Source organism: Caldalkalibacillus salinus, from assembly GCF_016745835.1.
GTDB classification, from domain to species: domain Bacteria; phylum Bacillota; class Bacilli; order Caldalkalibacillales; family JCM-10596; genus Caldalkalibacillus_A; species Caldalkalibacillus_A salinus.
In genome coordinates, this window is record NZ_JAERVL010000021.1 from 1 (window position 1) to 57,671 (window position 57,671).

Annotated in this window: 57 protein-coding genes, 8 tRNA genes and 1 riboswitch (1 of these 66 running past the window's edge); of the genes, 11 read left to right on the forward strand and 54 right to left on the reverse strand. The window is 42.8% G+C overall.

What is annotated here, in order from left to right; genetic code table 11:
• Nucleotides 1–559: 559 nt before the first annotated feature.
• The 5 genes from JKM87_RS12820 to JKM87_RS12840 all read right to left on the reverse strand — a co-directional run bounded on the left by JKM87_RS12820 (nucleotide 560) and on the right by JKM87_RS12840 (nucleotide 8,814).
• Nucleotides 560–1,867: an NCS2 family permease gene (locus JKM87_RS12820; RefSeq protein WP_202080777.1), complete on the reverse strand. Its 1,308-nt coding sequence runs from the start codon at nucleotides 1,865–1,867 to the stop codon at nucleotides 560–562.
• 243 nt (nucleotides 1,868–2,110) lie between these two features.
• Nucleotides 2,111–2,213, reverse strand: a riboswitch (purine riboswitch).
• A 171-nt stretch (nucleotides 2,214–2,384) separates the two neighbouring features.
• Nucleotides 2,385–3,923, reverse strand: coding sequence for a glutamine-hydrolyzing GMP synthase (guaA, locus tag JKM87_RS12825; protein WP_202080778.1), 1,539 nt, complete (start codon nucleotides 3,921–3,923; stop codon nucleotides 2,385–2,387).
• A gap of 365 nt (nucleotides 3,924–4,288) precedes the next feature.
• Nucleotides 4,289–6,592, reverse strand: a complete 2,304-nt coding sequence (locus tag JKM87_RS12830) for a DUF4129 domain-containing transglutaminase family protein (protein ID WP_202080779.1) — start codon at nucleotides 6,590–6,592, stop codon at nucleotides 4,289–4,291.
• Nucleotides 6,579–7,796, reverse strand: a complete 1,218-nt coding sequence (locus tag JKM87_RS12835; RefSeq protein ID WP_202080780.1) for a DUF58 domain-containing protein — start codon at nucleotides 7,794–7,796, stop codon at nucleotides 6,579–6,581. Before JKM87_RS12835 ends, JKM87_RS12830 begins: the two co-directional genes overlap by 14 nt.
• A gap of 46 nt (nucleotides 7,797–7,842) precedes the next feature.
• On the reverse strand, nucleotides 7,843–8,814 hold the full coding sequence (locus JKM87_RS12840) for an AAA family ATPase (RefSeq protein ID WP_202080781.1): 972 nt from the start codon (nucleotides 8,812–8,814) through the stop codon (nucleotides 7,843–7,845).
• A gap of 348 nt (nucleotides 8,815–9,162) precedes the next feature.
• Here JKM87_RS12840 and JKM87_RS12845 point away from each other — a divergent pair, with 348 nt between their 5' ends.
• The 5 genes from JKM87_RS12845 to paaI all read left to right on the forward strand — a co-directional run bounded on the left by JKM87_RS12845 (nucleotide 9,163) and on the right by paaI (nucleotide 13,555).
• The gene (locus JKM87_RS12845) at nucleotides 9,163–10,107 is read left to right on the forward strand and encodes a diacylglycerol/lipid kinase family protein (RefSeq protein ID WP_202080782.1); all 945 of its coding nucleotides are present in this window, start codon (nucleotides 9,163–9,165) and stop codon (nucleotides 10,105–10,107) included.
• 150 nt (nucleotides 10,108–10,257) lie between these two features.
• A complete protein-coding gene (locus tag JKM87_RS12850) occupies nucleotides 10,258–10,857 on the forward strand; it encodes a lysophospholipid acyltransferase family protein (protein ID WP_202080783.1) in 600 nt (199 codons plus the stop codon).
• 203 nt (nucleotides 10,858–11,060) lie between these two features.
• A complete protein-coding gene (locus tag JKM87_RS12855) occupies nucleotides 11,061–11,339 on the forward strand; it encodes a 2TM domain-containing protein (protein WP_202080842.1) in 279 nt (92 codons plus the stop codon).
• 364 nt (nucleotides 11,340–11,703) lie between these two features.
• Nucleotides 11,704–13,077 carry a hypothetical protein gene (locus JKM87_RS12860; RefSeq protein WP_236838816.1) on the forward strand — a complete coding sequence of 458 codons (1,374 nt, stop codon included), beginning with the start codon at nucleotides 11,704–11,706 and terminating at the stop codon, nucleotides 13,075–13,077.
• A gap of 55 nt (nucleotides 13,078–13,132) precedes the next feature.
• Nucleotides 13,133–13,555: a hydroxyphenylacetyl-CoA thioesterase PaaI gene (gene paaI, locus JKM87_RS12865; protein WP_202080784.1), complete on the forward strand. Its 423-nt coding sequence runs from the start codon at nucleotides 13,133–13,135 to the stop codon at nucleotides 13,553–13,555.
• Between the two features lie 71 nt (nucleotides 13,556–13,626).
• On the opposite strand, the gene JKM87_RS12870 is transcribed toward paaI, so the two are convergent.
• From JKM87_RS12870 to moaC, 17 genes are all read right to left on the reverse strand, one after another.
• Nucleotides 13,627–13,869, reverse strand: a complete 243-nt coding sequence (locus tag JKM87_RS12870) for a DinB family protein (protein ID WP_202080785.1) — start codon at nucleotides 13,867–13,869, stop codon at nucleotides 13,627–13,629.
• Nucleotides 13,866–15,206 (reverse strand): branched-chain amino acid transport system II carrier protein, encoded by a 1,341-nt coding sequence (brnQ, locus tag JKM87_RS12875; RefSeq protein ID WP_202080786.1) that lies wholly within the window; start codon nucleotides 15,204–15,206, stop codon nucleotides 13,866–13,868. Before brnQ ends, JKM87_RS12870 begins: the two co-directional genes overlap by 4 nt.
• A gap of 360 nt (nucleotides 15,207–15,566) precedes the next feature.
• The gene (locus JKM87_RS12880) at nucleotides 15,567–16,826 is read right to left on the reverse strand and encodes a glycoside hydrolase family protein (protein ID WP_202080787.1); all 1,260 of its coding nucleotides are present in this window, start codon (nucleotides 16,824–16,826) and stop codon (nucleotides 15,567–15,569) included.
• Nucleotides 16,827–17,735: 909 nt separating this feature from the next.
• Nucleotides 17,736–18,266: an SRPBCC domain-containing protein gene (locus JKM87_RS12885; RefSeq protein ID WP_236838817.1), complete on the reverse strand. Its 531-nt coding sequence runs from the start codon at nucleotides 18,264–18,266 to the stop codon at nucleotides 17,736–17,738.
• 74 nt (nucleotides 18,267–18,340) lie between these two features.
• Nucleotides 18,341–18,670 (reverse strand): ArsR/SmtB family transcription factor, encoded by a 330-nt coding sequence (locus tag JKM87_RS12890; protein WP_202080788.1) that lies wholly within the window; start codon nucleotides 18,668–18,670, stop codon nucleotides 18,341–18,343.
• Nucleotides 18,671–18,939: 269 nt separating this feature from the next.
• Complete coding sequence (locus JKM87_RS12895) at nucleotides 18,940–19,512, reverse strand: dihydrofolate reductase family protein (RefSeq protein WP_202080789.1); 573 nt, start codon at nucleotides 19,510–19,512, stop codon at nucleotides 18,940–18,942.
• 82 nt (nucleotides 19,513–19,594) lie between these two features.
• Complete coding sequence (locus JKM87_RS12900; RefSeq protein WP_202080790.1) at nucleotides 19,595–20,431, reverse strand: helix-turn-helix domain-containing protein; 837 nt, start codon at nucleotides 20,429–20,431, stop codon at nucleotides 19,595–19,597.
• 252 nt (nucleotides 20,432–20,683) lie between these two features.
• Nucleotides 20,684–21,283 carry a TetR/AcrR family transcriptional regulator gene (locus JKM87_RS12905; protein WP_202080791.1) on the reverse strand — a complete coding sequence of 200 codons (600 nt, stop codon included), beginning with the start codon at nucleotides 21,281–21,283 and terminating at the stop codon, nucleotides 20,684–20,686.
• A gap of 22 nt (nucleotides 21,284–21,305) precedes the next feature.
• On the reverse strand, nucleotides 21,306–21,986 hold the full coding sequence (locus tag JKM87_RS12910) for an ABC transporter ATP-binding protein (RefSeq protein WP_336885177.1): 681 nt from the start codon (nucleotides 21,984–21,986) through the stop codon (nucleotides 21,306–21,308).
• Nucleotides 21,987–22,012: 26 nt separating this feature from the next.
• Nucleotides 22,013–22,474, reverse strand: a complete 462-nt coding sequence (locus tag JKM87_RS12915) for an ABC transporter permease (RefSeq protein WP_202080792.1) — start codon at nucleotides 22,472–22,474, stop codon at nucleotides 22,013–22,015.
• Between the two features lie 145 nt (nucleotides 22,475–22,619).
• Nucleotides 22,620–24,275, reverse strand: coding sequence for a chaperonin GroEL (groL, locus tag JKM87_RS12920; RefSeq protein WP_202080793.1), 1,656 nt, complete (start codon nucleotides 24,273–24,275; stop codon nucleotides 22,620–22,622).
• Nucleotides 24,276–24,341: 66 nt separating this feature from the next.
• Nucleotides 24,342–24,623, reverse strand: a complete 282-nt coding sequence (gene groES, locus JKM87_RS12925; protein ID WP_202080794.1) for a co-chaperone GroES — start codon at nucleotides 24,621–24,623, stop codon at nucleotides 24,342–24,344.
• Between the two features lie 215 nt (nucleotides 24,624–24,838).
• Nucleotides 24,839–25,621, reverse strand: coding sequence for a twin-arginine translocase subunit TatC (tatC, locus tag JKM87_RS12930; protein WP_202080795.1), 783 nt, complete (start codon nucleotides 25,619–25,621; stop codon nucleotides 24,839–24,841).
• Between the two features lie 26 nt (nucleotides 25,622–25,647).
• Complete coding sequence (gene tatA, locus JKM87_RS12935; protein ID WP_202080796.1) at nucleotides 25,648–25,830, reverse strand: twin-arginine translocase TatA/TatE family subunit; 183 nt, start codon at nucleotides 25,828–25,830, stop codon at nucleotides 25,648–25,650.
• A 5-nt stretch (nucleotides 25,831–25,835) separates the two neighbouring features.
• The gene (locus tag JKM87_RS12940; RefSeq protein WP_202080797.1) at nucleotides 25,836–26,474 is read right to left on the reverse strand and encodes a redox-sensing transcriptional repressor Rex; all 639 of its coding nucleotides are present in this window, start codon (nucleotides 26,472–26,474) and stop codon (nucleotides 25,836–25,838) included.
• The gene (locus tag JKM87_RS12945) at nucleotides 26,471–26,977 is read right to left on the reverse strand and encodes a MogA/MoaB family molybdenum cofactor biosynthesis protein (protein WP_202080798.1); all 507 of its coding nucleotides are present in this window, start codon (nucleotides 26,975–26,977) and stop codon (nucleotides 26,471–26,473) included. Before JKM87_RS12945 ends, JKM87_RS12940 begins: the two co-directional genes overlap by 4 nt.
• A gap of 2 nt (nucleotides 26,978–26,979) precedes the next feature.
• Nucleotides 26,980–27,549, reverse strand: a complete 570-nt coding sequence (gene moaC, locus JKM87_RS12950; protein ID WP_202080799.1) for a cyclic pyranopterin monophosphate synthase MoaC — start codon at nucleotides 27,547–27,549, stop codon at nucleotides 26,980–26,982.
• Nucleotides 27,550–27,707: 158 nt separating this feature from the next.
• Between moaC and JKM87_RS12955 the strand changes: the two genes are divergently transcribed.
• Entirely contained in the window at nucleotides 27,708–29,696 is a 1,989-nt protein-coding gene (locus JKM87_RS12955) for an ABC-F family ATP-binding cassette domain-containing protein (protein WP_202080800.1), read from the forward strand.
• Here JKM87_RS12955 and JKM87_RS12960 read toward each other — a convergent pair.
• The 6 genes from JKM87_RS12960 to thiL all read right to left on the reverse strand — a co-directional run bounded on the left by JKM87_RS12960 (nucleotide 29,693) and on the right by thiL (nucleotide 36,063).
• Entirely contained in the window at nucleotides 29,693–31,987 is a 2,295-nt protein-coding gene (locus JKM87_RS12960; RefSeq protein ID WP_202080801.1) for a hypothetical protein, read from the reverse strand. The genes JKM87_RS12955 and JKM87_RS12960 overlap by 4 nt on opposite strands.
• A 224-nt stretch (nucleotides 31,988–32,211) precedes the next feature.
• Nucleotides 32,212–33,210: a tRNA (adenosine(37)-N6)-threonylcarbamoyltransferase complex transferase subunit TsaD gene (gene tsaD, locus JKM87_RS12965; RefSeq protein ID WP_419761862.1), complete on the reverse strand. Its 999-nt coding sequence runs from the start codon at nucleotides 33,208–33,210 to the stop codon at nucleotides 32,212–32,214.
• Between the two features lie 79 nt (nucleotides 33,211–33,289).
• Nucleotides 33,290–33,754, reverse strand: coding sequence for a ribosomal protein S18-alanine N-acetyltransferase (gene rimI, locus JKM87_RS12970; RefSeq protein ID WP_202080802.1), 465 nt, complete (start codon nucleotides 33,752–33,754; stop codon nucleotides 33,290–33,292).
• Complete coding sequence (gene tsaB, locus JKM87_RS12975; protein ID WP_202080846.1) at nucleotides 33,755–34,498, reverse strand: tRNA (adenosine(37)-N6)-threonylcarbamoyltransferase complex dimerization subunit type 1 TsaB; 744 nt, start codon at nucleotides 34,496–34,498, stop codon at nucleotides 33,755–33,757.
• A complete protein-coding gene (tsaE, locus tag JKM87_RS12980; protein WP_236838819.1) occupies nucleotides 34,495–34,965 on the reverse strand; it encodes a tRNA (adenosine(37)-N6)-threonylcarbamoyltransferase complex ATPase subunit type 1 TsaE in 471 nt (156 codons plus the stop codon). Before tsaE ends, tsaB begins: the two co-directional genes overlap by 4 nt.
• Nucleotides 34,966–35,007: 42 nt before the next feature.
• Nucleotides 35,008–36,063 carry a thiamine-phosphate kinase gene (thiL, locus tag JKM87_RS12985; RefSeq protein ID WP_202080803.1) on the reverse strand — a complete coding sequence of 352 codons (1,056 nt, stop codon included), beginning with the start codon at nucleotides 36,061–36,063 and terminating at the stop codon, nucleotides 35,008–35,010.
• A 347-nt stretch (nucleotides 36,064–36,410) separates the two neighbouring features.
• On the opposite strand from thiL, the gene JKM87_RS12990 reads away from it, so the two are divergent.
• The gene (locus tag JKM87_RS12990; protein ID WP_202080804.1) at nucleotides 36,411–36,614 is read left to right on the forward strand and encodes an iron-sulfur cluster biosynthesis family protein; all 204 of its coding nucleotides are present in this window, start codon (nucleotides 36,411–36,413) and stop codon (nucleotides 36,612–36,614) included.
• Nucleotides 36,615–36,958: 344 nt separating this feature from the next.
• Here the strand turns inward: JKM87_RS12990 and JKM87_RS12995 are convergent.
• The 8 genes from JKM87_RS12995 to JKM87_RS13030 all read right to left on the reverse strand — a co-directional run bounded on the left by JKM87_RS12995 (nucleotide 36,959) and on the right by JKM87_RS13030 (nucleotide 38,180).
• Nucleotides 36,959–37,032 (reverse strand) — tRNA-Gly (locus JKM87_RS12995).
• Nucleotides 37,033–37,204: 172 nt separating this feature from the next.
• A tRNA-Leu gene (locus JKM87_RS13000) sits at nucleotides 37,205–37,290 on the reverse strand.
• Between the two features lie 114 nt (nucleotides 37,291–37,404).
• Nucleotides 37,405–37,479 (reverse strand) — tRNA-Gln (locus tag JKM87_RS13005).
• Nucleotides 37,480–37,618: 139 nt separating this feature from the next.
• A tRNA-Asp gene (locus JKM87_RS13010) sits at nucleotides 37,619–37,695 on the reverse strand.
• A gap of 7 nt (nucleotides 37,696–37,702) precedes the next feature.
• A tRNA-Val gene (locus JKM87_RS13015) sits at nucleotides 37,703–37,778 on the reverse strand.
• 117 nt (nucleotides 37,779–37,895) lie between these two features.
• A tRNA-Glu gene (locus tag JKM87_RS13020) sits at nucleotides 37,896–37,970 on the reverse strand.
• A gap of 41 nt (nucleotides 37,971–38,011) precedes the next feature.
• Nucleotides 38,012–38,102 (reverse strand) — tRNA-Ser (locus JKM87_RS13025).
• 3 nt (nucleotides 38,103–38,105) lie between these two features.
• Nucleotides 38,106–38,180, reverse strand: a tRNA-Asn gene (locus tag JKM87_RS13030).
• Between the two features lie 366 nt (nucleotides 38,181–38,546).
• On the opposite strand from JKM87_RS13030, the gene cmpA reads away from it, so the two are divergent.
• Nucleotides 38,547–38,690, forward strand: coding sequence for a cortex morphogenetic protein CmpA (gene cmpA, locus JKM87_RS13035; RefSeq protein ID WP_202080805.1), 144 nt, complete (start codon nucleotides 38,547–38,549; stop codon nucleotides 38,688–38,690).
• A 90-nt stretch (nucleotides 38,691–38,780) separates the two neighbouring features.
• Here the strand turns inward: cmpA and JKM87_RS13040 are convergent, their stop codons facing one another.
• From JKM87_RS13040 to acpS, 18 genes are all read right to left on the reverse strand, one after another.
• Nucleotides 38,781–40,946: a Tex family protein gene (locus JKM87_RS13040; RefSeq protein WP_202080848.1), complete on the reverse strand. Its 2,166-nt coding sequence runs from the start codon at nucleotides 40,944–40,946 to the stop codon at nucleotides 38,781–38,783.
• Nucleotides 40,947–41,194: 248 nt separating this feature from the next.
• Nucleotides 41,195–41,800, reverse strand: a complete 606-nt coding sequence (locus JKM87_RS13045; RefSeq protein WP_202080806.1) for a SpoIIE family protein phosphatase — start codon at nucleotides 41,798–41,800, stop codon at nucleotides 41,195–41,197.
• Complete coding sequence (sigB, locus tag JKM87_RS13050) at nucleotides 41,797–42,585, reverse strand: RNA polymerase sigma factor SigB (protein WP_336885178.1); 789 nt, start codon at nucleotides 42,583–42,585, stop codon at nucleotides 41,797–41,799. Before sigB ends, JKM87_RS13045 begins: the two co-directional genes overlap by 4 nt.
• Nucleotides 42,551–43,030: an anti-sigma B factor RsbW gene (rsbW, locus tag JKM87_RS13055; RefSeq protein WP_202080808.1), complete on the reverse strand. Its 480-nt coding sequence runs from the start codon at nucleotides 43,028–43,030 to the stop codon at nucleotides 42,551–42,553. The genes sigB and rsbW overlap by 35 nt, the downstream gene beginning before the upstream one ends.
• Nucleotides 43,027–43,359, reverse strand: a complete 333-nt coding sequence (locus tag JKM87_RS13060; protein WP_202080809.1) for an STAS domain-containing protein — start codon at nucleotides 43,357–43,359, stop codon at nucleotides 43,027–43,029. The genes rsbW and JKM87_RS13060 overlap by 4 nt, the downstream gene beginning before the upstream one ends.
• Nucleotides 43,360–43,409: 50 nt before the next feature.
• The gene (locus JKM87_RS13065) at nucleotides 43,410–44,414 is read right to left on the reverse strand and encodes a PP2C family protein-serine/threonine phosphatase (protein WP_202080810.1); all 1,005 of its coding nucleotides are present in this window, start codon (nucleotides 44,412–44,414) and stop codon (nucleotides 43,410–43,412) included.
• Between the two features lie 24 nt (nucleotides 44,415–44,438).
• Nucleotides 44,439–44,840 carry an ATP-binding protein gene (locus JKM87_RS13070; RefSeq protein ID WP_202080811.1) on the reverse strand — a complete coding sequence of 134 codons (402 nt, stop codon included), beginning with the start codon at nucleotides 44,838–44,840 and terminating at the stop codon, nucleotides 44,439–44,441.
• A gap of 4 nt (nucleotides 44,841–44,844) precedes the next feature.
• Nucleotides 44,845–45,207: an STAS domain-containing protein gene (locus tag JKM87_RS13075; RefSeq protein WP_202080812.1), complete on the reverse strand. Its 363-nt coding sequence runs from the start codon at nucleotides 45,205–45,207 to the stop codon at nucleotides 44,845–44,847.
• On the reverse strand, nucleotides 45,204–46,040 hold the full coding sequence (locus JKM87_RS13080) for an STAS domain-containing protein (RefSeq protein ID WP_202080813.1): 837 nt from the start codon (nucleotides 46,038–46,040) through the stop codon (nucleotides 45,204–45,206). The genes JKM87_RS13075 and JKM87_RS13080 overlap by 4 nt, the downstream gene beginning before the upstream one ends.
• Nucleotides 46,041–46,056: 16 nt before the next feature.
• Nucleotides 46,057–47,355, reverse strand: a complete 1,299-nt coding sequence (locus JKM87_RS13085) for a hypothetical protein (RefSeq protein WP_202080814.1) — start codon at nucleotides 47,353–47,355, stop codon at nucleotides 46,057–46,059.
• Complete coding sequence (locus tag JKM87_RS13090; RefSeq protein ID WP_202080815.1) at nucleotides 47,348–48,565, reverse strand: DUF58 domain-containing protein; 1,218 nt, start codon at nucleotides 48,563–48,565, stop codon at nucleotides 47,348–47,350. The genes JKM87_RS13085 and JKM87_RS13090 overlap by 8 nt, the downstream gene beginning before the upstream one ends.
• Before the next feature lie 11 nt (nucleotides 48,566–48,576).
• Nucleotides 48,577–49,533, reverse strand: a complete 957-nt coding sequence (locus tag JKM87_RS13095) for an AAA family ATPase (protein WP_336885179.1) — start codon at nucleotides 49,531–49,533, stop codon at nucleotides 48,577–48,579.
• A gap of 192 nt (nucleotides 49,534–49,725) precedes the next feature.
• The gene (locus JKM87_RS13100; RefSeq protein ID WP_202080817.1) at nucleotides 49,726–50,838 is read right to left on the reverse strand and encodes a sensor histidine kinase; all 1,113 of its coding nucleotides are present in this window, start codon (nucleotides 50,836–50,838) and stop codon (nucleotides 49,726–49,728) included.
• 364 nt (nucleotides 50,839–51,202) lie between these two features.
• Nucleotides 51,203–51,553 (reverse strand): type II toxin-antitoxin system PemK/MazF family toxin, encoded by a 351-nt coding sequence (locus JKM87_RS13105; RefSeq protein WP_202080818.1) that lies wholly within the window; start codon nucleotides 51,551–51,553, stop codon nucleotides 51,203–51,205.
• Nucleotides 51,554–51,557: 4 nt separating this feature from the next.
• Nucleotides 51,558–51,881 carry a CopG family ribbon-helix-helix protein gene (locus tag JKM87_RS13110; RefSeq protein ID WP_236838820.1) on the reverse strand — a complete coding sequence of 108 codons (324 nt, stop codon included), beginning with the start codon at nucleotides 51,879–51,881 and terminating at the stop codon, nucleotides 51,558–51,560.
• 197 nt (nucleotides 51,882–52,078) lie between these two features.
• Nucleotides 52,079–53,209, reverse strand: a complete 1,131-nt coding sequence (alr, locus tag JKM87_RS13115) for an alanine racemase (RefSeq protein ID WP_202080819.1) — start codon at nucleotides 53,207–53,209, stop codon at nucleotides 52,079–52,081.
• A 286-nt stretch (nucleotides 53,210–53,495) separates the two neighbouring features.
• Nucleotides 53,496–54,506 carry a LolA family protein gene (locus tag JKM87_RS13120; protein WP_202080820.1) on the reverse strand — a complete coding sequence of 337 codons (1,011 nt, stop codon included), beginning with the start codon at nucleotides 54,504–54,506 and terminating at the stop codon, nucleotides 53,496–53,498.
• Between the two features lie 92 nt (nucleotides 54,507–54,598).
• Nucleotides 54,599–54,988 (reverse strand): holo-ACP synthase, encoded by a 390-nt coding sequence (acpS, locus tag JKM87_RS13125; RefSeq protein WP_202080821.1) that lies wholly within the window; start codon nucleotides 54,986–54,988, stop codon nucleotides 54,599–54,601.
• A 61-nt stretch (nucleotides 54,989–55,049) separates the two neighbouring features.
• On the opposite strand from acpS, the gene JKM87_RS13130 reads away from it, so the two are divergent.
• From JKM87_RS13130 to JKM87_RS13140, 3 genes are all read left to right on the forward strand, one after another.
• Nucleotides 55,050–55,823, forward strand: coding sequence for a rhomboid family intramembrane serine protease (locus JKM87_RS13130; RefSeq protein ID WP_336885180.1), 774 nt, complete (start codon nucleotides 55,050–55,052; stop codon nucleotides 55,821–55,823).
• Nucleotides 55,824–56,140: 317 nt separating this feature from the next.
• Nucleotides 56,141–57,118, forward strand: a complete 978-nt coding sequence (locus tag JKM87_RS13135; protein ID WP_202080822.1) for an oligopeptide/dipeptide ABC transporter ATP-binding protein — start codon at nucleotides 56,141–56,143, stop codon at nucleotides 57,116–57,118.
• Between the two features lie 3 nt (nucleotides 57,119–57,121).
• Nucleotides 57,122–57,671 carry the 5' portion of an ABC transporter ATP-binding protein gene (locus JKM87_RS13140; protein ID WP_202080823.1) on the forward strand. 524 nt of this gene lie beyond the right edge of the window, so only the first 550 of its 1,074 coding nucleotides appear in the window; the start codon lies at nucleotides 57,122–57,124; its stop codon lies beyond the right edge, outside the window.

Consider the following 57,671-nt stretch of genomic DNA (forward strand, 5'->3'; position numbering starts at 1 on the left):
ACGTTGCGCTATTAGCTGATTAAACTTAATTCGTGTTTCTTGTTGTTGGAACAACCGCGCTTTTCGCGGCGACAAAAACCATCTTAACATGCAGGTTAATGTCTGTCAACAACTTTTTTATATTGTTTAATTTGCTATATTTGTGTGCCGCAACAATGCTCTCTCGCGGCGACAAGTAATAATATAACACACGGACATAAAACGCGCAACCCTAAACTATAAAAAAATCAATTCGTATCTTACATCTCATAAAGGAGGGTAGCAATTGGCCTAAATCATATCGATTAATGTTGGGTTTTCTTTTTTATACTATAGAATACTTTGTTGCTATTATTGTTGTCTTCGTGATCGATACACTCGCTCACTTATTAGCCACACCCTCAGCTATAAAAAAACAGCACTCACAGGAGCGAACCTGTGGTGCTGGGTGATCATACACTCGCTCACCTTATTAGCCACACCCTCAGCTATAAAAAAACAGCACTCACAGGAGCGAACCTGTGGTGCTGGGCAATCGATTACTTACATCAGTGAGTGCATACTCTTGTAGTTCTGTTCCTTATTCCACTAGCCATATAAAGTAAGCAATGAAAACGAAGAACAGTACATACATAATAGGATGAACTTGACGGTATTCTCCTTTAAAGACCTTCATCAATGGATAAAGAACGAACCCTAGTGCAATTCCATTTGCGATGCTGTAGGTTAAAGGCATTGTAATCACAGTGACAAACGCAGGTATCGCGTACTCTAACTTCTGCCATAAAATCGAAGATAAAGAACCCGCCATCAGTACACCTACAATGATAAGAGCAGGTGCAGTTACTTCAGAAGTGAAGACACCTAATAATGGAGAGAAAAACATTGATATTAAAAACAATGCTGCCACAACGACTGATGTGAAGCCTGTTCTTCCCCCAACGGCTACACCTGCAGAAGACTCTACATATGACGTAGTGGTTGAAGTCCCTAATAAAGAACCTGTAATGGTGGCTATAGAATCTGAACTTAACGCTTTATTAGCTCTTGGCAATTTGCCGTCTTTCAGTAGGCCCGCTTGATTTGCTACAGCTATCAAGGTCCCAGCTGTGTCGAAGAAATCTACAAATAAAAATGTGAAGACTACAATAAGCAGTTGGGTTGTTAAGACTTCGGGATTGTTTAATGGATAGGTGATCGCTTGCATAAAAGTAGGCTCTAGACTAGGGATAGCTGAAACAACTTTTTGAGGTGGGTCAATTAAGCCTACAACCACACCCGCTACAGCGGTAGCGACCATACCGTAGAAAATACCACCTTTAAACCCTCTAATCATAAATAGTGCTGAAACAAGTACACCAAAAACAGATAAAAGAGTGAGAGGGTCTGTCAAGTGTCCCATTCCCACAATAGTAGCTGGATTGCTGATAACGATCCCTGCATTTTGTAGACCGATGAAAGCTATGAACAATCCTATCCCAGCACCGGCTGCCAGCTTCAGTTGTGTTGGAATCGCGTTAATAATCGTTTCTCGAATCTTTGTTATCGTTAAGAAGAAGAATATGATACCTGAAATCATGACACCAAATAGTGCGACTTGCCAGGGAATATCCATAACGATGACAACTGAAAACGTAAAAAAGGCGTTGAGTCCCATACCTGGCGCTAATGCTATCGGGTACTTGGCCCATAGACCCATGATCAAACAACCAATCGCAGCTGAAAGACCAGTCGCAACAAATACTGCATCTGCATTCATTCCTGCTTCACTTAGTACATCGGGATTAACAAATAGGATGTATGCCATAGCGAGAAACGTCGTAACCCCCGCCATCGATTCTTGTTTGTAACTCGTACCATGTTGCTCGAAGTCAAAATACCGTTTCATGTCTTTTTCCCCCTTTTCCCCTTACTATTAATTAACCATTAAAAAAAGCCTAGGCACTTATCTACCTAGACTGATTGATTACCGAAATTTGCTATATGACTAAACAAAAGATAACACCATGTACAAAATGCGCTTGTTCATTCTTTTTAGGTAACATTCCACTGAAGTGAGATAAATCATCGTGCTCAGATGTCATTATCACTCCTCAGTAAATCGCAAGCCTTAAGAATGTAAACCTATTGAAACATGGGTTATACTTGTGCGTAGTCAAGCAATTCACGGTTGCCTGGTAGAAACTTTTGGGCCATATCCCCAAAAATATACGACAAGTGACCTATTTACTTTTTGTGATTAAATATATTTGCTACATTTCTTAGTTTAATCCTCACTTCGACATATGTCAACAAAAATACGAATGATGGAGCTAGATATTAGCCCAAACATTCGTATTTTTTGAATACTTAATGATTCGATATTCTTATTTGATACTATTATTATTACATTATTTAATCAGGTGCTACTCCCATTCAATTGTTGATGGTGGCTTTGAAGTGATATCATAAACAACCCTGTTAACACCTGTTACTTCGTTGCATATTCTTGTAGAAATTTTTTCTAGTACATCATAAGGAATTCGTGCCCAGTCTGCTGTCATACCATCCACGGAAGTCACTGCACGTATACCAATCGTATAATCATAGGTTCGAGCATCCCCCATGACGCCAACAGAACGCATGTCAGGCAATGCCGTGAAGTACTGCCAAATCTCCTGATCTAATCCTGCATTCTTAATTTCCTCGCGTAAGATGTGATCGGATTCGCGCACGATCTCTAGTTTTTCTTCTGTGATTTCACCGATGACACGAATGCCGAGTCCTGGTCCAGGGAACGGCTGACGCCATACGATCTCCTTTGGAAGTCCTAATTCCTCCCCTAGTCTCCGCACCTCATCCTTGAACAAGGTATTCAGGGGTTCAATCAGGTCCATTTTCATGTGTTCGGGAAGGCCACCGACATTATGATGCGATTTTATCGTCTGAGCAGTATCTGTCCCGCTTTCGATAATATCTGTGTAAAGTGTCCCTTGTGCCAAGAAATCCATATTTTCCAGTTTGGTTGACTCTTCTTCAAAAACGTAAATAAACTCGTTACCAATGATCTTTCTTTTTTGCTCTGGGTCAGAGACCCCTTCGAGTTTTGATAAAAAGCGCTCCTTAGCGTCTATTTTGAGGAGATTCATTTCGAACTTTTGTCCGAACGTCTCCATGACACTGTCGGCTTCACCTTTGCGGAGTAGTCCATGGTCGACAAACATACAGGTCAACTGGTCTCCAATGGCACGATGTATAAGCGCAGCTACTACGGAAGAGTCCACACCTCCACTTAGAGCGCAAAGGACCTTTTTATCTCCCACAGCCTCTCGAATGGTCTCAACAGCTTGGTCGATAAAAGCATCCATCGTCCAGTTGCCGTCACAATGACAAATCCCATAAATAAAGTTGCGTAGCATTTCATTTCCATATTGAGAATGTCTCACTTCGGGATGAAATTGTACAGCATATAATTGGCGACTTTCATCACTCATTGCTGCTATTGGACATGATGGATTGGTGGCGTCGACACCAAATCCTTCTGGAGGTTCAATAACAAGATCTCCGTGGCTCATCCATACTGATTGTTCTGCGTCTAAACCGTCATAAAGCTTGTTATGCCGTTCAATTTGAATCAAGGCTTTTCCGTACTCTCTTAAAGTTGCCGCTTCAACTTTGCCTTTGAAGTGGTGGGTCATGAGCTGCATACCGTAACATATCCCTAATATGGGGATACCAAGGTCGAATATGCGTTCATCACATTTCGGAGACCCCTCTTCATAAACACTGTTCGGCCCTCCTGAAAAGATGATCCCTTTAGGGTTGAGTTCTTTGATCTTGTCCACACTAACATGATGTGGTAGTAATTCACTATATACCCCTAGGTCACGGATTCGGCGGGCAATAAGTTGATTGTATTGTCCTCCAAAGTCTAGGACAACAATGATCTCATCTGGTCTCTCCACTACGACTCCTCCTTTTGTAGCACTGTGCACTTATCCTTGTCATAACAGTATTATTACCAAAAGAAAAACTAGGACTCCCAAAGGGAAGGGATCCCAGCTTAAGCGCCGTTTATGCTATTGTCGACTTATAGTTTGGATTTATCATACCAATGTGCCTATAAAAGGTCAAGAAGCACTCTAACGATCTTATTTACGTTTATAACTCTGGCCTTATTTAGGTATTTCTTTTGATACTATCTTATAAAACGGTTTTTTTAACTTCGGTGTTTCTTTATACAACTGAGTTTCTTTAACAAATGGGTTACTCTTATACAACTAAGACCCTTTATACAACTATGTTCCTTTATATAAATTTGCTATGCATTTTACAGATTAAGCTTTTTCATAATGGTCTTCCATACTCTCAGTGCCTGATCATTATGCTTTGCTGTCATTTGTTCTTTTTTATTATACCTTAGTTCTTCAAATATCTGTGTGAAAGTTCTCCATTCCTCTTGATGGGCAGCCTGCTCCAACCTGGAAATGTATTCGCGAACTGTTTCTGATGGCTCTCTCTTACTAACAAATCGTCCAAGGAGACGTACAAGCCATTCGTAGATAATATATAAAGCCTTCTCTGGATTCGCTCGTTTGTATTTCGCTAAAGCCCAAGCGAGTAAGAGTCTCTTCCTAAAGATATACATGGTCACTGTAACCAAGAGGACAAAGGTACCGAATAGGATCAAGCCCCACACTGGCGTCAATGTGAGTGTGGTGTCTGTTTTATCTGTTGCACCGGTCTCCTCCTCTTGTTCGGGTGCATTTTCTTCATCTGTTAAATCCTGTTCAGGTATGTCAGGCGTCACATCCTGCTCGTCGATTCCGTCAGCATGACCGTCATAATCATAATCAAAGCTAGTCAGGTTGTAAAAAGAACGCGTCGGTTCGAATGGGACCCAGCCTACACCTGGAAAGAAGACCTCAACCCAGGAATGCGCATTTTTGTTACGAACTTCTGTGACTATTTCACCATCAATGTTTTCCACAACCTCTCCGAAAGTAAAACCTTTTACCCACCTGGCTGGGATATCTAAGGTGCGTAGCATGACCACCATGGCCGTGGAAAAGTTATCGCAGTACCCTTTTTTCGTTTCGAATAGAAACTGATCGACGTAGTCTTGATCATCACCAGGAATGGCCGTTTGTTCAACGTTGTACTCAAATTCGCCATAGCGAAGAAAACGTTCAATCTGTTTTACAATTTCATAATCTGTATCAGCCCTGGAGGCCCGCTCTTGCGCCAACTCATATACACGTTCTGGTAGTGTGTCGGGTAACTGTGTGTACATGTCCTTGATATGTTCTGGTGTATCGCTAAAACGTGTATTTTGTAAGGCTGTGATTGAAAACGATGGATAGGCACTGTCTATCATATAACGGTCTAAGGACTGTGGTTGACCTGCTTCATCCTTAGCCTGTAATTTTCCTGATGTAGTCCCCTCCATTTGTGCGACACCTGGCGTGTAGATTCTTTCGGGTTGTCCTTGGTAGAAGACGTTAGGATATGTCGCATCTGGCTCGAATTGCAGGCGAATATTGATCTCTTCGTAAGGACTACTCTGATCCTCGAAAAGCCGAAAAGGGAGGTCCGAAAAAATCGTACTGCTCTCGGAGTGCTCAGCGTACAGAGGCCATTCCTCAGGACCTTCCTGAATCCAACCTTTACCGGTGTAAACATTCTTGGATTCCCCACGCCAGTAGCCTACCTCTTGGGTTTCAGCGGTGAACACGAGTCCCTCATCCATAATGAAGGGGCCCCCAAGCTGCTCATCATTTGAACCGTAGCCAATCCTCTGTACCGTGCCACCTCTGGCGTATTCAGAATATCCTTCTAAAAAGCTGACAGGGTCCGGCCAGCTCGGTTCTGCCTTTGGTAATAAATAAGCGATAGACGTCAAAACTAATACGGACCCTAAACTCGCGACTAACCAGATGAATGCAATCCTTTTTAACTGGCTGGTATCCTGTTGTTTGAAGGCACTGTTTTCTATTGACGATGCTCTGAATGTCTGTCGAATATGGTTTAACGCCAATAATCCGAAACCTAAAAATAGTGTCCGCATCATAGGCATATTTGACTCATATGGAGAAAAGGCGTCGATGACACCTAGAAAGGTCACCGTTAAGACCACAAACAGAAGTACTTTCCCTTTTTCAAACAGTAAGGTATAAAGATATGAAGCAGCCGTCCACAGAAAGACAAAGAAAAACAACGTCTTCACTAGCCAGCTGTGGTCTGCAAAGTTTAACTGTATGACTTGTTGTAATGAATGGACTAGCTCAGCTAACATGAAGGTCAACCACTCTGAGTCTAATAATGGACCAAAAAAATATAACGAATGGACGAAATATAGGATTAATACGACGTTTAAGGCGCCTTTCATCCAAATTGGAAGATTCAGCCATATCTGTAGAATGGCAAAAGCAAAGAACAGGATAAAGGGCTGTATCGTATAGGTTTCCGTTAAGACCATCATTGGTCTAAACCATTCCCATACCAGTAAAATCAGGATTCCTATGATGGCCATTGTTACGACGGGAAGTAACGGCTGCTTTTCATCTTGAGGTTGTTTATCTAAAGATTGATTAGCTAGAGATTGATTAGCTTGGCGTTGACTAGGCTGTGACATGCTGTTCACCTCCTGTCAGGACCTGGGAAAAGTGATCGTCTCGGACTAGATAGTATGACACCTGTGCTTGGTCTAATTGTGCTAAGCATTGTTTTTCCTCTTGTGTGAGGTCTCTATTGGACGTCATCCAGAAATATTCAACTTTAATTTTACGATAACTTAAGTCGCCTATCAGTGCTGCAGCTTTCTTTGTTAATTGAGGTGAGACAATGACCACGGTCGTCCCGACAGGTAAGTACGGGACCTCTCGTAGTATCGTTTTTGTTAAAGCGAAGGTCGAGTCCGACCTCACACGCGCAAGATGTTCAAATATACGGTAAAGCTGTTCCTGATCCTTGGCTTGGGGTATGACCTTGGCCTCTTGACCATAGGATACAAGCCCTGCTGAAAAGCTTTGTTTGAGGGCATACTTGGTCAATGTCGCTATAAGAGATACGGCTCTCTCAAACGCCTCTGACTCTTGGTATCCCTGAGACTTTCGATCTAAAAAGAACATGAAATCGTTTGTGACCTGATGTTCATATTCTTTTGTCTTTAGTGTGTTCGAACGTGCCGTTGCTTTCCAATGGATACGGGATAGCCGGTCTCCTGGTGCGTAATCTCTCACACCCATGACTAAGCTAACATCCTCGTCTTGACGATTGAGGGTTTGATTGGCACCCGTATTCTTCTCATTAAAGGTACGCCAATAACGCAGGTCTTTAGCCTGTGGGTATACAATCGACTCATCTGTCACTTGCCAGTCCATTTCTTTTTGCACTAAACCAAAAAGGTCGCCCGTTCTCAGTGTGATCTTATGCCACTGATAAACGCCACGTGGAACATCTGGTATATCGTACGTCATTTGACACTCTTTCTTAAAACCTGGAATCAATAGTTTCTTATAAGTGCCCTTCCCCCTGTTCGTAACAGAATGGACCCCATCCTCAACGACAAGGTATATGTAAGGGATACGTATCCGATTTTTAATAGTGATGGTCACCTGAATGGTTTGTTGGGCGGTATAGCGACGTTTTATCCCTATCCGTTCTACTGTCATACCCCGAAAGGCCAACATGTACAACGCAAGTGAGAACAGCAAGATAGGCGCCACTGTATAAAATGTAAACCAACTGACAAAGCCACCTTGGAACTTTGCATATGCATAAGCGCCCATTATACCTAGGATGGCCGTCCAGACGCCATAAGAAGATTTGTTAAACATGTGTTCACACCCTTGTATCTACGATCTCAATATTTTTTACTATGAACTAGCCCTTCACCGGTTCTCTCATCACAGGAACAGTCACGCTCTTGAGCACTTCCTGTAGTACGCGTTTCACTGTGGCACCATTGAGTCTTGCCTCAGACTTTAGTATGACGCGGTGTTCTAATGTATAAGGTGAGAGAAACTTCACATCATCCGGTATAACATAAGTACGACCCCGTATATAAGCGAGAGACTGGGCTGCTTTCAGAAGAGCTAGGGACCCTCTTGGACTTGCACCCAGATAGACATCTTGATGCTCTCGCGTCTTTTGTGTAATTTGGACAATGTAATCTTTAATAGATTCATCGACGTATACGTTTCTTGCCTCCTGTTGTGCTTCAATGAGCTCTTCTTTTGTTAACACAGGCTCCACTCGATCTACAGGATGGCCTTCCTGTACCCTTGATAAAACTTGCACCTCTTCATCTTGAGTGGGGTAGCCCATATTCATTTTTAATAGAAAACGGTCTAGTTGTGCTTCAGGCAATGGGAATGTCCCTTCATATTCGATCGGGTTCTGTGTCGCCATAACTAGAAACGGTTGAGGTAACTGTTTTGTTTCACCATCGACCGTAATATTGCTTTCTTCCATCGCTTCTAGTAAAGCAGACTGCGTCTTAGGTGATGTCCGATTAATTTCGTCGGCTAAGACAATATTGCCGAATATGGGCCCTTTTCTAAACTCAAAAAGCATCTCTTTTTGGTTGTAAATAGACACACCTGTCACGTCTGAAGGAAGGAGATCGGGTGTGAATTGAATCCGCTTGAAGGAACAACCTAAAGATTTGGCTAGCGATCTTACTAGGACCGTCTTACCCACGCCAGGCACATCTTCTAGTAAAACGTGACCTTTTGAAATAATAGCGATGAGGGTCAGCTCAACCACGTCTTGTTTCCCTACAATAACTTCGTTGACGTTATCCATCACTCGCTTCATTTTGGGATGATATTGATCAATATGATAATGGCTCATTGTGTACCTCCAGAACTGCGTTATTTTTTCTCATTTTCTGTTTATTTTTACTATATCATTTTTACTTTACAAAGGGATGACCTTTTCTTACATGATTGATGATTGTATTGTTAGTTGTTACAGAAAAATTAGCCATTTGGGCCAAGTTCTTATAAAATGAACTTATTAAGGCTAACAATGATAGTGAATCATAAACGATAGTGAATCGTGTAAATCGTTGTGAATTGTTGACCCTCAACTCAGATTGATTTCATTTTATAATATCTTAGATTATACATGTTTTTCCTTATCACCGAAATTATAAACGACAAGCGATACATGAAATTCGTGACATTGGAGAATAGGATTATGGACAAAAAGATGATTGTTTTCATTATTAATCCGGCCGCCGGACACGGAAAAAGCCTACGGGTTTGGGGCAAAGTAAAGTTGGCGTGCGAAAGTCATAATGTTCATTATCGCACTTTTTTTACTAAGCACCCCGGTCATGCAGAGGATATTGCGAAACAAATTGCAGAATTACATAAAGAAAAACTTGAATCTGTCATCGTTGTAGGCGGGGATGGTACTGTACATGAAGTCGTTAACGGTCTGCAACCTCATGCCCAAATACCCGTCGGTTATATCCCTGCTGGTTCTGGTAACGACTTCGCTCGAGGGTTCTCCTTACCCAGTACCCCAAAAGGGGCCATTCAACACCTTTTTCAAACAGCGGGTAAAAGAGGAAAACCGTTGGACATTGGCAGGTTTGCTTTTGAACACCTTGGAGAAAGAAGAAAGTCCCGTCATTTTGTCAATGGTGTCGGTATAGGGTTTGATGGCGAAGTCGCAAAGGCGACTAATCATGCTAGCTATAAGAAGTGGCTTAACATGGTCAAACTAGGTGGGCTAGCATATGCCGTTTCTGCTATGCGTCTGCTCTATCATTATGAACCGACTGATATAGTCATTGAACTTGATGGTGTCAAACAAACGTATGACGACGTGTGGCTCATCGCTGTGACCAATATCCCGTATTACGGTGGAGGTATCAAAATAACGCCTGGTGCAAGAGTGGATGACGGCTTACTTAATGTGTGCATTGTTCATAAGCTAAACAGGTGGAAGCTCCTCCCCATTTTCGGGGCAGCACTGGTGGGACAGCATCATCGCTTCAACGAGGTTAACCTTTTAGAAGGCAGACATGTCAGGATTGAGAGTCTACGTCCGCTCACCGTCCATGCCGATGGCGAAGTGATTGGACAAACACCTCTACACGTTGAAATCCACGAAAAAGGGCAATTAATATATTAAATCGATAAACCGAGTTCCAATTCAATATTGGAAAAGAACCTATCATAACATATACGTATCTAAAGACGTTATGAGGGGGTTAGGGTTATATCCATTATTACTTGTACATATTATATAAAAATCATTTATCGATGATGAAGGGGGACATCTATGTATCGCTGGGGCAAACCTATACTAGGGGGATTATTAAAGTTATACCATCGAATTGAAGTTGTTGGCTCTGAACGCATACCGACATCACCAGGCTATGTACTGGTGGCTAATCACCAAAATTATTTAGATCCATTTCTTGTAGGGGCAGTACTACCTCATCAACCGTTTTTTATGGCTAAGGAAGAAGCTTTCCATCACTGGTTTCTTGGCCCTGTGCTTAGAGGTTTTGAGGCCATACCGGTCAAACGTAAAGAACGTGATATCCAAGCGATTAAACATGGCATACAGGTCCTAAGGGAAGATAAAGTGTTGGGCATTTTTCCTGAGGGCGGGCGTCGCCAACATAAGGATTTTCAAGATCTTAAATTAGGCGCGTGTTATTTTTCCCATAAAACTAGTAAAGCGATTATTCCGATGTATATTGACGGCTCAGAACGTGCCCTTCCTCAAGTTAATGGCCTCCCTAGACCAGCCAAAGTGAAGGTGCTTGTGGCAGAACCCATACATCCTGAAGGTTTTGACAGTCATAGAGAGATGAGCGGCGTTCTCCACGATGCATTGGTTAACTTAAAGGACCAGGCACAATTCTCTTCCTAACATGTGTGATTGTACCACCTCACTGGGATGCATCAGCTCGTATCGCACACCTCCGAGACGGACATTTGACAAGCTTGTCTTGAGTGCCTCACTCAGCAAGCTTTTTTATTTTGTCTGTACATTTGTGGTAGATGTGTCATATAGTTAAAATATGGTATTTATCTTACTCCAAATAATAAGGGGGTGATGAAATGGTGAAAGATATGGATCATGATGAAAGATACTTAAGGGCTAAAAAGAAAGTAGAGAACCTCAAAGGGTTTTACATCCACTCAACCGTGTATATTTTGGTTAATATCATGCTGTTTTTTATTAACTTTTTTACGTTTGAAGGTGAATGGTGGTTTATCTTTCCACTTATGGGCTGGGGTGTCGGCTTGACCGTCCATGGTTTAGTGACCTTCGCCTCTGGCTTCTTTGGCGAGGGCTGGGAAGAACGAAAGATTCAAGAGTACATGGATAAGGATCAATCGGGTAAGTGAGCATTAAACGCGTGATATAGACATGCAGTCGTCTGTAGTCTATAACTTAAAATGAATATATGAAAGTTTAGATGTAAGCGCGAGGTCAGTATGCTAAATATTCCTTAGCGCTTTTTTTTATGGCTTACAGGCCAGTAATCAAAATTTTGTTAACGCTTTCATATTGACAAGGACGCCCATTTTCATCTATTCTTTATATAATAAAAAATAATATGTCGTTAAATATACGTGATATGAAAGGAGGGTTTGATATGGACAAACGAACACTTTTTTAGCGTAAATTCCCCAGTAGATTCCCGCAGTTATTTTGATTTTAAATGTCTGAATCTTCTAATTATTGTTAAATAGGAAAGGGGTTGGACGCATGAATAAAAAAGGACAAGAACATCCAGGGTTCAAGTGGGGACCTTTTACAAGTCGGTTGCCAGGTGTACATCTACAGTTAAAACCGAGTCAACATATCCAAGGTGCTCTCATGCTATTAGCCACATGTGGCGCGGTGACACCTCTCGTCATGCAATTTTTTGGCGTCTCGTTCGATATAGCCTGGACAGTCAGTCTTGTGATGCTCTTTTGGGTGATAGCTCAAACGGTTATATTCGGTGACCCTTATGCGGCAGGTGCTATTACAGCCGGTCTCCCCTTAACGATTGTTTTTATGAATACTTTAACACCAGGGGCTGAGGCCATAGAAGGGATGATTGCACTCTTTCTCGTCGTTATATTCCTGTTTCTGTTCTTAGGCATCACGAAGCTTGGTGAAACATTTAATCGTTTTTTTCCTACTGCTATTAAAGCCGGTATTATTATGGGTGCTGCTATTGCAGCCTTTCAATCTGAATTAGACCGACTACCATCTATGCCCATCACGCTGATCTCCGCTTGGGTGATCGTGATGCTTCTGATGTATTCTATTCCATTTGCTAAACTACCTGACTCGAAAGCCAAAGCGATTGCAGGCTCCAACGCACTACTCATCTCATTTGGCGGAGCAGGTCTTATCGGTTGGATCAGCGGTGAACTCACTTTCGAGATGAGTTGGGGGTTCTTCATCCCACCAGTGGCCGAAACGATAGCCACTTTGTCCATATGGGCTGTAGGACTACCTAGCTGGGAAATGATCTTCACTGTGTTACCGATCGGCATCATTATTTATATTCTCGCTTTTAGTGATTTGCTTGTAGCCAATACGTTAATCAAAGACGCCGACCAGGCGAGAAGTGATGAAAAAATAGATATTAACCCTACACGTAGCCACTATATTTTAGCCATTCGAAATCTAGGACAGCTCATGACTGCTGGCCCTCTTTTATGGGTGCACGGGCCCATTTGGACAGGCGTTCAAATCTTTCTAATTGAACGTTACAAAAAGGGACGGACCGTTATGGACTCTATTTATAGCGGACCTATGAATTTTTATCTGTTAGCTATTCCATTAGGGTTACTAATGCCTGTGATTAGTTTTATTACACCCCTGTTTCCTGTAGCCCTGTCTGTTACCCTACTACTCACAGGTTTTGCCTGTGCTTACGTGGCCATGTCTATGGTTAAAACGAATGTCTCTCGTGGCATTGCGCTCACCATTGGGTTTCTAACGGCTACGTATGGCGCAGCTTGGGGGATGGGCATCGGTATCGTATTATACCTTTTCCTTATAGGGGTTAAAGAAGAAAATCAGGCTGCCAAGGATGAAATGAATCTAAAGAACGAAGATCCTGATTCACAGATCAGTGGTTAAGGAGTCGAATGAATGAGGCTTCTGTGAAGATACTTGAAAATTGGGAGGATCAATCATGAATCACGTGGTGAACGACTATTTTAAACGAGATACTTATGCTCAGAAACTGGGGATTACCATTGAAAAAGTGGATAAAGGTTATGCCAAGGGCAGGATGTCTGTGAGTGAGGACATGCTTAATTTTCACGGTACGGCTAATGGGGGTTGTATTTTCTCCCTAGCGGATACGGTATTTGCTTGTGCCAGTAATTCTTATGGTCAAACGGCCGTGGGCATCACTGTGACCATTCATTATTTAGCAGCAGCAAAGGTGGGTGATGAGCTGGTGGCCGTTGCCACAGAAGATAACAAATCTAATAAGCTCGGACTTTATCGCATGGAGATCGTCAACCAGGAGAACACATTGTTGGCCCTTGCAGAAGGGATGGTGTATCGCACGAAGCATCAGTTTTGTGAAAACGAGGCGGATGAAGCATAGTGGTATAGCATAGCATCCCACGCCTAAGACACGTGGGATGCTATTTATTCATTGATGAAGTTAAAATCAATTTACCTTGTGATGCCTTGTAGCCTGTGAATGTATACGATTTGTCCAATATGATATGAAACATGCATAGCCATGTCTGCAAGTACGACCTTAAGTGTTTTTCCGTCATCGTCTGCTGGCTCATCAAAATCGGAATCATCTAAAAGAGCGGCTGTATCCTGTAAATCCTTGAAAACTGAATTAATTTGTTCTATGATTTTCTGCCAAGCCTGCTTGAGTCTAGACAGTCTCGGTATAAATTTCAATAAGTGATTCTCCCTCGAGTTGGATTCTTACGTAATACACAAAAAATGTAACCGCATATTGCACCAACTATAGCAGGTGCTATCCAACCTAAGCCAACTTCATACATAGGAAGAATCGTGGTAAATAGGTTGTTAATTGGAGCAATTGCCATTCCCGCTGCGTTTAGCCCGTCAAATATAGCTACAACGAGAGTTAATAATATACTGCCTTGATAAACTTCCTTTTTACCTTTGAATAATGGATGTAAAAAGGTTAAAGTCATTAAGCAGATCGCTAATGGATAAATCGCCACTAAAACTGGAACTGATATAGCAATTAATTCATTTAGTCCAAAATTAGCTAATCCAGCAGCGAAAACAGAGAAAATAATGACGAGTTTGTTATACGACATACTTGGTAACAATTTAGAGAAATAAGAAGAACAAGACGTGATAAGTCCAATACTTGTCGTTAAACAAGCGCCAGTAACAATCAAGCTAAGTAAAATACTGCCATATGAACCGAAGTAATGGTTCGATACACTCGCAAGAACGGCTCCCCCATTATCTAAAAGACCTAGACTATCTACACTTGAAGCTCCAATGTAAGAAAGAGATGTGTATATGATTCCTAAAAGTGCAGCTGCTATCACGCCAGCTTTCGTAACAGCCATTATTATTTCTTTTTTACTGGAGGCACCCTTTTCTTTTACGGCATTGATAACGATAATGCCAAAAACAAAAGCGGCAAGAACATCCATTGTAAGATATCCCTCTTTGAATCCTTTAAAGAAGGCATTATTCGTGTAATATTCAGCAGGTGCTTGAAATTGCCCAAGAGGATTTAAAAATGCTGTTATAATCATAATAGCAATAAATAGTAATAACATTGGGGTTAAAAATTTTCCGACAATATCAACAATCTTCGAGGACTTTAATGAAAAAAGTACTGTAAGTCCAAAAAAGATCATCGTATATATGAGTAAACCAAGTACAGTGTTTTCCTCTGGTATAAACGGCTTAAACCCGATTTCATATGAAACAGTACCTACCCTTGGGATGGCAAACAAAGGTCCGATTGATAGATAAAGAACAACTGTAAAAATGAGACCGAAACTAGGGTGTACACGGCTTGCTAGTGATTGCACATCGCTTTTTCCTGATATCCCCACTGCGATGATACCGAGTAAAGGTAAACCGACTCCAGTAACGATAAACCCAGCGTTAGCTGCCCAAGTATTTGTTCCTGCTGTTTGACCAAGCATTACAGGGAAAATTAGATTTCCTGCTCCAAAAAATAGGGCGAATAGCATGAAGCCCAAAATGATTAAAAATGAAAATGAAATTTTATTTGACACTACAGTCCCTCCAATTTGTTTGTATGCACTGTACCTAAAAGAAGTTTGCTAGTTTTCCTGTCATAATTGTAAACTATAACCTTTTGTCTATTTCTCTTTGGATTTAATATATGGTACCACCTGTATTTGCATTAGTAAAACAAATTTTAATAATGGAAATAATAAGAACCCCTCATGCAATATGCTTTTGGCCCTTGCAGAAGGGATGGTGTGCGTACGAAGCATCAGTTCTGAGAAAACGAGGCGGATGAAGCATAGAGGTATAAGCATCCCACGTGTAAGGCACGTGGGATGCTATTGATCAAATCAATGTTATAGACTCAGTTGTGTTCAATGAGTTTGGGTCTAGCGGTTCTTGTGTCAGTTACAGGCGTTTATCCGGCTATTCTCCAAAGTAATATTGCGGATAACAATGTTCTCACCGCAAGGGTTTTCGTTGATGGCTGAATTCCGTAATGTAAAATTCTCTAGTGTTATATTAGACGTATTGGCAAACTCCGTACGTGCGGCTATACGAATGTCCCCAGGCCCTTCAACCGTGCCTCCTTCTGTTCCGATTGTGACGTTGTGACAATTCTCAATTAAAATCGCGTTGCTGCCAGTCCCTGAAATGTCCACTCGATTCACGACAGCACCCCCACTCTCAGATACGCAGAAGATGCCACGCCCTCCTCCACGTGCCTTCACTTCATCTACATAAATATTAGTAGAATATTCACTATCTATCTGACCGTTTCTGTTGGCCATACGGAACGCAGCGTAACCCGTACCCGTACCGGTCCCTTCACCGTCAACGAGACCGACTGTGGCATTAATGGTATCATTCAGGAGCAACCCTGAGTAACCGGTGTCCCTCGCAATGACCGTCCCAATACTAATGCCGTCGACACCATAGGTTTCCACACCATGATTGCTCGTGCCGGACACATAGACATGATCTAGACGGACATTGCGTACCCCGTAGACATCATCATTATCCCGGCTATCGATGCGTATACCGTGTCCGCCAGATAGATTAAGGTTCAATTGACCGAGATGAATATCCTCAGACGTACGTACAAAAACGCCAAAAGTGGGATGTCCTGTAACGTTCAAATGCGGCACAGACACATTTTTAGCATACATAATACGAACGGCAGCATCCATATTAGAATGACCATGTGACTCAACATGAATTGTTCCACAAACCTCTAAGGCCGTGTGGCTCGGTAAGTCTAGCGATGCGTTTGACGGAATCGTCCCTGAGTCGCGAACAACCACGCTTTCTTGTGACGTACGCCCCCATGTTAGGCTATCAACGGCTGACCTCATCGCTTCAAGCATGTCATCTCCAGTATAGACAACCTGATAACCATTACGGGCTTCCCATGTATTCCCGTTCTTAAACACTTCCGCATGATAAGACCCCGTCCCGCAAGCATTGGCTGGTTCCGCTGTTTTGCTCGATTGTTCATTTTTCTCTATTTCCCCGCTTCCAACATCAACGTTTATGGGACTACTCTCTGCCGACGTGTTATCTGTTGACTCTGATGCGGCAGAGACGTAAGGCATTAACACCAAAAGTAAGGCGATAACACTAATCAGCCGAATGATTTGTCTTATTTTAACCATTTTAAGCAATGCATATCTCCTCCGTTCATCCATAGTTATTAGGTTAAGTTACCCTAAGGTGCTATTGATGTAACGATGCCTCCTCCCTGTATTTTAAATTTTCTGATATTATTAAATATACCATAAAATGGTACTTATTCAAACAATAACAAACTGTTTGGAACAATTTAGGAAGGATTTGATAATGTTAAGGGTTCTTAACAAGTGATTAAAAGAAAAAGAGCCCTTTCAATTATCAATAAAAGAAAGGCCTCTATCGTAACATTGTTAAACATTGAATGGAAACAGGGCTGTTCTCTGAACCACTACTAAATGAATCATACTATGTTATTTTAAAAAATAAAAAGAGGCTTCCCTAAAGTTCAAAGAACTCATGAAAAGCCTCTATTTTTACTGTTTAAATTATGGTCAAAATGTGGTCAAAACGACCACTTCGTTACACAAAACTGCTTAACGGTAGGGATGGTAAGGTCGGCCTACATCATGCCGCCCGTAAGATGAAAGTGTGTAGTGTAATATCTTTATCGATGTGTGCGAAAAGAGGCATATCAAGTTTTTGTTATTTTGTTCCTGTAAAACCTTTAATGTTATTTTACCGTTTTTATGAGATAATGAAAAAGCCTAATTCTCCTTATTTTTACCTAGAATTAGGCTTATGGTCTTCCTCGCAATCGCACCTGAAATACGGAATATCATTTTCTATTGAATAGTATCGTTCTACTATGCAGCAAATGACTCTGATATTTTTTCGTCTTTCTAATTCAACATAAGCCTCCTACTGTTAAATAATCGATTATCGGATGGTGTGCAATTCTTAATAACTTCCTTGTTGAACTTGAACTAAGAAGTTTAAATCGGTTTCACCTCAATAACGAAAGAACACCGCTAGAAATGCGGTGTTCGTTAGAACGGTTTCTATTAAATGTTTGATACCGTTGATAGATAATCGGCCAATTGATCGAATGTTCCTGCAAATCCCTGTTGAACCATCTCTTGTGATTGCTCGAGAGTCTTGACTTCCTCCTCCGTAGGGGAAACCGGAGCTGCAACCATCGTAAGTGTTGTTTTGCCCTCGTTCTCGTTGAATGTCAAAGTATTCAGAATTTCTAATGGCCAGTTTTCGTTAAAGGGAGCACGTATGGTATTACCTTCCTCGTCAGAAAAGGAATTGGTGTAAACAAGTTTTTCTGGAGCATTAATCTCACGGTAAACAAATTTTCCCCACATAACGTTGCCATCCTGTGACTTCTGGCTGTAATGGAAGACACCATCCGGGTGGACTTCTAATTTAGTAATATCCAGTGTCCATCCTTTTGGACCCCACCAGTTCAAAAGATGTTCTTTTTCGGTAAAAGCTTTAAACACAAGATCTCGTGGCGCATTGAATGTACGAGTGATTTCGATTTTCGCAGACATTTTAATTCCTCCAATAAATAATTTTTTTTTCATAAGATCAAATGACTCCTTAATGAAGTCGTTTTTGAGAGAATAGAATGTTTTCTGTCACTCATGTATGCTTACACTTATTTTAATTTCTCTTCATTCTTTTGTAACTCTTGCAAATAACGATCCAAGCGGTCGAAATTTTCTTCCCACATTTCACGGTATTGTTCCAACCAAGAATTTAATTCTTTGAAAGGCTCTGACCGTAATTTGTATATGCGGCGATTCGCTTCAGCATAAAATTCCACTATTCCTGCATCATATAGAACGCGTAGATGTTTTGACGCTTGTGGCTGTCGTATCTGAAGCCGATCCGCGATTTCCCCCACGGTGAGAGGACTGTCACGAAGCAATTCAACAATGTGTAGTCTATTGGGTTCGGCAAGGGCGCTCAATATTTTTGTGTTCATAATTTCATATTAACACCATCCTTGATTATTTATGTATTTATTTCTTAATTATAATATACCATAACAGGAATATTCCTTTAAAGGAATATTTATTATTTTTTACAGCTATTTTTCGTTAAGTCTGTAATACATAATCTTTTGATTTAAATACCAAATAAAAAGATCGACTGCATTGTCGATCACCTAAAGTATATTTTCAGATAACTTTTTGAATATGCCTGCGAGAGCTCTCGTCTATCACAGGCAATGTTCTACCAGTGTACCGCTAACTATTCAGCAGCAGCGTAGTGCAGCAGCACGTTGCCTGAAGCAAAGCTCTTGGATTGAAGCAGCGTAAGCCCGATTTGTTTAACCTCTTTGAAAAGTGGCTTTCCTTCACTCGCAATGACCGGTGTTAGGATGAACACATACTCGTCTATCAAGCCGGCATTAGTAAGTTGCTGCACGACGGTGCCGCTACCCAAGATGAGAATGTCAGATCCTTCTTCTTCCTTCAGCTTCTTTACAACTTCAGTGATATCTCCACTATAAAATTCAGTGTTCTCCCAGTCGGACATCTTCAGCGTTTCCGAAAAGACAATTTTCCTCATGTCGGTCAGCTCATGCGCCAACACCTTCATTTCTTCGGGGGCGTTCGGGTCGCGTAGAACGGGCGGCCATGAAGCCTCGAACAACTCAAAAGTAGCCTTGCCTGCTATGAGCGTATCTGCCTTCACCATCTCGTGAGTCGTTTTATCAACGTCGTTGTCTGGGACGAACCAGTCCATCCCTCCAGTCATGTCGTTGAGACTAGCAAAATAGCCATCAATAGAAACTCGGTTAATCATTTTGACTTTACGCATTGTAATGCTCCTTCCTTTATATTGTACATTCCCATTATAATTGGAAAGAGTGATATAAAATTGTACAAAGCCGTCATTTTTGCTATAAATACGATGACCCGGCCTCATCGGTATGGAATTCACTAACTTTATTCGCAATGCTTTTGGGCGTAACCCAGGAAAATGCTTTGATGTCGCGGATAAAATGCGATTGATCGTAATAGTTAAGCGCGTAAGCGATATCCGAAAATCGTTCGTACTTCCCCGTACTCATCATCTTCAGTGCTTCATTCACACGCTTTACTCGAATGTACAGCTGGGGTGGCATGCCAACGACTCGGGCAAAACGCTTCTGGAATTGACGCTCCGAAATATGAAATGCCGACAATAATTTTTTTACTGTAACCGTTGAAATGTGCAAACGAATATAATCCAGCGTCTGCTCGATGAGTTCATCTCTTTTATTCGTTTGCTCCAGCTTTGTGATAAGGAATTCACCAAGCATAGTAATTCGTTCAGCATTTGTTTTGGTGGCTATAAGATGCTTCTCTAGCTTTTTTGCACCAATTTGGTCGGGCATTAGAAAGCCTTGGTTGAGCGAGGATGCATCCATACCAAACAACGTATAGAGTGCGTGAGACTTGAAGACCACTTGTATTGTCGTGTAAGGCTTGTTTCTGAAGTGCATGACACTCGGCTCCGAACCTTGTCCATGTAGAAACAATATTGGAATATTCGAAATTTGTGCCGAGCGTGTCGCAATACTTTCTATAGCAGCTGAAACATCGGTGGAAAGTTGGAACACAATACCAGGAAGGCCATTCGGACATACCTTAACATCCAATGCTTCACTGCCCGTATGCGTGGCAATCCGAAGGCACTCAATATCGCGTCTTAATTCCTTTGGTGGCGGCAAGACTGTAAAGTTTATGGTTCTCATAACCCGCTAAAACCTCCGGCTAAAGGTAGTTGCTGATTCCTATGGATACTGGTTGATACATGTTACATACCTCCAGATGCACGTTATTGTATGCTCTACTCATGATATCCTTGCCTATGAATTCAACGATACATAGGGGGATTATAATTCAGCAAGCCCCAAACGCAAGGTGTAATATGGTTGTAGATCAATGTTGATTATGGCGACAAACCTCTCATCTTTATCCACCCAACATCATTATCAATCGATTTATTATGTTTTAAAGATTCTCAAAATAAGTTCTACATCAGGTGTTGGAATTATTTTATTACCTTGAAGCTGTTGCATTGCAATCCCTTGAATTACCGCAAAGTATAAAGCAGCTAATTTAACTGGATCTTTATGTACAATTTCTGCTGATTTTTGACCAGCTTTAATAATCGGTAAAATTCCTTCTAATGCATTGGGTGATTTGTCATTAATTATTGATTTAATTTGTTCAGGTACTGCATCAGAAGTAAAAGCTTGGATAGTTATAAGGTTGTAGTAAGCACCGTCTTCTGACATTTCCTTTGAAATCTTTTCGGTCATCCATTTTATTTTTCCTAACGGTGATAATTTTTGTTGTGAGGCATAATCTACAACCATTTTTGATCCTTCTAATGCCCTTTCAACGAGCGTCGAAAAGATTTCATCTTTAGAACTAAAATAATGATAAACCAAACCATGGCTTAAACCAGCTTCTGATTTAATATCACTTATTTTAGTAGCAGCAAACCCACGTTTGGCAAAAACCTTAAGAGCAGACTGCAAAATCTGTTCTCTACGTTCATCTCTTAATTGTTTATTTTGTTCTTCGTTTCTTGGAGACATAATAAAACCCTTTCAACTATTATTATTCTATTGGTTGGTAATCATTTAGTTGACCATCACGGATAAAGACAACACGACTTGCCCTTTCGGAAAGTTCGGGATCATGAGTGACCATTAAAATTGTGTGTCCGTCAGCATGTAGTTTTTCAAGCAGATCTAAAATGAGTTTCCCGTTTTCACTGTCAAGATTTCCGGTCGGCTCATCTGCCAAAATGAGATCCGGATAATTAGCTAATGCTCTTGCAATGGAGACTCTTTGCCGTTGTCCGCCCGATAGTTTAGAAGGCATGTGTTCCAATCGGTCCAATAAATTGACTTTTCCCAGAAGTTGCTTTGCTTTCTCATTCGCTTCTTTTCGACTGATTCCTGCAAGCTTCATCGGTAGTGCCACATTTTCTATTGCAGATAAGGAAGAGATCAGATTAAACGTTTGAAAAATGAAGCCTATACGTCTTAATCGTAAGTCAGTCTCTTGTTTTGAATTCAGTTTACTATAGTCCTCCCCTTTAAAGATGATTTCACCCTCGGTTGGTGAATCCATGGCTCCAATAAGGTGCAACAAGCTTGATTTTCCGCTTCCGGACGGACCCATTAAGGCAATGAATTCTCCTTCTTTTATATTTAAATCAATGCCTCGAACAGCATGAACGGCAGTGTCCCCATGACCATAAGTTTTCCATAAGTTTTTAACATTTATAATCACGATGCATATCCTCCCCGAACTTTGTATTATTCATATCGTACACTTTCCAGGGGATTGACCCTTTGTGCAGTCCATGCTGGCCAAAGAGCTGCCAACAGTCCAACGAGAACGGATACAGAAATGGTCTCCAACCATCTTCCCAGATCTATTATCCATGCATCAAACATGAGATAGTTAATGATTGCAGAAACAGGCAGTGCAAGAATACCGCCTGACAAACAGTAAGTAAGACTTTCAGCCAAAATGGTACAAATAATGACCCTTCTAGACGCACCAATAGCTTTTAAGGTGCCGATTTCTTTTTTCCTCTCAAAAATAGACATGACCATCACAATGGTAACAACGACAGTAGCGATGAAAATCGTGGTGTAATTGGTCATGGCGAAAAATGCGCGCATCTTTTCCAGTATTTTTTGAGCATTATCCGCCAAGTCTTCAGAAATTGAGCCCGTCAGGTCAGGGTAATTTGCATTGATTTGTTTTGCCAAGCTTTTATTAATAAAGCATCACCTTCTAACGTAGCAAAAGAAAAAGGCTTCCCACAAGTTTGATCAACTTATGAGAAGCCTCTTTTATATACCTGATGTTAGCAAATCGTAGATAAACCCTTATATATCAAGGGGTTGAGCGGTACTACATCATGCCGCCCATGCCACCCATTCCGCCCATGCCGCCCATGTCAGGCATTCCGCCGCCTGGTGCGCCAGCTGCATCGTCTTCTTCAGGCTTGTCAGCGATGACCGCTTCTGTTGTTAAGAACATAGCGGAAACGGATGCTGCGTTTTGTAGTGCGGAACGTGTCACTTTTGCAGGGTCTACAATTCCAGCTTCCATCATGTTGACCCATTCACCTGTTGCGGCATTGATACCAACGCCAACGTCTTCTTTCTTCAGGCGCTCAACGATAACGGAGCCTTCAAGACCTGCGTTTGTTGCAATTTGACGTACGGGCTCTTCTAGTGCACGACGTACGATCGCTACACCTGTGAGCTCGTCGCCAGTTGCTTCTACGTTTTGTACAGCGTTGACGACGTTCACTAGTGCCGTACCACCACCGGATACGATACCTTCTTCAACTGCCGCACGTGTAGAGTTTAATGCGTCCTCGATACGAAGCTTCTTCTCTTTTAGCTCAGTTTCAGTTGCCGCACCTACTTTAATGACAGCAACGCCACCCGCTAATTTAGCAAGACGCTCTTGTAATTTTTCTTTGTCAAAGTCTGAAGTAGATTCTTCTACTTGTGCACGGATTTGGTTCACGCGAGCTGCGATTTTGTCTGCTTCTCCAGCACCTTCAACCACAGTTGTGTTTTCTTTTGTTACGACAACTTTGCTTGCGCGTCCAAGTTGATCTATTGTTGCAGACTTCAGATCAAGGCCTAGATCTTCAGTAATCACTTGACCGCCAGTTAGAACAGCTAGATCCTCTAACATTGCTTTACGACGGTCACCGAATCCAGGTGCTTTAACCGCTACTGCGTTGAATGTTCCGCGAAGTTTATTCACCACGAGTGTTGCTAATGCTTCACCTTCAACGTCTTCTGCTACGATTAAGATTGGCTTACCTTGTTGCACCACTTGCTCTAGTACGGGCAGTACTTCTTGGATGTTTGTGATCTTCTTGTCAGTGATGAGAATGTACGGATCTTCTAATTCCGCTTCCATCTTCTCTGTGTTTGTCACCATGTATGGAGAAGCGTAACCGCGGTCGAATTGCATCCCTTCAACAACTTCTAGCTCAGTGGCGAAACCTTTGGATTCTTCAACTGTGATGACACCGTCGTTACCAACCTTCTCCATCGCTTCTGCAATGAGGTGACCTACTTCATCGTCAGCAGCAGAGATTGAGGCCACTTGCGCAATGGAGTCTTTCCCTTCGATTGGTTTAGAGATACTAGCGATTTCATCTGTCGCCGCTTTGACTGCTTTTTCAATCCCTTTACGGATAACCATTGGGTTTGCACCGGCAGCCACGTTTTTCAAACCTTCGCGAATCATCGCTTGTGCTAATACTGTCGCTGTCGTTGTTCCGTCCCCAGCAACGTCGTTTGTTTTGTTTGCTACCTCCGCTACAAGCTTTGCACCCATGTTTTCGAATGCGTCTTCTAGTTCAATTTCCTTTGCGATTGTCACACCATCATTTGTGATGAGTGGAGAACCGAATTTCTTTTCAAGTACAACATTACGTCCCTTTGGTCCTAACGTTACTTTTACAGCATTTGCAAGTGTATCTACACCACTTGTCATTGCACGACGGGCACTTTCACTGAACTTAATGTCTTTTGCCATGTTACAGTCGCCTCCTCTTATGTTCTATGTAGGGACTTCATCCCCGTATTTAATATATCGATATCGTTATTCTGAAACAGCTAAAATGTCGCTTTCGCGCATGATAAGAAGCTCTTTATCTCCAAACTTCACTTCAGTTCCTGCATACTTGGAGAAGATCACACGGTCTCCTTCTTTAACTTCTAGAGCTACGCGTTCACCATTTTCATAGCGTCCACTTCCCACAGCAACCACTTTACCTTCTTGAGGTTTTTCTTTTGCTGAGTCAGGAAGTACAATCCCGCTTGCTGTTGTTTCTTCTTTTTCCAATGCTTCAATCACAACACGATCGCCTAGTGGCTTTAACATGGAAAACACCCTCCTTGTTTCAGATATTCAACTCTTATCTCATTGTTAGCACTCGCTATAAGTGAGTGCTAACAATTAATATAATAATCACTCAAACATGATTTTGCAAGTCTTTTTACCTCTTTTTACAAAAAAAATTTTGAAACGAGAGACAAAGAAAAACACCTTACCATTCTAGGCAGGTGCTTCCAATATTATTCTTTAAAGATGTTAAATTATTTTACGCTCTGTTCACGATCAATTTGATCATTCTGCTCCGCTCGTTGTTCTCTGACTTTTCTTTTTTGTAATCTCTTATACGTCACACGAGATAGACCTACACTTAATTCGTAAAGTAGGATGAGTGGCAGTGTAACAAATAAGTGTGACAACAGCTCTGGCGGTGTGATAATCGCAGCAATGACGAACAGAACAAAGTAAGCGTATTTCCTGAATGTCACCAACAGCTTCGGTGTGATCACTTCTAATCGCGTTAAGAAAAGAATGAGAATCGGCATCTGAAATAGTAAACCGAATGGAAAGACGAGTGTAAATAAGAAGCTAAAGAATTGGTGGATGCCATACATCTCCTCCGCACCAAGTCTTATGGCAATCTCGGTCATGAACTTAAACACAAAAGGAAACAACCAAAAATAACCGAATGACATGCCTAGTAAGAATAAAGCTAAGGCACTAGGAATAAAGCTTAAAGTCACCTTACGCTCTCGGTCGGTTAGTCCCGGCTTGATAAATGACCACACTTGAAATAAGAGAAAAGGAAACGTGATCACAAAGGCCACAATCAAAGAGAATTGAAAATACACTTTGAAAGCGTCTGTGGGTGCGATCAATACGAGTGAAAGATGATGAGCAATGTCCTGTTCAATGTATTGAATGACATGCTCAGCTGTAATAAATCCAACGATCGTCGACAGGAGAAAAACAATAAACGTATACACAAGACGTTTACGTAATTCCCCAAAATGCTCCCACATCGTCATGTTGGAACGTTTAGTCATGTTGAAACCTTCTTCCCTCAGGACCATTATTTTTCTTCTTTCTTCTTATCTGCTTGCTCATCCTCATCCGCCAAGCCTTTGGTCGCATTCTTAAACTCTTTTAATGTTTTTCCGAATGCTTTGCCTAGCTCTGGTAACTTACTAGGGCCAAAAATCAATAAGGCGACTAGAATAATTAAAATTAAGCTTACTGGTCCGATTGTTCCCATTGTCTTCACTCCTCTTTTTGTAACGGATAATGCCTCAAGAAATATTCGAGTGTTTGTAATTCTACTGTTAAATCTATGTGTTGTACACGTATGTGGGACGGAACATCCAGGCGTGCTGGTGTAAAGTTTAAAATGCCTTCAATGCCAGCATGAACAAGGTTGTCTGTTGTCTTTTGGGCCACAGACACCGGCACGGCTAATATCGCTATATCACAATCGATAGGGGATGTTGAAAGTTCATGGGTATGATGGACTTCGACTCCACCTATAGTCTGCCCTATTTTTTCAGGGGTAATATCATAAGCGCGTACAATTTGAATGTTATGGTTCTTTTGAAAGTTATAATTTAATAGTGCCGTTCCTAAGTTTCCTACCCCCACTAGAATGACGGCGGTAGGACTATCTTGTGCGAGTATTTCTCTAAAGAATTGTAATAGATATTCTACACTATATCCATACCCTTTTTTACCCAAAGCACCAAAACAGGAGAAATCCCGGCGTATGGTTGCAGCATCCACTTTTACAGCCTCACTCAGTTCCGAAGAGGATACCCTTTGCTTTCCCGTCGCTTGTAAATTCTCTAAGAATCGATAATAAATGGGGAGTCGCTTGGCTGTTGCTTGTGGGATGTGTTGCTGCTTCATTCACTGTCCCCTCCGAGTTTAAAGACCTTACGCTCCCCTTGTAGGATTTGCAATGCGTTAGGAAGCTGATCAGATATTGCTTGTAAACAGTATTTTGCCGCGTCAGGTGCACCTGGCAAATTAATGATAAGCGTATTGCCCCGCGTACCGCATAACGCTCTGGTTAACATCGCCTGTCTGGAATAGGTCATGGCATGTCTTCTCATTTCTTCAGCCATCCCCGGAACAATACGATCGATCACGAGTCTTGTCGCCTCTGGTGTCACGTCTTCTGGACTTAGGCTTGTACCACCGATCGTGATCATCAGATCTGCACGATGCCGATCGACGATTTCGATCATGTTTTCTTTTAATGTTTCAATATCATCTGGTAAAATGCGGTATGAAATCACTTCTGAATCTAAATGACTTTGAATGAGCTCCTGTATCACCGGTCCACTATCATCTTCCCTTTCCCCACGTGACGCGCGATCACTTGCTGTAATCATGGCAACCTTCCACATCTTTAATGCTCCTCCTTTAGTTTTCTCTGGTAGTCTCCACTCTTTCCACCTGATTTGGACGCTAGGTATGTTGGTCCTAGTATCATCCCTTTATCTATTGCTTTACACATATCATAAATGGTCAAAGCACTAACTGAAGCAGCTGTTAGCGCTTCCATCTCTACCCCTGTTTTTCCATCCGTTTTGACGGTAACCTCTATCTTTAATGCAAAACGTTCTTCTTGTTCGTATTCAACTTGTTGTTCTCCCGCTGCCGCTATACTTTTACTTTCTTGGCCTGCACTTTGAGAGGTTAACTTCTCGCCTCGAAATGTGATATCAACGCCTGAAAGTGAAAGCGGATGACACATCGGGATAATATCTGACGTTTTTTTGGCAGCCATGACGCCAGCTATCTGTGCGACAGATAAAACATCTCCCTTGCCGATCTTACCTTCTTCTATCTTATGGTAAACTTCCGCCCCCATCTGAACTTCACTGTGGGCGACGGCCACTCTCGTTGTGACCTGTTTGTCCGATATATCGACCATCTTAGGTCTCGCTTGCTTATTGAAGTGTGTAAACGACCCCATCGGTATCCTCCTTCAATAGATCTGCTTACATTGTACATGATTTCACAATCCTTGTCTTCACCTAACAAAAGGACAAGTGATAAATTTGTGAAAATTTGTGTGCTTGAAAGCAAACCTTAGACTAAGGTACACTGAGGGTATTGACTGAGGTGAAAACCATGATTATTTTACAAGCTCATCAAATTAGCAAATCCTATGGCACAACGCCCATTTTACACAATATTAATCTAGAAGTTCGCACGGGCGAACGGATCGGTTTGGTTGGTGTGAACGGTGCGGGCAAATCAACACTTCTGAAAATTATCGTTGGAGATCTCTCTCCTGACGAAGGTGAGATTATGAAGGGGAGAGATTACACGGTTGGTTATTTGGCTCAAAATAGTGGTTTAAACTCACAAGCGTCTATATGGGACGAAATGATCAAGGTGTTTGCTCCTTTAATTAAGCAAGAACGCAAGCTCAGAGACATTGAAGCGCGATTAGCCCAACAGGAAGTCTTACAGGATGAAGACACATATGAGCCACTGCTAGCAGAGTACTCACGACTCTCGGACACCTTTAAGGACCAGGGAGGTTATCAGTATGAGGCACAGGTCAGGACCGTGCTTCATGGTTTCCGTTTCGGGGATAAAGATTACAACACTCCCATCTCTTCCCTAAGTGGTGGCCAGAAGACACGTTTAGCGTTAGCTAAGTTACTTCTCCAGTCACCAGACTTGCTTATCCTAGATGAGCCTACGAACTATTTGGATTTAGAAACCCTCGCCTGGTTGGAACAGTATCTCCTGCATTACCCAGGCGGCATATTAATCGTCTCCCATGACCGGTATTTCTTAGACGCACTTGTGAATGTCGTATACGAAATTGAACGCCATAAAGCGACTAAATATATAGGTAACTATACGGAATTCTTGGAACAAAAAGCGGCGATCTATGAACAACAGGTGAAACAATTCCGGAAGCAGCAAAAGGAAATTGCTCGCATGGAGGACTTTGTTCAGCGCAATATCGCTAGAGCTTCTACAACGAAACGCGCCCAAAGTCGTCGAAAGGCGTTAGAAAAAATGGATAGGATGGAACAGCCTGATGGCGATTTAAAACGAGCCAGTTTTTCCTTTGATATTGACCGTCAAAGTGGGAATGACGTCCTAAACGTTAAAGACGTCACCATCGGGTATGAAGGGGTCTCTCTTAGTCAGGGTATTTCCTTCCACGCCTACCGTGGAGATGCGATCGCCATCGTTGGACCGAATGGTGTGGGGAAAACGACGCTGCTCAAAACCATGATTGATTCATTACCGCCTATAGCGGGCCATATTCTAAAAGGTACCAATGTGTCCATTGCGTATTATGATCAAGAACAGCGACGTTTAAATCCTAAAAAGACGCTATTACATGAGATTTGGGACGACTACCCGCACATGCTAGAAAAAGATGTGCGTAGCTTACTCGGACAGTTTCTATTTAGTGGTGAGGATGTGGACAAGCTTGTCCAGGATTTGAGTGGCGGGGAAAAGGCGCGTCTCTCACTGGCTAAATTGATGTTACAAAAAGCTAATGTACTCGTGTTAGATGAGCCAACGAACCATCTAGACATCTATAGTAAAGAGGTCTTAGAACAGAGCTTAATCCATTATCCGGGCACCATACTGTTCGTTTCTCACGACCGTTACTTCATTAACAGAATTGCCAATAAGGTTGTGGAGCTGCATACGCAAGGTGCGACCACGTATTTGGGCGATTATGACTACTATGTTTATAAAAAGGAAGAGCAGGAACAAATTGAGGCGCTTGACGAGCAGAAACAAAAAAATAAGCCTCAAGAAGATACAACCTCTTCTGCTAAACCTGAAAACCCTACAGATGAAAATGAAGCTTCGGACAAAGCGAAGTATGAATTGAATAAACAACGCCAGCGCATAGAGCGCCAATTCGAAAGAAAACGGTCTGCGCTTGAAGAAAAAATGACAAAGGTTGAAGAAAGAATTAATGAGTTAGAACAGGAGATGTGCCTGCCTGAAGTTTACGAAGATTACGAAGCGGCACAAAAAGTACAAAATGAACTTGATGCCTTAAACGAGGAATTAAATACGTACTTTGAAGAGTGGAGTGAGTTAGAGGAAGAACGAGACGCTACATTAAGCTAGCGCTCGTTCTTTTTTATCTCATCTGACGGGGTGTCGGCCACTTTGAGTGACAGAAACGGAAACGTGCCATAGATCATGGCAGTGGCTGCCGCTACGATACCGGAATCATTAAGTATGAGAAGTAAGGCCGCGCCTAACACGATCGATCGTAAGCCATTAAACCACGGATTGTGCTTCAGATGCTGCCACTGCTCCGCTCGCCATCTAAACATCATTAACAGACAGACCGCCAAACTGGCTACAAACAGCTTACCCCATAGGGACACGCGGACTAATTTTAAGTTTAAGGTTAGTTTTCTTGTCAAAATCTCTTGTACGGGGGCTAGATCTCCATCTGCCAAAAGATGTAAAACGGCCCCAATATGGGTATGTTCCCCTCTCCAATGCAAAGCGAATATCGCGATGGTAGCCAGTAGACCAAGAGTAAATAGGAGAAGTCCCCCTTTTTTACCTACTTGAAGTTGTACCATGAGCCATAAGGAGACGATGTAGGTCACCACACTGGCTAACGTTGCCCCTGCATTGGTCCCTAATTGTGGTGAGCCCAGTGTCAAAACGATAAAAGCGTAGAAAACAGCAGCGCCACTAAAGTAGACCCACTTCAGTGACCGCCAGCGCGTATGCTTGTATAACCAGACATACAATGAAACCACAGCGATAATGGAGGCCCCTAGTAGTATCCCTGCATATTCATTCCCTATCCCGTAGTACCTTGCACCAATAATAGGATCGAAGCCTAGAAAGGAACGCTGCATCCAAGGGCTACCTCTCCAAACGTCTATCAGGATGGCCAAAGCGTTTAACCAACCGATCAAGCTAACGAAAAGAATGGGTGGACACCACTTATATAACAGGTAACTCAGTAACACGGAACATAGAAATAGAAACCAAATCCACGTTATCCCCCCTAATTGCACCACAAGAGGGGTGAGAATGAGAAAGAAAAAGGGCGATAGCAGTATAGAGCCGATCATCACAAGGATCCAGTGGTGCTTCTCTTTTTGTTTTGTGAATCCCCAATAAAGTGTAGCCAAGAACAAAAGCACTAAAATCAAAATAATGTAAGTGGTGATGATCGGTCTTCTTTCATTGTAGATCGTAAATAAATACTGGATGTCATTCTGCCATTGTGCCAACATAGCTTGACTCATCTGTGGTGTCTTATTTTCTAGAGAACTTGAGACCTCTATCACGTGACCTGGCAAGTGTGTGGGGGATTCAATATCAAAATAAGACAGGATGGTCGGCACGAGATCTAAGTTGGATACGATACCCTCTTGCCTCGTGGTCTTCGTTTCCATCAAGCCACCTGTCTGTTGATTTGTCCACATGTAGAACGGTGCAAGATCTTCTCCGTCATCATGTGCTTGCTTAGACACATTTGAAGAGAGAACCCAGATTGCAACTTCAGAACTGGAATGTGATGATGGATCGGGATGCATAACCTCCTCTATCCAACGTGCGAAATCACGCCACCATTCGGTTTTGCTACGCTCAAAGTATTCAGCGCTCATATGAGCCTTTTCGGATAACAGACGCTTAAGATCCCCGAGCTCCACGACGGTAAAAGTACGTTCATGTGATCGCCATTGGTGGTGAATGCTCTGCTTTATCTGGTCTAGATCAGTTTGTACGCCCGTTGGAAAGTCAGACGCCTTATGTAAAACGCGTTCGTCTATCATCCCCTCAGCTTCGCCATCTTTGTTCATAATAAAGGTGGCCGCCCAACGCTGCTTATGGTCTCTCACATCGCTATTCCCTAGTGCATATGTGGACACCTGATGTGCCATTAAAGTTTCCCCGAGCCAGCCAGGGTAGGTGTCTGTTTCGCTCTCCCACTCTGCATGCAGTTTAAATATGTCTGGATGGATGATTGAAGCAGTAGTCTGAATGCCTGATCTTTGGCGATATAACGCATGGGCTTCGATATCCTTTACTTCTTCTTCACGGTTATATCCACGCCATCCACTCACCGTTCGCTGATGTTGACCTGTGGATAAACTGATTAAATGGTGGTCACTATTGATACCACTCGCCGTGCGCATCGTCATGGCACCCCAATGTAAGTTTTGACTGATGTCCGTGGGGAGGGCGCTAGTCATATCTTTTACATCTTGAAAAGAAAAGTCGGGAACTAAAACGAGGACGAGGTGTTCAGAATGATTTTGCCTAGTCGACTCATTTTGTATGTGGGCATAGGCTGGCAGACTAACATGACAAATGAGAATGATACACATCATGAGCACAAGTCCTATACGAACGCAACGGCACCTAAATTGACTTACCCACATTATTCACAACCTCCCCATTATTACACTCGCTTATATAAACAAATTGTTCACACTTCTATACACATGATTAGTGTCTCGTAAGTAGATAAATCTCATACTTTCAGATTTATATCCCCAAAAAGCAAAAAACCTGTGGATAATTAATCCACAGGTTGTGAGTATATTGTTAGTAAGTATGTGTATATTCAGATTTTTTGACCGAGTTTAGGCTTCAGTATGGGTTATCAATAAGAAAGTAGGTCTAAACCTGGGTGTGCATTAAGGTCCATTGCGTCTCTCACACCCTGTTGATAGGCAATATATCCCGCACTTGCAATCATGGCCGCATTATCAGTACATAACTCTAACGGAGGGATCAAGAGTGACACGCCAGCCTCTTCTGCTGCCATGGTTATCCTCTGACGCAGTCCTTTATTGGCTGCAACCCCGCCAGCCACGAGCAATTGTTCCACATTATAGGCTTTCGCGGCACGTATCGTTTTTGTGACCAGTACATCCACAACACTGGCTTGAAAGCTTGCGGCCACATCTTCTTTGCGAACCTCCTCTCCCCTTTGCTTCGCATTATGAAGATAGTTTATCACCGAGGATTTAAGCCCACTAAAGCTGAAATCATAAGAGTCGGGTTCCAACCATGAACGCGGGAAGTCAATATGATCGTTCCCGGATGCTGCTAACCGATCAATTTGGGGCCCTCCGGGATAAGGCAGATCTAATGCCCGCGCCACTTTATCATAAGCTTCTCCGGCGGCGTCGTCACGTGTTTCTCCTAATAACTCATATTGACCATGTTGGTTCATTAGTATCAGTTCTGTATGCCCGCCAGACACCACAAGAGTGAGATTAGGAAACACAAACTCATCGATTAAGCGATTGGCGTAAATGTGCCCTGCGATATGATGCACGCCCACTAAGGGAATATCATGAGCAAAGGATAACGTCTTCGCTGCAGCGACACCGATAAGAAGTGCGCCAACCAGCCCGGGGCCTTTGGTTACGGCAATGGCGTCAATGTCTTCGATTGACACGCCTGCCTCCCGCAGTGCTTGTTCAATGACGATGGTGACACTCTCAACGTGATGTCTAGAAGCGACTTCCGGTACTACACCGCCAAACCGCTCGTGTATATCCATCTGTGAAGCAACAACATTGGCGAGTGTCTTCTTTCCATCCTGCACAACGGCAACGGACGTCTCATCGCAACTGGTTTCAATCCCTAACATAAGTACAGATTCGGTCTCAGCCGACGTGTGCATATGCTGTTGCTCTATTTTGTACTGATCTGAATGTCCTGCTTCATGACTAAGCTGTTTCATTTAAATTCACCCACATTATAATGGCATCCTCATTATTATCTGTATAATAACCTTGGCGAATGCCATGTTTTTTAAATCCTAATTTGTGATAAAGTGCTTGTGCAATGAGATTCGACGCTCGAACCTCTAGCGTCATCTTATTAGCCCCGTAATATCGAGATATATTCATCATTTCCTGCATTAAAGTGTGTCCTATTTTTCTACCATGATAGTCCGGGTGAACAGCCACATTGGTGATGTGCGCCTCATCTATAATCACCCACGTCCCACAATAACCGACAACACGTTGATCGACCATCGCTACGATATAGTGAGCAAAATGGTTATTTAACAACTCATTATAGAATGCTTGAGGCGTCCATGGCGTTGTGAAAGCGGCGTGTTCCACATTCATCACTTGATGAACATCCTCAATGACCATCCTACGTATTTGTACCTCTCCCACAGGCATTTATTGTCCCTCGTTTCCAGATAAACGATCCCGTTCTTGTTTTTCTTTCCACTTGGCCTCCGCTTCAGACAGCTGAAGGTAGGTTGGTGCGAAAGCATGAATATCTTCTCCGATCAACTCCCTACCCTGTTGCTTAAACCCGAGGTAGGCAAGCTGGCTCCCCCGTGGGGTATGATCCACTTCACGTGCCACATACGCTTGCTCTCCAAGTACGGTCGTGATCAATTCTCTGTGCTGTATTGCGCCTTGCCCCACAAATAATAGCGTACGATTATAGGCGTCCCTCAGTTCGTGTAGGAAGGTTTCAAGATGCACATGTTCATCGTTCATAACCGTTGTAACGTGCGTCTTATCTTGATTTGTTTCATACACGCCCGCATAAACATTCCCTCTTCTAGCATCAAACAATGGCACGATCAACCCATCGTGACCCGTACAGTTCTGAGCAACCACTTGGAGACTGGATATCCCTATTATAGGCAACTGTAAAGTCCAAGCGAGGACTTTGGCAGTGGTTACGCCTATTCTGACACCAGTATATGAACCAGGTCCTTGTGCGACCACTATTTTATCTAACGCCTGTGGTTTGGTATCGAGGTCGTTCAAAAGCGCCTCAACGGCTGGCATCAAACGTAAGGAATGGTTCTTTGGTAAATGCGTATTCGTCTCCCCCACTATGGCGCCATCTTGGAGTACGGCGAGACCAAGTGGCCAGTTTGATGTGTCTATCGCTAACAGTTTCATACTTTCACCCATTCTTCAGCAATGTTATGATAACGGTCTCCATAAGGCGTCACTTGTAATACACGACTGTCTTCCCCTGACTTTTTTATTTCAATGTGCAGTCGCTCCGCTGGGAGTTGGGCCGCAATTTTCTGGGGCCATTCGATCACGACGATACCATTGCCACTGTGAATATACTCCTCGAGTCCGAATTCTTCTAACTCATCCTCAATGCGATACATATCCATATGGTATAAGTCATAAGTTTCGCCTTGATACTCTTTGACTAAGGTAAAAGTGGGGCTGTTCACATGTCTTTTGACTCCAAGACCCTTTCCGATCCCTTGTGTCAATGTGGTTTTACCAGCGCCTAGATCACCTGACAATGTTATGACATCTCCACCTTGAAGTAATGCTGTCAAAGCTAGCGCTAATTGTTCTGTTTGCTGGGCGGAATGGCTCTCCAGTTGATACATGTTTTCTGTCATAAATGTTTCATCCTTATCTCAGCTATTTTATCTGATCTATATTTACTCAGTGGAGAAATGATTGTACCCTGATTTATTAAGCTTTCTTTTGTGTTGTCCGTCTATGAGCCACACGTCACCTTGCCCTTCCTGTACATGGCCAATCGAAAATATAGATAAGTCATGGGCACGAAATTGTGCTTCTAGAGTAGACCAAGCCGACGGTGGAACGGTCCCAACGAGAACAAAATCCTCCCCACCGTTAAGCGCAAAGTCGTAAGGGTCCTTTCCCACTTCCTGTGCATAGGTGATAAGCTCTGAATCGAGTGGCATGTCTTGCTTGTTAAGCACTATATCGACTTGAGCACTCTGCTGGGCAATTTCATGTGTCTCACTGGCAATCCCATCACTCACGTCATTAAGGGATAGTCTCACTTCCTGCGATAATTGAGCCAGAAGACGTCCCTGTTCCACATGAGGTTGAGGTTGTTGGTGCGCTTGTAACAATCCCAGATAGGACGCATGATCTTTTTTCTCTGGGTGGCGTAATAATAGATCTAACCCTGCAGCCGAATTACCTACAGAGCCTGTGAGAAAGACGAGGTCACCAGGGCGAGCATTAGAACGAAGCAAAGAGACGTCTTCTTCCACTTCACCTATAGCGGTAATACTAATGACGAGCTGATGCGGATTTGATGTCGTATCTCCTCCGAGCAAGCCAATACGGTATTCGTCTGCTAGCGTACGCATCCCTCGATAAATGTCCCTCATCTCTTCCATCGTCCATGTCTGAGGTACCGTCACGGCAATGACAAAATAGGTCGGTATGCCTCCCATCGCAGCGATATCACTTATATTAGCAGCTAATGCCTTATGTCCTATCTGTTGTGGTGACATGGTGTGACGGGCAAAATGAATATCCTCAACCATCGTGTCCACACACACAATTTGTCCTTTTCCATTTGTCGGGCGATATACTGCAGCATCGTCACCTAGAGGGACTAACACGTCACCATACGTTTGAAAGGGGGCGCTCATATCTGCTATAAAGGTAAACTCATCCTGAATGTGCTCATCCTTTTCTTTTGTGTGTCCTTTTTCATCCTTGTCTGTGGACATGTGTATCCCCCCGATGATGCAAGAATGTCATGGCATCATATCTTCATTTCACTTTTTCACTTTATAAAATGTTATGTTTCCTCACTATTATATCTTTGCCTGTTTATCGCTTCAACTTTCTGCGAGATAAGCTCCTCAGTCAGTCTACTTCTCGGGTCTTCCCTTTTTTCATTTATAGCATAATCATGTACAATAATAGTGAAGAGTAGAAAAAATGCTTAAAGGGAGGGTTCGTTATGGATATCAAAGTCACGGATATGGCGATGGATGAACTTCAAAGCCTGACTTTAGAGGCAGGTCAGGGCGTACGTATTGATGCTGAAATGACAGGTGGCTGAAGTTCTACAGTGGATATACAACTGGCTCTGGATGAGACCAGAAAAAACGATACCATTTTAAAAGTTGAACACATTCCTTTCTATATAGATCGTTTCACCCAACGTTATGTTGACCAGGAAGTCGTCCTAGACTTCGATCCTGTCTCTGGATTTAAGTTAAGCAATGATGCTGAGATATTATCACACGGCTTGACGATCTACCAAGAAAAATAATAAGCGCTTACGGCCGCTCTTACTCAGGCCTTCCTTTATATTAAAAACTAAGGGAAAGAAGGCCTTCATAAAGGCGGGAGATAAACCCTCCAGCACATCCCTCATGGTGGTGCATAATGTGATTGCTATTTCATATGTAGGGTCAGGAGATCACGCTCCCAACATATATTGTAGAGCCAAAAATAATAGGTCCACGAAAACACGTGACTCGTCAATCTTTATTTTCACTGTGATATATAAAAAACGCCCTCATCTACAGGGCGTTTTTTTACGTTTATTTAACATTTTTTCTTTTCTTATTTATTGGATTGTCCTATTAACTTCAACTCAAAATCATATATGTATGGAGCGGGTGATGGGAATCGAACCCACGACATCAGCTTGGAAGGCTGAGGTTTTACCACTAAACTACACCCGCACAATTTCATCATCGATGCCTGCTGTAGACCTCTCTTTAGATCATGTTCAAGAAATGAGCTCACAAGACCTTTAGTTTATCTAATACTCTATATTATACATATATAAGACCTATATTGCAAGCTCGTCCTAGAAATATGGTCAAAATAAAAAAACCCTTAGGGTTTATTATATGGTGCGGTCGAGAGGATTTGAACCTCCACGCCCGTACGGGCACTACCCCCTCAAGGTAGCGTGTCTGCCGTTCCACCACGACCGCACAAATATGATTTTTTAACATCCTATTTCAAATGGTCATCAAATGTGCTTCCTTTTTTCGGAATTCATAATGTTTACCCACAAATGGATGTTTAAGGACTAAATAAAACAAAAATGGCTGGGCTAGCTGGATTCGAACCAGCGCATGACGGAGTCAAAGTCCGTTGCCTTACCACTTGGCTATAGCCCAACGATATATGTTTAAAAAAATGGCGGAGTTGACGGGATTCCAAAGTACATGGATGTACAAGATTCGGCGTTACATCAGGACGATGTGCTCCTAGCCGAACTTCCTATCGGGTTCGAAACCCGGAAGTACTAATATGAAATGGCGGAGCTGACGGGATTCGAACCCGCGATCTCCTGCGTGACAGGCAGGCATGTTAGGCCTCTACACCACAGCTCCTTAATGATGGTGGAGGGTGACGGGATCGAACCGCCGACCCCCTGCTTGTAAGGCAGGTGCTCTCCCAGCTGAGCTAACCCTCCGAAAAATGGTGACCCGTAGGGGATTCCGACGCTTTAGCTAGTCCCGATCCTTACAGTTAAAACAACTGTGTGACGGGGGAACCCTTGGGTGAGAATCACCTTGTTTGTTTTAAAAAATGGTGACCCGTAGGGGATTCGAACCCCTGTTACCGCCGTGAAAGGGCGGTGTCTTAACCACTTGACCAACGGGCCTTAATGTCATTTATAACTCGTCCTACATGTGTATTTAAAAATGGCGGAGAAAGAGGGATTCGAACCCTCGCGCGCCTCACGACGCCTACTCCCTTAGCAGGGGAGCCCCTTCGGCCTCTTGGGTATTTCTCCATATGGCTCCGCAGGTAGGACTCGAACCTACGACCGATCGGTTAACAGCCGATTGCTCTACCACTGAGCTACTGCGGAATGGCGAGACATTTGTTATCTTACAACGAATCATTCAAAAAATCAAGTCCTTTTTTTATAAAAGTTTACGTTGATTTTTGGGTGATTGTTTTTGTCTCTCCGTGATGCACAGCTCTCAACAGCGACTTTTATAATGTATCATATGATGGCAAGCTCGTCAACACTTTTACTTAATTTTTTTTTAACCGTGTGTTATATGAGCACATACGATATAACAGACAACGAGTGATGTTCGTCTACATGCCCTTTATACGTTGGTCAGCAGGCTCTTTTTTGGTCTACTCACAACATTATCTCTCTTCAAATATAGTTAGCACGTCCAAGCATCGCATGAACGTTATTGATACGGATTGGAGGGATTATGACATGCCCTTTTGGCTCCAACGCCAATTAAGGAGAGCTTTTTACAGAAGAGATGTGAGACAAATCCAGATACTGAATGACTGTTGGTATACTTATCACCAAACTCATATCCAATCAAAGCAGGATGAAACGTTACAGCACCCCTAGGTATGTCTCTTCATACTACCATTACCCCATTATGATTATTTTATACAATAGTCCCCCTCCAGGAGAGGGGGACTATTCATTGGCGATCATCTATACGCTGCTTATTTCGTCTGGTGGTAGCATGGACAGGCCTACTCTCCCACGCTGTTGATCTACTTGTGTCACCCATACCGTTACAATATCTCCAACTGAGACAACATCCATCGGATGGGATACGTAGCGTTTACTCATTTTCGAAATATGAACGAGTCCGTCATTCTTGAGTCCTATGTCGACAAAAGCGCCAAAGTCAACGACGTTTCTAACGGTTCCTTCAAGCTGCATCCCTTCCTTAAGATGTTCAAGTTGTAAAACATCCGTTTGTAGGAGGGGTTTCGTCAGTTGATCCCGTGGGTCTCTCCTTGGCTTTTGTAAAGCCTGTACAATATCTGTCAGTGTGGGCAGACCAAGATTAAGTTTATTAGCCCATTCTTGTAGATTGACGCTATCGAGTGCTTCTATAAGAGCTTCTGAGCCGACTTGGTCTTTCTTAAACCCGAGTTCCTTAAGAAACATGTCAGCTTCCTGATAGGATTCTGTATGGATGGGCGTTTGGTCGAGGGGATCCTCACCATCAAATACCCTTAGAAACCCGACTGCTTGTTCAAACGTTTTTGCCCCTAGCCTTGGGACCTTCAGTAATTGTTTACGACTTTTAAATAGTCCTTCTTTTTCCCGGTATTTGACCACTTGGTTGGCAACGGATTTGTTTAAGCCAGAAACGTACTGCAATAGTGAAGCTGACGCGGTGTTCACGTCTACCCCGACTTGGTTTACGGCGGATTCAACAACGAATGTCAGACTCTCACTTAAGCGAGATTGCGATACGTCGTGTTGATATTGACCAACACCAATGGACTTGGGATCAATTTTAACGAGTTCGGCTAAAGGGTCCTGTAATCGGCGTGCAATGGAGATGGCACTTCGCTCGGCAACGTCTAAGTCAGGAAATTCTTCCTTGGCTAAAGCAGAAGCTGAATAAACACTAGCGCCTGCCTCATTGATGATGATAAAGGACAACTGACGCTCTCCTGTGTAAGCCTTAATCGTTTCGGCTACAAATTGCTCCGTTTCCCGGGAAGCGGTCCCGTTCCCTATGGCGATGATGTCGATCGGATATTGCTCAAGTAAACCAAGTACTTCTTTTCTTGCCTTTTCAACCTCGTTACGCGGAGGGGTAGGATATATGACCCCTATATCTAACATTTTCCCTGTTGGGTCAACAATCGCCCACTTACAACCTGTACGGTAGGCGGGATCAATGCCTAAGACGTATCGACCACGAACAGGGGGCTGCAGGAGTAAAGACTTGACGTTTTTAGCAAAGATCTCAATTGCCTGTTCTTCCGCTTTCTCGGTTAATTCTTTTCTCACTTCCCGCTCAATAGACGGTGCAATGAGACGCTTATAACTGTCTAAAACAGCGTCTTTGACATAAGAAACTGAAGGGCTTGCCTGCTTGTCCTTCACCCAATCTTGAGCCAATCGATGAGTAATATCTTCAGTTGGCGCTTGGATAGCCACACGTAGGATGTCCTCTTTTTCCCCTCGGTTCATCGCTAGGATACGATGAGGCGGTACTTTGTGGAGAGGTTCTTGGTAATCATAATACATCTCATAAACGTTTTTGCCGTCTTCCTCTTCGTTCTTCTGCTTGGTGACAAGCTGCGCTCTTTGAAACGTGAGGTGTCTAATCCATTTACGAGATTCAGGCTGGTCTGAGACCATTTCCGCTATGATATCTTTGGCCCCTTGTAAAGCCTCGTCCTCTGATTCAATGCCATGTTCATCGGATAAGAAATCAGCGGCTTTTGTTTGTGGGTCCTCAGTATGTCCCTCAAGTAGCCAGTGCGCAAGGGGTTCTAATCCCTTTTCTTTGGCAATAGTCGCTTTTGTCCGGCGTTTTTGTTTGTAAGGTCGATAGTAATCTTCAACTTCTTGAAGTTTTTTGGCGTGTAGAATCTGGTCCTTGAGATTTTCTGTTAGCTTCCCCTGCTCATCAATGAGTCTTAACACTTCTTCTTTTCTCTGTGCTAAGCCCCTAAGGTATTGCATTCTTTCCTCTATAGCACGGATTTGCTCTTCATCTAAGCTCCCGGTTAACTCTTTGCGGTAACGGGCGATAAACGGGACCGTATTGCCCTCGTCAAGCAAGTTCACTGTTGCTTTTATGTTTTCGGGGTTTAACTGTAATTCTTGTTGTATTTGACGTCGCATTTGACGTTCAACTTCTGCTTGTTCTATGTAGCTTCCAGTATCACTCAATGGTTCTTCCCCCTTTTTGTATATTCTTACCTCTTATACAATGTAGCATGACATACGTCAAGTGCTTTCTAGCAAATAAAAAGCCTGCCACGACATGTGGAGGCTGTTGTGAACGTCTTTATTATATGTGCTTCGGTATAGGCGGCTTTATGTTTTAAAAAATGCTCTGTTTTGACTGCTCATGTACCAAGAACGGAGCGTTAAAAGTACTTACCGCTGATTAGAGTCAAGTCATCTTTATATTCCGTTTCAACAGGCGGGAGTATACGTTGGACCATTTTTTCCGGGTCTTGCTCTTCGGCGTAACGTTTTATGGCCTCACGTTCGATAGATATACCATCGGAGTACATGAGAAACATGGATTGGCGGAAAAATGGGAAGCTCATTTCTCTCATACGATACCTTCTACCACTAAGATAACCGGGCACAGATATAGCGCCCTTGAACGTCTGGTCAGGGTACAAGAGCAAACACTGTATATTACCAACCCCAGCAAAGGTGATCAATCCGCTTTTAAAGTCTAGCTTCAACGCACCGATAACGGCACCTCTAGTCGTTTGTAGATTCTGATTACAGTGAAAAACGATATGTTTTAATGATTGATGGTGATGCTCTCTAAAGGTATGCACGGCTTGTTCAGAAGCCTTTTTCGCCTCTGCACCACTCCCTAGACCGTCCGCTACCCCCGTAAAGAAGTATTCATCCGTTTCTATGGTGTAGTAGGAGTCTCCGCATACAAGTTCTCCATGTTTGGACTGCTGGCAAGTGATAATCTTCGTTTTGGAGTAAGATTTTGTTTCAATCACTTCATCAACTCCGATGGTTCTTCATCAATGGACGCTCTGATTTTTTGTAACGCTCGTCGTTGTAGTCTTGAGACATGCATTTGTGAGATCTGCATTCTCTCTCCTGTCTCCTGTTGACTCAATCCTTGGAAATAGGTCAGATAGAGAATGGTTTTCTCCCGTTCGTTAAGGACGTCAAAAAGTTTCTCGATTAACAAGGCCTTCTGAACCTTGTCATAACCATCGTCCTGTTCCCCCACGAGGTCAAGAAGCGTCATTGTGCCCCCTTCTTGATCGGCTTCCATCGTGCTGTCAACAGAAAGGGCTTGGTAGTTTTGACTCATTTCCATCGTTTCAAGAACCTCTTCGACGGAAAGCTCTAAGTACTTCGCTATTTCTTCAGCTTTTGGTGAACGCTGAAGTTGCCCCGTCAACTCCTCGATCGCCTGCTTCACTTTGGGGCCATGTTCTTTGATCCTGCGGGGAACATGAACACTCCAGGTTTTATCTCGTAAGTAGCGCTTTATTTCCCCTACAATTGTAGGAACGGCAAAGCTCTCAAAACTCCGCTCATAGGAGGGATCAAATCGAGAAAATGCTGCTAATAACCCAATCATTCCAACCTGGTACAGATCTTCATATAGGTCTTGGCTTTTGGCAAATTTTCTAGCTAATGATTTCACCATATTCTCGTAGTGCAACACAAGGGTTGTTTTGATATCTTCTTTCGGATCTTCTTGGTAGGCTTTTATCCATTCTATGATCTCTTTTTTATTGTGAAGGGGTTGTTTTGAATGATGACTCACCACTCTCCACCTCATCCCTCCGCTTATATTTGGTCATTGAGATTGCAATGCCATCTTCGCTTTGAATATGAACCTCATCCATTAGCGTTTCGATTAAGAAAAGTCCTAAACCACCTTCATGTAAGCTTTCAATGTTTGTATGGCTTTCAATGGGCTTTAATCTGTAACGAATACGATCTATTTCAAAGCTTTCTCCATGGTCGATGACCATCACTTCTAAACGATCGTCATAACTTGTGCACGTGATAATCATCTGCCCTTCGTCTTCCTTGTAGGCGTGTAACGTAGCATTGGTACAAGCCTCAGCCACGGCCAACTTAATATCCTCTACTTCATCAATCGTAAACCCGAGCCTTGAGGCCACTCCGGACAGAAATAAGCGTACAACTCCTACGTACTCCGGCTTGGCCGGTACTTTAAGCTCTACAAAATCCTGATGAGTCATGACGTTTTCCCCGCCTCCTCATTTTTTATCTCTACTATTTCGGCAAGGCCCGTAATGTCCAACAGACGTCGGATACGCTCGTTAACATTTTGAAAGGTCAGCTGACTTGAAGTTGATTTTGCTAGCTTTAATGCCCCGATAATGATGCCCAAACCCGTACTGTCCATATAATTGACATCTTTTAAATCAAGTAGGACTTGTTGACCCGTTTCTTCTAGTAGAGGATATAGGTTCTCTCTCAGTTTTGGCGCCGTGTAGACATCGACTTCTCCTGTTAAAAATAAAACTGACACTCCCTCTGATTGTGCGTTACGAATACTAAGATTCATAGCCACCCCTCCAATTATCTATACCATTCCATTCCCGAAAAAAAGAGTGTTTAAACCACTCTCCTTAAGAGGACCATTGTTTGGTCGTCATGTAATTCAAAATCTGATCGAGAAAGAAGTTCCTGATGGACAGTGTCTACTATTTCTTGTGCACTTAAATCTTTATTGGCATAAAATAGGTCACGGATTTCATTGCGCTCAATGAATTCCCCTTGGTTCCTGACCTCCGTGAGCCCGTCTGAGAAAAGAATCACCATATCTCCTGGATCAACCTCAACCGTGAAATTGCGATACTTAGCATCAGTTGTGAGACCTAATACGGGTCCTTTGACAGAAAGGTCCTCAAACGTGTCATGTTTCGCGTTGTAGAATAAACCTGGTTCATGTCCTGCTGTGGCGTAAGAAAATGTATGATGGGTCAGCGAATATTGACCATAAATCATCGTGATAAACATACTGGGGTCGATGTTACGCTCAACGACCCGGTTAATGCGGGCCATGACGGAACGCGGCTCCAGCGTTTGTTCAATTAAACTCTCAAGTGCGTATTTTATTAGCGACATACACAGGGCAGCCGGTATGCCTTTACCGATAATATCCGCGATAGCCACACCAATGGAATCCTCAGCGTTCTTATGTAAATGATAGTAATCTCCGCTGATCTTTTTTGCTGCCACACTCTTAACGCCCAATTCCATTCCCTCAGGTGCTTCCGGTGTTGGAGGGAGCAGTGTTTGTTGCATATCCGCTGCCACCTGCAGCTCAGATTGAAGCTGGATTTGCTTCTCTCTTAAGCTTTGATGTTCGCGGTACTGTAAGCCGTATCCAATCATGACCTCTAATAAAAAGTCAAAAGATCTCATCACCTCGGGCTGGAGTTGGGGCATTTGATTTTTCATCGCTTCAATATGAAAACCTAGGATATCTTCCGGTGATATCCCTTGGTCGATCAAGTTTTTACTCAGTTGTTGTCCTTCGTACAATGTCGTTTCCGAAGACTGGTACAGATACTGCTGTAGTAATTGTTCGTATTGTGTTGGCAGCCCTTCGTTCATCCTCTAGCCCCACCCTTCTATCACTCAACGCAACCATTTAATGCCTGTGATCTGTGTCCCGCTACCGGATTGCGATTGTATATGAAATGAATCCATCAGGCGTTTGACACCTGGCAAACCTGCACCTAAACCACCGGAGGTCGTATAGCCATCCTCCATTGCTTGTTGGACATCTGAAATGCCTGGACCTCTGTCCTGTGACTCTATCTGAATACCCATTTGTCCTTCTTCTTCTAAATATGAGATGCATATGGTACCCGTATGGGCGTAGAGAAAAATATTCCTTGCTAACTCTGAAATAGCCGTCGCGATTCGGGCTTGTTCTACTTCACTAAATCCTATATCTTTGGCCATTTCTCTTCCAGTTTGTCTTGCTGCTACAATATCAAGCTCTGAATCAACTTGAACACAGGATCGGATGTTCACCTGTTTATCCCTCCAATTCCTGCTTCAACTTCGATAACCCTTGCTCTAAGTTTAGTGCTGTCAGAACACCATCCATGGTAATACCTAGGTCAATCAATGTTATAGCGACAGCTGGGCGTATACCTGTAAGAACAACTTTGGCTCCCATAAGATCAGCCATTTGGATCACATCTCCCAAAACCTTAGCAATAAAACTATCGATTAAAGTGACAGAGGTTAGGTCAATGACAACGCCGCTTGCTTCCGTCTCTTTTATTCGACTAAGTAGGTCCTCCTGGAATTGAAGAGCGGTCTGGTCATCTAGTTCTATTTGTATAGAAGCGAGCAGATATCTCTCCAGCTTCAGGATTGGGATACGTGTTGTCATGCTGTACCACCCACTTCTGCTGCGACGATCTTTCTTCCTGTCTTCTCAAGTGCCAATTCAATCCCTTTCTGTAACGTACTCGTTGTTTCGAACTGTCCAAGCTCAATACCTAGATTGACAATCGTTTGAGCAATTTCAGGTCGAATGCCCACGAGAATGGTTTGTCCGCCAACAAGTCTGACGGCATCAGAGGATTGTATAAGGTGATGCGCGACCATGGTATCCACGATCGGTACGCCTGTAATATCGATGAGCACAACCTGTGACTCCCATTTAATAACACCCTGTAACAGGTTTTCCATGATCAGTTTAGCTCTATCTGTGTCGATCGTTCCTACCAATGGCATCACACTAATACCGCTAAAGACCGGAATAAGGGGGGCGGTAAGCTCTTTTAACGCTAACCGTTGGAGCTCATCGGATTTTTGCCATGACCCTGTATATTCGGACACCACCTCATCAACGAGAAAATCGGCCCAAGGTTGGACTTCATGGTAGAGGTCAAGTTCATTGCCCTTGCCTTCATAAACTTTCTCAAATTCGCTTGTCAGCACTTTTTTAAATAACTGTAATCCTTTTGTTACGTATTGGAGCGGCCATCCTAGTTTGATTTGTTCTTTTGCAAATTTTTGAATTTGCTCCGTTCTATTATGTTCCGACCAAGTAATACTCTGTATCATCACATCGACGAACTTACGATTGGTGGCATCATATAGGTCATTGGATAAATGCTGTAATCTTTGCTCCTCACGGTAAACTTTGATTTCTTTCAACCACCGCTCTATTAATACGTCCTTATGTTCCTGTATGAACTGTACAATACTTTCTTTCATGCTTCCTTACTCCTCCTTAACCGCCATGATTATCTTCTCTATTCTTTTTTCTCTTAAAATCTTGTCTAAGTGCTTTTTTTGCTAGTTTAACATTTTTTATGAATTTTTGTACCGTTTCAGTCTCGTTAGACATCGGGCCATATCGTTGGCGTTCATAGATGTCTACTATTGATGAAAAGAGTTGGGCATCTTCATTTGTTGTGTCTGGGTTGTACTTTTTCGCCCAATCACGGGCTGTCCAGTGAAGAGGAATTTGGCCTCCTTTTTTCAACGTGTATAGCCATAGGCTCTGAAAATGTCGTCTTATATTGTCATCAGCCCTCCTTAATGTCTTTCGTTTCTGCATTACATTTTGTGAATTAACCTTCTGTGCCCATTTATATTTTTTTCCCTCAATGGCATCGGTTGGGGAATGAGGTGCGATGACCCCATGTTGTACTAAGCGGTATAGATACATGACCAAGACAGCTATAATGAGTCCTAAGAACGCGACAGATACTATGCCGATGACAGTGAAAAAGACACTCTCCAATCCAGACCCGTCCGACGCCGTTTGTTTCTCGTTCCAGCGCTCGAGATCAAATGTCACGTTGTATTCCTCCGCTTCGGGTGCTTCAGTTTCTTTGATCGGCAAATGGGACATCCATTCAAACAGATAAGGCATGTTCATCACAAGCTGGTAAAGGAGTCTCGGTATTTGTATGAGCATTTGCCGTAAAGGATCAAAGAGTAAGAAAAGTAGCCCAGTCCCAATGACACCAGCTATTACAACGTAGACAAGTACCCCCTGCCGTTTGCACCACTCCCACACGGTACCCCCGGTTTCTTCTATTGTATGAATAAAATTGATATACAGAAGGCCTAGTACCAACAACAGAAGCTGAGGCACAATAACACTATACATCCAAGTGTGCTGCTGACCCTCAAAATGGTGACTCGCGAGGATGAGACCTACAACTAAAAAGAAGGTGAAAAAACTAAATCTCTTGGTCAGCTGATCTCCTTTAAGCGGAAGCTGTATGATCGTCATGAGACGCCATAACGGGTAAATGAGCCAAAACACAACATGGAGGAGATGGTACCCCCATAGAAAAAGCCCGAGTAAGATGACTACGAGCGCAGCGTATGGCCACAACCTAGGTAGGTTCATCACGGCCATGACAACACATAAGACAAAAACCAACCAGGACATATCGTGCCATCCCCATACCGCTATACTGTCGCTACTGTACATGCGATAGATGGCGAGTAGCATCAATGCGGTGAGCATCTCCTGGCCATAGTATAAGAAAGAAGTCGTGATTCGCTTAAGCATAGTGACGCCCCCTGTGTCCTAACGCTAGCGTTTTTCCCCAGATTCCTAGCGTTAAGTTTTCATGGGCGGTATCAATGATGAACACTGTGATGCCGTCTCGTTGCATTTTATGTTGGAGTTGCTTTATATCATCCGTGATATAAGGGGTGACCAAGACAAATATTTTTCCTTGCCCACGAGTGGTTTGGTGAGCATAGTAAACGCATTCCTCGTAAGGCATGGATGCGTAAACACCTACTCTCGCTAAGGCCTCTAAGGTACGAATGTAATGATCTCTTCCCGTTCCACGCTCTATGTGGAAGAATGGTTTATAGCCTGCTGATCTGATATTAATTAAGACTTGATAAGGTATGTTTTGTGTTGTCGCATATTGCGCTAATGAGCCTATCGCCGAGATAGCACGCTCGACCAGCGTTTCGTCAATGCCTCTCCAGCTCTCTTGAAATGCACGAACGTTGCCAATGATGACACATTCTGTATGTGCCGTTTTATCTCTCAATTTGGTATGGAGGTGCGGTTTTCGAGCCGTCGCTTTCCAGTCTATCTTGTTAAATGGATCTCCTGGTTCGTACAAACGGGCGCCTACCGTATAAGATGGGTCTTCATAAATAGACGCCTGGACAGCACGATCTCCCATGGGACTAAGTGCGATATTCTTCAACCCCTGAATGGGTTGGAGTTGAGGGTATATGAGCAGTTCGTGACGCTTATCTGGGGAGAATCCCTTCGTGACAACCCCCGTTTCAAATGGATCGGCTAGTGTGAGCTTTCCCTCTAATACCTGAATAACCCCTCGTTTTAACGCTTCTCCCTCCCATGTATACTCAGTCCCCTCATGCGCACTAAGGGAAAGTGGCACCTCATAGGTATGAAAGATTTCCCCCTCCCTCGTCATTGGCCCTTTTAAATGTAAATGCTTACGCAATTGAAAGGACCATATCAGCCGAGACAGCCCTATCTTACCTTTGTGATTAATGGTCATCGTCACGCGTGATTTTTCACCTGGAAACAATCTTTTATCTTGCCATTTCACATCTACTTCTATATGCTTCAAGCCGTTCTTCAGATACATATGACTGAAAAGGTTTAATAAAAATATAAAAAAAGAAAGGTACAGGAGCGGGCCAACATTAAATAACACGGCTATCATGAGGAAAATAATAGCCATGAACCTGAGTACCCTCAGTTTAGGATCTTTCTTTACATTCATACTACGAGGCGTCATCTTTCTCCAACTTCTTCCACTGGTACTTCTATCGTTTCGGTAATCTCCTGGATGATATCTTCTGCTGTTCCGTGTAACTGCGCATCTAAAGTGAGCATTAGTCGATGCGTCCCTACAAGTGGGAACATCGCCTTAACGTCATCCGGTGTCACAAAAGCCCGCTGGCTGACATACGCTTTAGCCTGCGCGGTTCTCATCAATGCCAGTGTCCCTCTTGGACTTATCCCTACTTCTACTTTCGGATGTTCTCTTGTTTTTCTCACCAGTGATAGCATGTATTTAGACACACTTTCATCAATGTAGACACTCATGGCTTCTTTTTGCATATGCATGATATTGTCCGCTTCTGTGATCGCTTCAATACGCTCCAAAGGATTCGTTTCTTTGAATCTTTGCATCACTTCATACTCTTCAGCAAACGTCGGATAGCCAAGCCGAATTTTCATTAGAAAGCGGTCTAGCTGTGCCTCCGGTAGGGGGAATGTCCCTTGTGACTCAACCGGGTTCTGAGTGGCAATCACAAAAAATGGGGATGGTAATGTCACCGTTTGTCCATCGATGGTCACCTGCCGCTCTTCCATACCTTCTAGAAGACTCGACTGTGTCCGAGGCGTTGTACGATTGATCTCATCCGCAAGCAGAATGTTCGTATAGATTGGACCTAGGCGCAACTCAAATTGTTGTTCTTTAGGATCAAAGAAATGGATACCTGTCACGTCTGAAGGGAGCACATCCGGTGTAAACTGGATACGTTTAAACTCACCATTGACTGTTTTGGCCAACGTTTTAGCTAATACTGTTTTACCCGTCCCTGGAACATCTTCAAGCAATACGTGACCATTGGCAATCATGGCGATGATTAATTGTTCAATCACTTCTCCTTTTCCGATGATCACGTTTTCAATATTATTTTTTATTGCTATAAGTGATTGTTGTTGGGTTGTTAAGGCCACTATGGGTCTCTCCTCTCTGGAACAAATGCATGTTGAACTACGCCCGTGAGTTGACAACATATTTTGACACCTTGTGATATATGTTAATTTCTATCATTCACTTCCAATTCCTCTCTATTTCTCTTGTGTCGCCAAGAAAAAGATGACATAAGACAAAAACTCCTGGTACCATTCACCAGGAGGAAAGTGACGTTATTCATTTTCCTTTGAGTAGCTGAGAGGTAAGCGAACAAAAAAGGTGCTCCCCTTACCGAAAGTGCTTTCAAAGGTTAAAGCACCGTTATGTTTGTGGATAATTTCTTTGCATATGTGTAGCCCTATACCATACCCGTGTATATGTTCATGTTCCGGACTGTAGACGCGAAAGAAGCGTTCAAAAATTCTCTTTTGTTGATCGTTTGGGATACCGATTCCTTCGTCACGAACAGACAAAGTCATATACCCGTCTTCGGATCGTAATTGTATAAAAACGTCTGGGGCATCGGGTGAGTATTTTATTGCGTTGGAAAGCAGGTTGGAAATGACGCGTTTGACCTGTTTGATATCTATGTAAACTGGAAGGTCCTCTTCTAAGCTAAAAAAATGCAAATGATGAAAGTCCGTCGGTATCATAAACTCTTCTATGGCTTCCTGTATCACCTGAGTGAAATTCGCCTTTTGAAAATTCATTTGAAATTTGCCTTGATCAATTTTGAATATGGAAACGAGTTCATTCGTCAACTGGTCTAACCGTATGGCTTCATCATAAATGACCTTAAAAAAAGTCTTATCCCGCTCAATTTCACTCATTATAAAAGATGTCGGTTGAAAAAACCATTTACGATTACGTTCTTTATAGCGTTCCAATACTAGCTGAATAAAGCCTTTGATCGCTGTTAATGGCGTCCGAAGCTCATGAGCAGCAATTTGAATAAAATCTTTTCGATGCTGATGCTCGTCTGGAATGGGGTCCTCAGGTCGAAGGGTATGCATGACATACGTGACCTCTTCCCCTTTCACAGGTAACTCTTGTGCTTGAACAGTCCAGGGTTGTTCTTGAAGGACAAAGCGTTTAAAGGACTCTTTTTCTCCCATAAGAATTTGATCAAAGCATTCGTTTAACTCCTGTTGAAAACTATGAAAAATGGCTTTTTCCGCTTCTTCGTTGGTCACTTTTTTAATTTCCTCTATGAACTCTTCATACTTCCGATTAGAAAAAACCATCCTCCGCTCTTGGTCAAGGATACATACGGCCTGAGGAAAGGAAGCCAAAGCACGATACATCAAATCATGTTTCTCTTCTATCCCATTCGTTGGCAAGACCATATATGATCCCTCCTTTCTCTGCTACTCTCCACTCACTTTCCTCAAGAATGCATACGAACGCTTTCAAACTCTTGAATAAAATAAAAAAGTCAGCCAAAAGCTGACTGACCAACACTTTTGGCAGCGAGAAACCGTCCACTCTTTATTAAATATGTAGCCCATGCTTGTCTCATGGTGCTTACACCTGTCGCTTTTTATGGATGAGGATTGTTGGTTGTTACACGTTATTATTTGCTAAGCTTTCAAATTTTCTAATTTTAGTATACTATTTTGCAAAATGTGCCACAAGTAGAAATAGAAAAATAAACACAAAGCCCTACCATAAATTGGACGGGCTTGGTTTCTCGTATGCTGTTGTTTCACCTTAGAATTCAATGAGACCGAGGCTAATTTGCAACGCATCGTCTACTTTGGACATCATTGTTTCATCTAAGTGGGTAATTTTATCCGTTAAGCGTTGTTTATCTATGGTTCTGATTTGTTCTAGGAGAATAACAGAGTCCCGATCAAAGTCATAATCCTCTGCGTTAATCTCCACATGAGTAGGCAATTTTGCTTTTTGGATCTGTGCGGTAATGGCTGCGACGATGACTGTAGGACTAAAACGATTGCCGATATCGTTTTGTATCACTAAGACAGGACGTACGCCACCTTGTTCAGATCCTACAACAGGTGAGAGGTCCGCAAAATAAACATCGCCACGCTTGACAATCAAAACTTTACACCCCGCTAACTAAGCGGTCTACGGTGTGTTCAGCCTCTTCTTCAGCTAGGAATGCTTCAGAAGCCATGTTTAGATTAATGCTGGCCATTTCCATGTAGCCTTTTTTCATGCTTTCACGGATATATCTCTTTTTGCGTTCTCTCAAGTAAAGCTTCATGGCTTGACGAATGAGCTCGCTGCGATTTGAGTTTTCTTTTTCCACTACGCCGTCCACCTCTTGCAACAGATGTTGCGGGATACTGATCATGATTCTCTTTGTGTTCGTATTGGACACAATCCACGCACCTCCAACAATCACCATAAACACCGATATTCTCATTTCATGATTCCATCTAATATAATACCATTATGTCGATGAAAACACAAAATTATACTTTCTAACCTTATTTTCGTCATATTTGACGAAATTCCTGCCAGTTAGATTTGGGAATCCTTGTTAACTTATGATGAGACACGTTCTGTAAGCAACTTTATAGATTCTAACACGCTGAGGTCTGGAAACGCAAGAAACGAATCTTATTTGTACACACGAGGGACTCGTTCACCAATCATGCACGGTATTTCATAATTGATGGTTCCAAGTATGTGAGCAAGGTCATCTGCTGTGATGGCTTGATCCTGTTGCCGTCCAATGAGCGTCACAATTTCAGATCTTGGTAAACGAGTGTGTAGCCTGACGACGCTTGAATCCATACAGATCCTGCCGATAATGGGATGTTTTTGTCCTCTAATGAGAACCTGCGCCTGATTAGACAGATTGCGACTATAGCCATCTGCGTATCCTATCGGGATCACGCCAACCCACTCTGGTTTCTCAGTCATGTAAGTTTTTCCATAACTGACACCCGTTGATGGTGCTAACTGTTTCACCTGACTCAACCTCGTGTGTAGAGAGAAGGAAGGGGTTAGTGTAAAAGGAAACACGGTTTTCATATGTTCGGAAGGATAAAGTCCATACATACTTATGCCTACCCGAACCATATTAGTCTCTAAATCATCAAATTCTCTTACTGTCCCCGCACTGTTTGCGGCGTGATAGTATTTGATAGGGACTTTTTGTTGCTTTAAGAAGACCTGTATACGTTTAAATCTTAAGACCTGTGCTTGTGTATAGGTGGTATCCTCCTCGTCGGCAGTGGCTAGGTGTGTGTATAAACCTTCCCATAGCAAGTGAGATGAAGACCGTAAACGTGTTTGGTATAAATGAACAGCTTGTTCAATCTCACCATGGGTGTTGATTCCAAACCGACTCATGCCTGTATCAACCTTAAAGTGGAATCCTAATGCGGGTAATTGTGGTTCAACTTGGGTGCTAAGCTCAACAAGGTGCTCAACGTCCACTGCGGTAAGTGATATCCTCTTCTCCTGTGCGAGAGACGCATACTCAGGAGGTGTATAACCGAGCACAAGCATAGGCGCTTGTACACCTGCGTCACGTAATTCTAGTGCTTCTTCAAGTAAGGCTACTGCGAGCCAGCTAGCCCCAGCTTGAAGTGCACTTTGAGCCACACGGACTGCACCGTGTCCATAACCGTTAGCTTTGACGACGGCCATGATTTCCTTTTCTGCCGGGAGGTGTGTTCGAAAGGCGCGAATATTTTTTTTGATTGCTTGTAGATCTATTTCTGCCCATGTTTGTCTAATCATGTCTCTAGTCCCCATGTCTTTCTCACTCTTCCTGTCAAACATTAGTGTCTGCTTCTACAATTGATGATAAAAAATGAATGATTTCAATGTGCTTACAAAGAGGAAGTGAAAAAAGAAGAATAGGACGCTATTCTCCTCCTTTCACTCAACACAACATGCTTTCATTGCTTTTGTTGTCCACTGTCTTCTACATTATTTAATAGTGACATTAGTTGATAGCGAAGTAAGGTGTTCTGTGTTCTGTATTTGTGTTCTGTGTTTTAATCCAATGGATGACCTTCTCTCGTTATTTGCTAGACTGACCCACAAACGATTGAGCCACTCTCACCATCTCTTCTTGAGGCATATCGCTACTGCTAAGCGTAAAGTCCACACCTTCATATGTCCATTGTAAACTGTTATCAGTCATAACACCAATCCCAAACCCGAGATCGACTGGATCTCCATTGGGCATATGAACTTTCTTGGCTTGTGGTCGTTCCTGGATGACATTAAAATGATAATCCCCCGCGTAACGCAACACGACGCGTGGGTCACCATCTTCGGTGGTCACCTCTTGTTCCTCCACGAGATCAACTTGACCGGGTTCGTAAGTGGGATAGTATGTGCCAAAGCTGCCTTGAGCGGCTTCTTGACCCTCGGCCATTGCTGGTAGAGAGTCGAGTAGTGCCCCTTGCATGTTACGCTCCATATCAAACGCATCGTTTTCAAAGGCGTAATCAAACTCAACATTCGTAAAGTCTACTACGACTAATTCATTAAAATCTGCGTCCATCACTTCTACTTTTACAGGCTTTAAATCTTTGCTTAACGTAATTCTTTGATGGGCAAGCGTGCGGTTCTGGTAATTCGCCGCCACTTCAAACACGTAATCTCCACCTTCAGTTGAGAACTTACGGTTTGAATCCGAAACGATGTCCTTCACCAACGACTCGAATAAGTAAACCTGCCCCTGGTTTTCAGGCCATCCACTTTGGAAGCGGAAACTCTTATTCAGATGAGGTGTTAAAACGAATACACCGTCATCATTCCGCAAAATGATCTGGGTCATCTCTCTGGCTTTGTTTGTGAGACCAATGCGGTAATAATGTGGCTCTTGGTGCCATACCTCTACAAGATACTCCTGAGGTTCTTCCCCCGTCTGGAGGGCAAGTTCTGCTTCAGCCTTATAACTTTCCATGTTGTTCAGCAGATCTGAAAGATCTCCGACAACATCTTCTTCACCTTTTCCACCACAAGCGGACAAGAGAAGGGCGAGTATTAAGACTGAGGACAATAGAAGGAACCCCTTTTTCATAGCATCATCCCCTTCACTAAGTTTCACGATAAATATGTATGTCCAAGCAAAGGGAGATATGCAGACTAGCATGACATGCCTTGAATATTTTTTTATCCTTCTATTATCACTTGGGCTATGGCTAGCTCTTTACTATGGGAAATGGAGACGTGGCACCGTACTGAATCACCATCCTCAACGTTTAACGAACGCAAAATGTGTGCTGATACCGTTAGCTGTGGCTTACCATTACGATCAGCTAAGACCGATATATCTTGAAAGCCCATTCGTTTCCCAATTCCTGTGCCGAATGCTTTGGCACACGCTTCTTTGGCAGCAAAACGACCTGCCAAAAACTCAACTTGCCGCTTAGAAGATGGATACTGCTTGTACACTTCCTGTTCAGACGATGTTAAAACACGCTCGATAAACCGTTTATTATTTAACACGGCGTACTCAATTCTGTTTATTTCTATCATATCAATGCCTGTTCCGATAATCATGCCATCACATTCTTTCTCATACTATGTTAATATTATAAAAGATACTGACCGCAAAAGCGAGGTGCCGACTGTGTTTGTTAGATATGAAAGCTTTGGGCAATTCATTCGATTATATCCTGTTGTTACCTTTATTGTCGCGCTTAACACCTTACTATTTTTACCATCCCTGCTTGCGCCTACATTTTACTATTTCTACATATATGGCCTTGGGGTAGGCTCAAATGAAGCTCTGGCTGCCGGACAATGGTGGCGTTTGGTCACACCTATCTTTTTACATGGGGGCATCGGGCACTACGTCTTTAATACCTTCGCCTTGATCATTTTTGGTCCGGCTTTAGAGCGAATGGTGGGTCCGTATAAGTTTTTTTTAGCTTACCTTACTGCCGGTATCGCCGGTAACTTAGGAACGTATTTCTTTCAAGTGAGCAGTCATTTTTATCTTGGGGCTTCTGGTGCGATCTACGGTTTGCTAGGGATCTACTTTTATATGCGGTTTTTCCGTAAAGATCTGATTGACCCGCAGTCCGCGCAGATCGTCACGACTTTTTTGATCATAGGGGCAATTTATACCCTCATTGTCCCAAGGGTTAGTATATTGGGTCACTTGTTCGGGTTTGTCGGAGGAACTGTGGTTGCTCCCTTATTGTTCACTGGTATGAGGAAATATTTTACCACTCTTAGCTCAAACCAGCGTTCATCTCATGACAACGATGTGGTGAGCTTCGACCCCCAACGCTGGGAAAAGAAAAGAAAATTGAAAAAGAAATTGAGGGTGACATTTGGTGTCATTTTAGGTATATTGGTGATAATAGGTCTTTTGTCTCGATTTACTTAGTAAGGGAAATGTAAAATTTTGTCGTTTTGTTCCCTTGCGCGAGTAAAGCGCTTACATTGGTGATACAGATATAGCTACGTGTAATTTGTATCACTTATTTCTTTGTCAAATTATCTGACTTTTTGTAGAAATCTAACAGCTTATATGCTATGATTAGCACTTGTATAGGTACTTTAGTTATACCTTTTGTTTTATTTACTATTATTGGGCGTCAATTCTTTTATTTTAACTTCCTATTCAGAATTTTGGCACTTATTATTATCATTCTTATCTTGTAATAATGATTATTAACAACAAACCTAGGTGGTGGTTCAGGCGTGTCAGCTCTATTAGAAGTCAAAGATTTACAAACATGCTTCGTGAATAAAAAACAAAGGCTTGCAGCTGTTGATGGTGTAGATTTAAGTATTCATAAGGGAGAAACTGTGGCCTTGGTTGGAGAGTCTGGTTGCGGTAAAAGCATGACTTCCCTATCGATCATGAGGCTTGTGCCATCTCCAGGTGGAGAAATATCTGAAGGTGAGGTCGTGTTCGATGGCACTAACTTATTATCGCTCACTGAAGACGAAATGTGCCGTGTTCGGGGCAATAGTATCTCAATGATTTTCCAAGAACCCATGACCTCTCTTAACCCGGTCTTGACGATTGGCAGACAATTAATTGAAACGGTTATTTTTCACCAAAAATTAAATAAAGCCGATGCAAAAGAGCGTGCTATTAACCTGCTTGAAATGGTCGGATTCTCACGTGCGGAAGAGATTATCAAAGAGTATCCTCACCGCCTATCGGGTGGTATGAGACAAAGGGTCATGATCGCAATGGCGATGAGCTGTAATCCTAAATTATTGATAGCAGACGAGCCTACCACGGCGCTTGACGTGACGATCCAAGCTCAGATACTAGAGTTAATGAGAGAGTTAACTGAAAAATTCGATACGTCTATTCTATTAATCACGCATGACCTTGGTGTTGTTTCTGAATTGGCCGAAAGGGTCGTTGTCATGTATGCTGGTCAGGTTGTTGAAGAAGCGATTGTAGACGATCTATTCAATGAACCGTTACACCCTTATACAAGCGGTTTACTAGATTCGGTGCCGGTTATTGAGGGTGACATTGAGCGTTTATATTCAATTAAAGGTAATGTGCCTGCCCTAGATGAAATGCCCAGTGGTTGCCGCTTTGCCCCACGTTGTCATAAAGCTTTTGACCGCTGTTTCAACGAAGCACCGCAAGTTCAACAGGTAGGACCATCCAGACGTGTGCGTTGTTTCTTATACGAAGGCGAGGAGGGGTAAAGCATGGAAGTGAAAATCAGAGGGAACGATATAGAACAGTCTCTCAGTGTAGAGGACAATGAACTATCACAAAACTCGCAACAGTCTGATCAGGATCATGAAGATAACGTGTTATTAAAGGTAGAGAATTTAAAGAAGTATTTTCCGATCAAATCAGGTGTTCTGCAAAAAACGGTGGGGCATGTTAAGGCGGTAGACGGTTTAACCTTCAGTGTCAAAAAAGGAGAAACGATCGGTATCGTTGGTGAATCCGGTTGTGGTAAGTCAACGGCTGGGCGTACACTCATCCGATTATATGAACCCACAGAAGGCAACATTATTTTTAAAGGTCAAGACATCTCTCATCTACCTGAGCACACGCTTAGAAAAAGCGTCAGAAGAGATATACAGATGGTCTTTCAAGACCCATACGCATCATTAAACCCTAGGAAGACGCTAAAAGAAACACTCGCGGCACCTTATAAGGTTCACAGACTTGCAAATGAGAAGGACCGGCATGAGCGTGTAGCTTCCCTACTTGAAACAGTTGGGCTTAACCCTTCATTTATCAACC

What these genes read in the sequence shown, in the direction of transcription:
- JKM87_RS12820 (WP_202080777.1), bottom strand. Translation starts at nt 1,867, where the DNA reads ATGAAACGGTATTTTGACTTCGAGCAACATGGTACGAGTTACAAACAA.
- JKM87_RS12830 (WP_202080779.1), bottom strand. Translation starts at nt 6,592, where the DNA reads ATGTCACAGCCTAGTCAACGCCAAGCTAATCAATCTCTAGCTAATCAA.
- JKM87_RS12835 (WP_202080780.1), bottom strand. Translation starts at nt 7,796, where the DNA reads ATGTTTAACAAATCTTCTTATGGCGTCTGGACGGCCATCCTAGGTATA.
- JKM87_RS12840 (WP_202080781.1), bottom strand. Translation starts at nt 8,814, where the DNA reads ATGAGCCATTATCATATTGATCAATATCATCCCAAAATGAAGCGAGTG.
- JKM87_RS12845 (WP_202080782.1), top strand. Translation starts at nt 9,163, where the DNA reads ATGGACAAAAAGATGATTGTTTTCATTATTAATCCGGCCGCCGGACAC.
- JKM87_RS12850 (WP_202080783.1), top strand. Translation starts at nt 10,258, where the DNA reads ATGTATCGCTGGGGCAAACCTATACTAGGGGGATTATTAAAGTTATAC.
- JKM87_RS12855 (WP_202080842.1), top strand. Translation starts at nt 11,061, where the DNA reads ATGGATCATGATGAAAGATACTTAAGGGCTAAAAAGAAAGTAGAGAAC.
- JKM87_RS12860 (WP_236838816.1), top strand. Translation starts at nt 11,704, where the DNA reads ATGAATAAAAAAGGACAAGAACATCCAGGGTTCAAGTGGGGACCTTTT.
- paaI (WP_202080784.1), top strand. Translation starts at nt 13,133, where the DNA reads ATGAATCACGTGGTGAACGACTATTTTAAACGAGATACTTATGCTCAG.
- JKM87_RS12885 (WP_236838817.1), bottom strand. Translation starts at nt 18,266, where the DNA reads ATGAAAAAAAAATTATTTATTGGAGGAATTAAAATGTCTGCGAAAATC.
- JKM87_RS12890 (WP_202080788.1), bottom strand. Translation starts at nt 18,670, where the DNA reads ATGAACACAAAAATATTGAGCGCCCTTGCCGAACCCAATAGACTACAC.
- JKM87_RS12895 (WP_202080789.1), bottom strand. Translation starts at nt 19,512, where the DNA reads ATGCGTAAAGTCAAAATGATTAACCGAGTTTCTATTGATGGCTATTTT.
- JKM87_RS12900 (WP_202080790.1), bottom strand. Translation starts at nt 20,431, where the DNA reads ATGAGAACCATAAACTTTACAGTCTTGCCGCCACCAAAGGAATTAAGA.
- JKM87_RS12905 (WP_202080791.1), bottom strand. Translation starts at nt 21,283, where the DNA reads ATGTCTCCAAGAAACGAAGAACAAAATAAACAATTAAGAGATGAACGT.
- groL (WP_202080793.1), bottom strand. Translation starts at nt 24,275, where the DNA reads ATGGCAAAAGACATTAAGTTCAGTGAAAGTGCCCGTCGTGCAATGACA.
- groES (WP_202080794.1), bottom strand. Translation starts at nt 24,623, where the DNA reads ATGTTAAAGCCACTAGGCGATCGTGTTGTGATTGAAGCATTGGAAAAA.
- tatC (WP_202080795.1), bottom strand. Translation starts at nt 25,621, where the DNA reads ATGACTAAACGTTCCAACATGACGATGTGGGAGCATTTTGGGGAATTA.
- tatA (WP_202080796.1), bottom strand. Translation starts at nt 25,830, where the DNA reads ATGGGAACAATCGGACCAGTAAGCTTAATTTTAATTATTCTAGTCGCC.
- JKM87_RS12940 (WP_202080797.1), bottom strand. Translation starts at nt 26,474, where the DNA reads ATGAAGCAGCAACACATCCCACAAGCAACAGCCAAGCGACTCCCCATT.
- JKM87_RS12945 (WP_202080798.1), bottom strand. Translation starts at nt 26,977, where the DNA reads ATGTGGAAGGTTGCCATGATTACAGCAAGTGATCGCGCGTCACGTGGG.
- moaC (WP_202080799.1), bottom strand. Translation starts at nt 27,549, where the DNA reads ATGGGGTCGTTTACACACTTCAATAAGCAAGCGAGACCTAAGATGGTC.
- JKM87_RS12955 (WP_202080800.1), top strand. Translation starts at nt 27,708, where the DNA reads ATGATTATTTTACAAGCTCATCAAATTAGCAAATCCTATGGCACAACG.
- JKM87_RS12960 (WP_202080801.1), bottom strand. Translation starts at nt 31,987, where the DNA reads ATGTGGGTAAGTCAATTTAGGTGCCGTTGCGTTCGTATAGGACTTGTG.
- tsaD (WP_419761862.1), bottom strand. Translation starts at nt 33,210, where the DNA reads ATGTTAGGGATTGAAACCAGTTGCGATGAGACGTCCGTTGCCGTTGTG.
- rimI (WP_202080802.1), bottom strand. Translation starts at nt 33,754, where the DNA reads ATGCCTGTGGGAGAGGTACAAATACGTAGGATGGTCATTGAGGATGTT.
- tsaB (WP_202080846.1), bottom strand. Translation starts at nt 34,498, where the DNA reads ATGAAACTGTTAGCGATAGACACATCAAACTGGCCACTTGGTCTCGCC.
- tsaE (WP_236838819.1), bottom strand. Translation starts at nt 34,965, where the DNA reads ATGACAGAAAACATGTATCAACTGGAGAGCCATTCCGCCCAGCAAACA.
- thiL (WP_202080803.1), bottom strand. Translation starts at nt 36,063, where the DNA reads ATGTCCACAGACAAGGATGAAAAAGGACACACAAAAGAAAAGGATGAG.
- cmpA (WP_202080805.1), top strand. Translation starts at nt 38,547, where the DNA reads ATGCCCTTTTGGCTCCAACGCCAATTAAGGAGAGCTTTTTACAGAAGA.
- JKM87_RS13040 (WP_202080848.1), bottom strand. Translation starts at nt 40,946, where the DNA reads ATGCGACGTCAAATACAACAAGAATTACAGTTAAACCCCGAAAACATA.
- rsbW (WP_202080808.1), bottom strand. Translation starts at nt 43,030, where the DNA reads ATGACTCATCAGGATTTTGTAGAGCTTAAAGTACCGGCCAAGCCGGAG.
- JKM87_RS13060 (WP_202080809.1), bottom strand. Translation starts at nt 43,359, where the DNA reads ATGAATCTTAGTATTCGTAACGCACAATCAGAGGGAGTGTCAGTTTTA.
- JKM87_RS13065 (WP_202080810.1), bottom strand. Translation starts at nt 44,414, where the DNA reads ATGAACGAAGGGCTGCCAACACAATACGAACAATTACTACAGCAGTAT.
- JKM87_RS13075 (WP_202080812.1), bottom strand. Translation starts at nt 45,207, where the DNA reads ATGACAACACGTATCCCAATCCTGAAGCTGGAGAGATATCTGCTCGCT.
- JKM87_RS13080 (WP_202080813.1), bottom strand. Translation starts at nt 46,040, where the DNA reads ATGAAAGAAAGTATTGTACAGTTCATACAGGAACATAAGGACGTATTA.
- JKM87_RS13085 (WP_202080814.1), bottom strand. Translation starts at nt 47,355, where the DNA reads ATGCTTAAGCGAATCACGACTTCTTTCTTATACTATGGCCAGGAGATG.
- JKM87_RS13090 (WP_202080815.1), bottom strand. Translation starts at nt 48,565, where the DNA reads ATGAATGTAAAGAAAGATCCTAAACTGAGGGTACTCAGGTTCATGGCT.
- JKM87_RS13100 (WP_202080817.1), bottom strand. Translation starts at nt 50,838, where the DNA reads ATGGTCTTGCCAACGAATGGGATAGAAGAGAAACATGATTTGATGTAT.
- JKM87_RS13110 (WP_236838820.1), bottom strand. Translation starts at nt 51,881, where the DNA reads ATGAGAATATCGGTGTTTATGGTGATTGTTGGAGGTGCGTGGATTGTG.
- alr (WP_202080819.1), bottom strand. Translation starts at nt 53,209, where the DNA reads ATGATTAGACAAACATGGGCAGAAATAGATCTACAAGCAATCAAAAAA.
- JKM87_RS13120 (WP_202080820.1), bottom strand. Translation starts at nt 54,506, where the DNA reads ATGAAAAAGGGGTTCCTTCTATTGTCCTCAGTCTTAATACTCGCCCTT.
- acpS (WP_202080821.1), bottom strand. Translation starts at nt 54,988, where the DNA reads ATGATTATCGGAACAGGCATTGATATGATAGAAATAAACAGAATTGAG.